Here is a 56,065-nt window from a genome sequence, read left to right on the forward strand (position 1 = left end):
GCTGGACGACCTGGGCCTGACGGTGGCCGTCGAGGGCGACACCGACGCCGTCGCGCCCATGGACCGCGCGCTGTTCCGGCGGGCGGTCACCAATCTGCTGCAGAACGCCATCCAGCACACCCGCGGCGGCACGCGCATCGTCGTGCGGCTGGAGCGCCAGGCGGGCGGCGTCAGCGTCACCGTCTCCAACCCGGGCGATCCCATCGACGCGGCGCACCTGCCGCGCCTGTTCGACCGCTTCTATCGCGTCGACGCGGCGCGCAACGACCATGGCGCCGCCCATGGCCATGGCCTTGGGCTGGCCATCGTCAAGGCGGTGGCCAGCATGCACGGCGGCAGGGTGTTCGCGTTCAGCGCCGGCGGCAGCACGGCCATCGGCTTCAACTTGCCGCAGTAGGCGGCAGGCAGCGGCAGGCAAGCAACGGCAAATAGGCAACGGCAAAAGCTGGCCGCGGACAGGCGCCCGCGGCATCGCGCCTACAACTGCTGGAAGCTCCCGTAGCGCTTGTCGACGAATTGGCGCTCGGTCTCCAGCCCGCGCACGACGGCGCCCGGCGGGCCGCGGCCCAGCCATTCGAGCATGGCGTCGACCTGCTCTGCCGTGCCCTGCACCAGGGCCTCGACCGTGCCATCCTCCAGGTTCTGGACCCAGCCCGTGGCGCCGATCATGTGGGCGCGCCGCACCGTGGACATACGGAAACCCACGCCCTGCACTTTGCCGCGGACGTGGACATGGACGGTTTCGATATGGGGTTCGCTGGCCATCGCTGTATTCGGAATGCAAAAACGGAAGACACCTGCATTCTTTCATATCCTGGCGGCGGGCGTGACCGGCGCCGGCCGCCGCGCCGGGGGATTAGTCGCCGGGCGGAAATTGTCTAGTCACTCCCGCCGGGTTTATCCCGCGCCTTGCATTACCTATGCTTGATGCATCCTCAATTCGCCCATTCTTGCTTTCCGGGCAATGGTTTTCGCATCATGTCCTGTCCCCGTCCCGGCGCCCGCGCGGGTGTCGACGCCGCCTCCGGCGGCCGCGTCCCGGCCGATCTGCCCGACCGTCCCGCGCCGGCCGTCCGCTTCTATGGCCGCCGCCGCGCCGACGGTCCCACGCCGCTGATCGTCCATTTCCACGGCGGCGCCTTCACCTCCGGTTCGCTGGACAGCGGCGGCAAGGTCGGCGCGTTGCTGGCGGGCGCCGGCGCCGTGGCGCTCTCGGTGGACTACCCGCTGGCGCCCGCCCATCCCTTTCCCGCCGCGGCCGAGGCCGGCTATGCCGTCCTGGAATGGGCGTACCGCAACCGCCGCCTGCTGGGCGGCCGCGACAGTCCGCTTTTCGTGGCCGGCGAGGAAGCCGGCGGCAACATCGCGGCCGCCGTCGCGCTGATGGCGCGCGACCGGGGCGGGCCGCCGCTCGCCGGCCAGATCCTGCTGTCGCCCATGCTGGACGCCTGCATGGGCACCGCCTCCATGCGCGAGGCCCACGCCAGCCCGCAGGCCGCCCACTGGGCCGATGGCTGGAAACAGTACCTGCCCTGTTATTGCGATGCGGGACATCCTTATGCCGCGCCCCTGGTCAATACCCGGCTGGCCGGCCTGGCGCCCATGCTGCTGCTGACCGCGCGCGGCGATCCCTTGCGCGACGAGGCGGCGCACTACGCCCGGCGCGCGCGCCAGGCGGGGGTGCGCGTCACGCACACGGTGGTGGCCGGCGCCGGCGATTGGCCCGGCGCGCTGGCCGGCGCCGCGGGCGCGCCGGCGGCATGGGATGATGAAGTTCTGGCACAAGTCTTTACGTTTCTCGTCACCCATCCGTCCGGTGCGGCATCGGCCGCGCGAACTAGTTCTTCGCCGGCCGCGGCGCGGTCCGGCGCGTGGCGAGGATGAGCTGCCCGACCATCCGCCAAACGGTTTTCGCAGGGCGGCGGGTCCATCGATGGGCGGTCGAGGAGCTGTTTCCGCTACTCCCATCGCACTAGGCGCGACGAGCGATAGTTGCAACAAGAGGCAAGGGCTACCGTAGCGGCGACGACCATCCGATTCCGGCTGGTTCCATGAAGCGGAGCCCCAAGGTGAAAGAGCCTCTCCCATTATCGCCAGACGTGACGTCCGAGTACGAGAAGAACGGGTACATCTCCATCGAGACGATGTGCCCGCCCGAAGAAGTGCAGGCGATCCGGCAGACGCTGATGCGCATGTTCGAGAACCGGACCGGTTACGAAGAGGGCGCGCAGTACGACTTCTCCAGCCGCGACGATCCGGACAAGCCGCAGGTCTTTCCCAGCCTGCACGACCCCTCCCACTACGCGCCGGAACTGCTCAAGACCCAGTACCACAAGCGCGCCCTGGCGATCGCGCGCCAGTTGCTGGGCGAGGACGCGGCCTTGTACGGCGAGCATGCGCTGCTCAAGCCGGCGCGCCACGGCCCGGAAACGCCGTGGCACCAGGACGAGGCCTTCCGTTCGCCCGATTTCGAGTATCGCGAGCTGAGCATCTGGCTGGCCTTGCAGCCGGTCGGCGCGGTCAACGGCTGCATGCAGTTCATTCCGGGCTCCCACAGGCAGGAAGTGCTGGAGCATCGGTCGCCGGGCTACGACAAGGCCTTGCATCCGCTCGAATGCTGCGCCGATTTCCCGCGCGACCAGGCCGTGCCCGTGCCCCTGCCCGCCGGCGGATGCACGATCCACGACATGCGCACGCTGCACTACACCGCGCCCAATACCTCCGAGGCGCCGCGCCTGGCCTACATCCTGATCTTCAACGTGCCGCCCACCTACAAGCCGGGCCTGCGCAAGTTCCCGTGGCTGGAGGGACGCCGCACAGACAGCCAGGTGCGCAAGCGCGAATGGCATCGCCGCGGCGGCATCGCGGTGGAAGTCATGCGCCGCCTGCCGCGCGCGCGGCTGACCAGCGGCAAATGGGTGGCCTGGGCCGCCATCCGCGCCGTCAGCAAGGTGTGGAACCGCCCGCGTTAGCGTTAGCGATCACGCCCGCGGCGCCATGAAGGACACCGTCGCGGGCCGTCCGTCCAGATGCAGCGCCGCCGTGGCCGGCGGCGTGCTGGCAACGATCCTGCCGCCGCGCATGACCAGCAGGCGGGTGGCGCGCAGGCGCAGCGCTTCCACCGGATCGCGCGCCTGCAGCAGCACCAGGTCGGCGCGCTTGCCGACCGCCAGCCCGGTGTCGTCCAGGCCGAGGATGCGCGCGGGCGTTTCCGTGACGGCCTCGAAACAGGCGCGCATGGCCGCCTGCCCCGTCATCTGCGCGACGTGCAGCCCCATGTGCGCGACCTCCAGCATGTCGCCGCTGCCCAGCCCGTACCAGGGATCCATCACGCAATCGTGGCCGAAGGCCACGGGCACGCCCGCGGCCAGCAGCTCCGGCACGCGCGTCATGCCGCGCCGCTTGGGATAGCTGTCGTGGCGGCCTTGCAGGGTAATGTTGATGAGCGGATTGGCGACGGCCGCCACGCCGGCCTCGGCGATCAGCGGGATCAGCTTGGAGACGTAGTAGTTGTCCATGGAGTGCATGGACGTCAGGTGCGAACCGGTCACGCGCCCTTGCAGGCCCAGCCGTTGCGTGTGATAGGCCAGGGTCTCGATATGGCGCGAGAGCGGATCGTCGCTTTCGTCGCAATGCATGTCCACGCGCAGGCCGCGCTCGGCCGCCAGCTCGCACAGCACCCGCACGGATTCGGCGCCGTCCTGCATGGTGCGCTCGAAATGCGGAATCCCGCCGACCACGTCCACGCCCATGTCGAGCGCGCGCTTCAGGTTGTCCAGCGCGCCCGGCGCCCGCAGCACGCCGTCCTGGGGAAAGGCCACCAGTTGCAGGTCCAGGTAGGGGCGCACGCGTTCGCGCACGTGCAGCAGCGCTTCCACCGCCAGCAGCCGCGGATCGCACACGTCGACGTGGCTGCGTATGGCGAGCAGGCCCTTGGCGACGGCCCAGTCGCAATAGGCCAGCGCGCGTTCGACCAGCGCTTCCTGGGTCAGCGCGGGCTTGAGTTCGCCCCACAGGGCGATGCCTTCCAGCAGCGTGCCCGAGGCGTTCACGCGCGGCTGGCCGTAGGACAGGGTCGAGTCCATGTGGAAATGGGCATCGACGAAGGGCGGCGAGACCAGTTGCCCGGCGGCGTCGATGGTTTGCGCGGCGGGCACGTCCAGCGCGGGCGCGATGGCGGCGATGCGTCCGGCGGAGACGGCGATGCCCATGCCGGTGCGCCCGTCGGGCAGATGACAGTTCTTCAACAGGCAATCGACGGGCATTCCTTGCTCCTTGCGGCGTCATGCGGGTGGCTGCGCGTTTCCGCGGCGCGACCCTAGCTTATCGGCTGCGGGCCGTCCCCGGCAATCGGAGGCCTCCCTGGGTCGAACGGACGAGCCCCGCCCGACTCATGGCATACGGACGGCATGCGGACGGCGCATAATCCGGGTTTGTGGACGGGCGCGCAGGGCGCCCCGCAATCCGGAGGCAGATATGCGTTTGTTGTTCCTGGGCGCCGGCGGTACCGGCGGATATTTCGGCGGCCGCGCGGCCGAGGCGGGCCTGGACGTCACCTTCCTGGTGCGCGAACCGCGCGCCGCGCGCCTGCGCGAACAAGGCCTGCGCATCAAGAGTCCGCTCGGCGACAGCGTGGTGCATCCCAAGCTGGTCACCGCCGAGACCCTGGACGGCCACTATGACGTCGTGGTGCTCAGTTGCAAGTCCTACGACCTGGAGAGCGCGATGGACGCCATCGCGCCGGCGATGGGGCCGGATTCGGCGGTGCTGCCCATCATGAACGGCCTGTCGCATTTCGAGGCGCTGGAACAGCGCTTCGGGCCGCACCGCGTGCTGGGCGGCTTGTGCCAGATCATCGCCACCCTGGGGCCGGACGGCGAAGTGGTGCAGATGGGCAAGGGCGCCACCCTGGTGTTCGGCGAACGGGCCGGCGATCCGCGCAGCGACCGCTGCCTGGCCCTGGAAAGCGCCTTGGCCAAGGCCAATTTCACGTCCAGGCTGAGCACCGATATCCACCAGGAGAATTGGGAGAAGTTCGTCTTCCTGTGCACCCTGGCGGCCGCGACCTGCCTGATGCGCGGCCCCGTGGGCCTGATCGTGCGCAGCGACGACGGCGCCGGCATCGTCCTGTCCATGCTGGCCGAGGCGCAGGCCATCGCGGCCGCGTCGGGGTTCAAGGTGCGTCCGGACGCGGATGCGTCGGCGCGCAAGGTCCTGTCCGACCCCGACAGTCCGGTCACCGCCTCCATGTTCCGCGACCTCAGCCAGGGGCTGCGCGTGGAGGCCGACCACATCGTCGGCGACATGGTGAAGCGCGGCGCCGCCTTGGGCATCGACGCGCCCTATCTGCGCGTGGCCTACAGCCATCTACAGGTCTACCAGGCGCAGCGCGACGCGGGCTGAAAGAAACGGCGGCCGGCATCGCGGGCCGGCGCACCGCCCAGGTCCGGCGCGGTTGCCGCCGATCTTGGCCGGACTGTGGCGGAAACGCCAACGCCCGGCGGCGGCCTTGCCGGGCGTCGCCACACGCACCTTCAATTATTTGTAAACTGGCGCGTTGCCTTTGGCCGGGCAGCCTCGCTCCGGCCGTCACTCGTCTAGGGATCTGGCCCGGGAATCATGAAACTGCAATCGATAGTCGCGGGTGCCGTGCTGGCGGTTGGTCTGTTCGGCGGCGCGAATGCCGTCCATGCCGCCAACGGCGGCAGCAAGGAACTGGTGCTGGCGTATTACCGCATGATGTTCCAGGACAAGGACGTCGAACGGGCGATGGGCACCTACGTCAGCAAGAACCTGATCCAGCACGATCCCTACCTGGGCGACGGCGCGGCCGCGATGACGGACTTTTTCGTGCCCTACTACGAGCAGCATCCCCAGGCCAGCGCCGAAATCGAGCACGTGGTGGCCGAAGGCGACATCGTCGTCGTGCATGCCTTCTGGAAGGAAACGCCCGAGGACCTGGGCCAGGCCGTCGTCGACATCTTCCGCGTCGACAACGGCAAGATCGTCGAGCATTGGAACGTCAGCCAGGACATTCCGGAAAATCCCGCCAACAAGAACACGATGTTCTGACCGGCGCCGCCCGGCGCGATCCGGGCCGGGAGAATCGCCATGCCTTTTCGTATTTATCTCGCCGGTTTCGATGTGTTCCGGCCCGATGCCATCGCGCATGGCCGGGCGTTGCAGGCGCTGTGCGCGGAGGTAGGCATCGAGGGGCTGTATCCCCTGGACCACCAGGCGCCGGCGGAGCTGGCGGGCCCCGACCTGGCGCGCTGGATCTATCGCGCCAACGTGCAGCTCATCCAGTCCGCCGACGGCGTCCTGGCCAACCTGAATCCGTTTCGCGGCGCCGAACCCGACTCGGGCACGGCCTTCGAGGTCGGCTATGCCGTCGCGCTGGGCAAGCCAGTCTGGGCCTATACCCAGCAGAGCGGCACCGTGGTCGAGCAGGTCAGCGTCGGCCAGGCCAGCGATGCCGGCGGTCCGCGATACATCGACGCCAACGGCTATACCGTCGAGGACTTCGGCATGAACCTGAACCTGATGCTGGCGTGCAGCGCCACCGTCGTGGTGGGCGATGCGCGGGCGTGCCTGCGGCGCATCGCCGAGCATCTGCGCAACGCGCGATGAGGACGGTCCCCGGCGCCGGCGCCGGGAACGCGGCGGACCGTGCCCGTCAGGCCGCGACCGCCTGTTCGGCGGCGAGGACGGCCGCCTCCTGCCGCTCGCCGGCCTGCAGCAGGCCCCGGCGGTAATCGGCGAGTTCGGCGATGGTCAGGCCCACCAGGCCGTGATTGGCGGCGTAGCGCTCCAGCGCGGCGCCGCGCATCATCGTGCCGTCGGCATTCATCAGTTCGCACAGCACGGCGGCGGGACGCAGCCCGGCCAGGACGGCCAGGTCCACCGAGCCTTCGGTATGGCCGCGCCGCGTCAGCACGCCGCCGGGCTGGGCCCGCAGGGGAAAGACGTGGCCCGGGCTGACGATGTCGCCGGGTTGCGCGTGCGGCGCGATGGCGGCGCGGATGGTGGTGACGCGGTCCTGCGCCGAGACGCCGGTGCTCACGCCTTCGCGCGCTTCGATGGACACGGTGAAGGCGGTGCCGTGGCGGCTGCCGTTGTCGCGCACCATCTGCGGCAGTTGCAGGTGGTCCAGGGTTTCGTCGGTCAGGCACAGGCAGACGATGCCGCTGCCGTCGCGGATCAACTGCGCCATGACGGGCACGGTCAGCTTGTCGGCGGCGACGATGAGGTCGGCTTCGTTCTCGCGGTCGAAGTCGTCCATCACGATGACGGGACGGCCGATGCGCAGGTGGTGCAGGGCGCGCGCCAGGCGCATGGAGAAAGGCTGTGCGTCCAGGGCCGGGGCGGCCGACGCGGCGGGAAGGGAGTTCTGAAGCTGGGACATTGAAACGCTCTCGCAAGGTAAGGGGGCGAAAAACGTTTCAGGGCAAAGAACCGTATGCGCAAACGTCGCGCGGGCCTGTCGGGCCCGTGCGGGGAATGCGTATGCCGGCACATCTTCTCTCATCCGGACTATTACCGTCGGCTCTGGATTCGGACCAGATCTGCTGACTCCGGCCAATGTTGCGCCGGACGCTCGCGGGCTCGCCGCATTGCGCGGCCTACCGCCGGTGGGGACTTGCACCCCGCCCTGAAGACGTACTGCATGCCGTCCGGGAAGGAACGGCATGCGAGGCATTGTACGCCTGTGGGGCGAGCGGAGGCGGGAAGCCCCCGTTCGCGGCAGGGGTGGAAGCTTATAGGGGGTTCATAGGGGTGATGCCGGCCCCCCGAGGCGCCGCGTTTCAGGCGGCCGGCGCGGTCCCCGCGGGCTGCGCTGGCGCGGCCTTGTCCGCCTTGGCCTGTTTTTTCTTCTTTTTCTTCTTCTCTTTCTTCTCCGGCAGGGCCAGCATGGTGCCGCGGCATTCGGGCGCGCCGCACAGGCACTTGTAGCCTTCCTTCAAGGCCTTGGTGATCTTGCCGTCGAGGACCAGGCCGTAGTCGTACACCAGCTCCTCGCCGCGCGCCAGGTCGCGCAGCGCGACGATGTACACGCGCTTGCCGCCCTTGCCTTCCTGCGCTTCGCAGTTCGGCGCGCAGCTATGGTTGATCCAGCGCGCGTCGTTGCCCTCGGCGCCGCCGTCGATCACCTTGCCCGAGGTGATGGAGAAGAAGAAGGTGTGGAAGGGATCGTCCGGGTTGGTCGGATGGCGGCGGTCGGCTTCCTTGGCGCTGATGCGTTCGCCGCCGTATTCGATGATGCGCGTGCCGGCGGGGATCTTGCGCGCGGCGAAGACGCCATTGCCGTGCAGCTTGGAGCGCCGCACCACGTGCCAGGGTTTGGGAGTGTCGGTGGTCATGGACAGCCAGGATAGAGGGCGCGCGGGATGAGCGCCGACGATGGGGATGGGAGATGGACGGGTGCGGGAATTATATCGGCGCGGGCGGGGTAAGCGGCAGCATGGTTTCCTTCAATCGACGCAGGACGAAGCTGGATTTGCTGTGCCGTATGCCGGGGATGCGATAGAGCTGTTCGCGCAGCAGCCGTTCGTAGTCGCGCGTGTCGCGCACGGCGATGCGGATGAAGTAGTCGTAGTCGCCCGAGACCAGGAAGGCTTCCAGCACTTCGGGGATCTGCGCCAGCGCGCGGCCGAATTCGTACAGTGTTTCCTCGCTGTGGCTTTCCAGGGTGACGTGGACGATGACGGTGTCCATGAAGCCCAGCGCCGCCGGATCGATGTTGACCGTGTAGCCGCGGATCACGCCGGCGGCCTCCATCCGCTTGATGCGGTTCCAGCAGGGCGTGGACGACAGCCCCACCGCCGTGCCGATGTCGTTCAGGCTGGCCCGCGCATTGCCTTGCAGGGCCTTGAGGATAGCCAGGTCGAATTTATCGAGATGCATTTGCCTTGGTCAGCCTTCAAAAGAGAAAAGAGGGGGCGCCCCGCCCGTTGCCCGTGCCCCCAACTTGGTGCCAGGGCGGACCGCTGGCATCCTGGCACTGGCCTGTGACACCCCGCATCGGGCGCTTGCTCCTGATACAACCCGCTTCCGGCTCCCCATCCAACAGCCCGGGGCTCGCGCCAGGGTACAACCCGTGGGGATGGCGGCGGCTGCGCCCGCCGCCATCCCGTCCCCTCTCGCCGAGGCGATTTTCTCTTGGAAAGGAGGTTTTTCAAAGACGGTGGCCAACGAAGGGAAAATTTACTCCGTTTTTCCTGAAAACCAAGAAAAACAAGATAAAAATTCCGGGAAACCCCACGTAATATGTTTCACATGAACGCTCCGCTCCCCTCCGCCGCCCTCGCCGCCGACCTGCCCGCCGCCTCCGCCGCCCAGGCCCGCCCCATCCTCAACGCCCGCGCCAGGACCGAATCCGCCGCCAAGCCCGCGGCCGGCGCCGCGCCGTCCGTCGAGGACGCCCCCCGCAACGGCGCCCGCATTCTTCTCGAAACCCTGATCGCCAACGGCGTGGATACCGTGTTCGGCTACCCGGGCGGCGCCGTGCTGCCGCTGTACGACGCCCTCTACAACGAACCGCGCCTGCGTCACGTGCTGGTGCGCCACGAGCAGGCTGCCGTGCATGCCGCCGAGGGCTACGCGCGCACCACCGGCCGCACCGGCGTGGTGTTCGTGACCTCCGGCCCCGGCATGGCCAACACGACCTCGGGCCTGCTGGACGCGATGTGCGACTCCATCCCCGTGCTGTGCGTCAGCGGCCAGGTGGCGACCTCCGCCATCGGCACCGACGCCTTCCAGGAATGCGACGCCATCGGCATTTCGCGTCCCATCACCAAATGGAACACGCAGATCCGCGCGCTGGACCAGGTGGCCGACACGGTGGGACGCGCCCTGGCGCTGACCCGCCAGGGCCGTCCGGGCCCGGTGCTGGTGGATTTCCCCAAGGACGTGCAACTGGCGCTGCCGGCCGACCAGGACGACGCGCTGCCCGCCAGCGAGCGCCAGGGCGTGGCCGCCCTGCGCGCCCGCCGCCAGGCCGGCAAGGCGCCGCTGAAACTGCCGCAGGCGGCCGTCCGGCGCGCCGCCGCCATGATCGCCGAGGCGCGCCGTCCGGTGTTCTACGGCGGCGGCGGCCTGATCAATGCCGGCCCGCAGGCCTGCGCCGCGTTCACCGACCTGGTGCGCCATACGGGCGCCCCCTGCACGCTGACGCTGATGGGGCTGGGCGCCTTCCCCGCGTCCGATCCGCAATTCCTCGGCATGCTCGGCATGCACGGCACGCTGGAGGCCAATCTGGCCATGCACCACGCGGACCTCATCGTCTGCATCGGCGCGCGCTTCGACGACCGCATCACCGGCCGGCTGGCGGACTTCTGCCCGCATGCGCGCAAGATCCACATCGACATCGACCCCGCCTCGATCAACAAGGTCGTGCGCGTGGACGTGGCCATGGTGGGCGACTGCCTGCCGCTGGTGACGGCGCTGCGCGAGGAATTGCGGCAGGCGCCCCCGCCGGAACAACTGCATGCGTGGTGGCACCGCATCGACCGCTGGCGCGCCAAGGATTGCCTGCACGTGACGCCCAGCGCCGACGCCATCCTGCCGCAGCACCTGATGCAGCGCCTGCAGGCCGCGCTGGAAGGCCGCGACGCCATCGTCTCGACCGACGTCGGGCAGCACCAGATGTGGGCCGCGCAGTATCTGAAGTTCGAGGCGCCGCAGCGCTGGCTGACCTCGGGCGGCGCCGGCACCATGGGCTACGGCGTGCCGGCCGCCATCGGCGCCCAGGTCGCGCATCCCGACCGCACGGTGGTGTGCGTCAGCGGCGACGCGTCGGTGTTGATGAATATCCAGGAGATGTCCACCGCCGTGCAGCACGAGACGCCCGTCAAGGTCGTCCTTTGCAACAACGGCTACATGGGCATGGTGCGGCAGTGGCAGGAGCTGATCCACGGCGGCCGCTACAGCCACAGCTACAACGCCTCGCTGCCGGATTTCGTCGCGCTGGCGCGCGCCTTCGGCTGGGACGCCGAGCGCGTGTCCGATCCGGCCGAGCTGGACGCGGCGCTGGCGCGCTGCCTGGCCAGCTCCCGTCCTTTCTTCCTGGACGTCTGCGTGGCCGAGCAGGAGAACTGCTTCCCTATGATGCCGGCCGGCCAGGGCCACCATCGCATGATGCTGGCCGAGGGCGTCTGGTACGAAGACGAGGCCTGAGGGGCTGAGCCTTCGATGGCCGCGATGACCGCGACGCGTGCGCGGACATCGCGGCCGATCGGTCCGGGCAGGCCCGATCCCGCCTCAGTCGTGCTTGATCGAGATCGTCTTCAGCACGGTGAAGCTGTAGAGCGCTTCGAAGCCCTTCTCGCGGCCGTGGCCGCTGGCCTTGACGCCGCCGAAGGGCAGTTCGATGCCGCCGCCCGCGCCGTAGTTGTTGATGAAGACCTGCCCCGCCCGCACCTTGCGCGCGATGCGGAACTGGCGGCCGCCGTCGCGCGTCCAGACGCTGGCCACCAGGCCGTAGTCGGTGTTGTTGGCGATGCGGATGGCGTCGGCTTCGTCCTCGAAAGGAATCGCCGCCAGCACCGGGCCGAACACCTCGTCGCGCGCCAGCCGGTGCGTGAGCGGCACGTCGCGCAGCAACGTAGGCACCTGGTAGTAGCCCTGTTCCGGCGCGCCCGCTTCCAGGCTGCCCTGCGCCACCGTCGCGATGCCGTCCTTGCGCGCATCGGCGAGGAATTCGGCGACGCGCGACTGCTGCGATTTGCGGATCAGCGGGCCGCAGTCCAGGTCGCTGCCGGCCGGCCCGGCGCGTAGCGCGGCGAAGGCATTGCCCAGGCGGTCCAGCACTTTTTCGTAGACGCTGCGTTGCACCAGCAGGCGGCTGCCGGCCGAGCACGTCTGGCCCGCGTTCTGCACGATGGCGTTGACGGCCACCGGCAGCAGCGCATCGATGTCCGCGTCCTCGAAGACGATCTGCGGCGACTTGCCGCCCAGCTCCGTGGTGACCGGGACGTGATTGGCCGCGGCGGTCTGCGTGACCAGGATGCCGATGGCGGGCGAACCGGTGAAGGAGATGTGGTCGATGCCGGGATGGCGCACCAGCGCGTCGCCCGCTTCATGGCCGTAGCCGGTGACGATGTTGATGGCGCCGGGCGGAAAGCCCACGTCGGCAGCCAGTTCGGCGACGCGCAGCAGGGACAGGCAGGCGTCCTCCGCCGGCTTGACCACGCAGGCGTTGCCGGCCGCCAGGGCGGCGCCGACGCTGCGCCCGAAGATCTGCAGCGGATAGTTCCAGGGCACGATGTGGCCGGTGACGCCGTGCGGCTCGCGCAGCGTCAGCACGGTGTAGCCGTTCTGGTAAGGCAGGGTTTCTCCGTGCAGCTTGTCGGCGGCGCCGCCGTAGAACTCGAAATAGCGGGCGATGGCGGTGACGTCGGCGCGCGCCTGCTTGGTGGGCTTGCCGCAATCGCGCGATTCCAGCGCCGCCAGTTCATCGAAATGGTCCAGCACCTTGTTCGACAGCTTGAGCATCAGCCGGCCGCGCTCGGCGGCGGTCAGCTTGCCCCAGGCGCCCTCGTAGGCGCGCCGCGCGGCCTGCACGGCGCGGTCGATGTCGGCGGCGTTGCCGCGCGCGATGCTGTCGAATTCCTGCCCGGTGGACGGGTCCACCACCGGGATGCTGTCCCCGGAGGACGGTGCGACGGAACGGTTGTCGATGTAGTGCTGTTGCATGGCGGCGCGGTCTCCTGTGCGGTGGCCGGCCCCGCGCGTGGCGCGCCGGCCGGCTTGTCTCTCGGGATGTGGGAATCGTTATCCGGCGCGCCCGCATGCGCGGGGCGCCGGTTGGGGAGACAGTCTACGCCGCCGGCGGCGGCAAGGCCAACCGGCGCGCCTGCCGCGCGGGCCCGGGCGGCGGCATGGCGATGAAAACGGGCCCGCGCCGGCGGTCGATTCGCCGGCGCGGGCCTACTGCATGCCCATGCCACGTCGCGGACGGCGTCCCGATCAGGCCGCCGTCTTGCGCGGCGCGGCTTTCTTGGCGGCCGTCTTGCTGGCGGTCTTCGTCGCCTTCTTTGCAGCCGTTTTGGTCGCGGTCTTGGTTGCCGTCTTGCTTGCGGTCTTGGTCGCCGCCTTCTTCGCGGCCTTCTTCGCCGGCGCCTTGGCCGCCGCCGTCTTCGCAGCCGCCGTCCCCGCCGCCGCGCCGCCCGCCGTCTTGCGCGCCGGCTTGTCGCCGCGCGGTTCGAACTCGAAGCCTATCTTGCCGTCCGGCTGGCGGACGAGGAAGGCCTTGAACTTGCGGTTGGTGCGGCTGGAGACGAAGCCGTCGAGCAGGCTGGTGCGGCCTTCGTCGAGCAGCTTCTCCATCTGCTCGCGCGAGATCTCCTGCTGCAGGATGACCTTGCCCGAACGGAAGTCGCAGCTCTTCTCCGGTCCCACGGACTTCTCGCAGACATAGCTCATGCCGTGCTCGAACACGCGCGCATGGCATTTCGGGCACGCGCCCACGGGCGTCTGCCCGGAGAAATCCACGGGCTCGTTATCGTCCTCGTTGCTCTGGCCGAAATCGAACTCCAGCTTGTTGTCGCCGGTGATGCGCAGGATGGCCGCGAACGGCCGGCCCATCTTGCTGATGAAGCCTTGCAGGGGACCGATCTCGCGCTTGGCCAGCAGCTCCTCGACTTCCGGCAGTTCGAAGGTGCGGCCGCCCGGATGCTTGCTGATGGAGAAGTCGCAATTGGTGCAGGCATAGCGCCGGTAGTTTTCCTTCACCACGCCGCCGCAGTTCGGGCAAGGCGTCTTCAGGGTGGCGTAGTCGCCCGGCACGGTGTCGCGTTCGTATTCCTTGGCGCGCTTGACGATGACCTGCGTCATCTGCGCGATTTCGCGCATGAAGGCGTCGCGCGGCAGGCCGCCCTGCTCGATCTGCTTGAGCTTGTGCTCCCATTCGCCGGTCAGCTCGGGCGACGTCAGTTCGGACACGTCCAGGCCGGCCAGCAGCGTCATCAACTGGCGCGCCTTGGCGGTGGGCACCAGGTCGCGTCCTTCGCGGCGCAGATAGCCTTCGTTGAGCAGGCCTTCGATGATGGCCGCGCGCGTGGCCGGCGTGCCCAGGCCGCGTTCGGACATGGCCTCGCGCAGTTCCTCGTCCTCGACCAGCTTGCCCGCGCTTTCCATCGCCGACAGCAGCGTGCCTTCGTTGTAGCGCGCGGGCGGCTTGGTGCTCAGGCCGACGGCCTCGACGTCCTCGGTGCGGACCGTCTCGCCGTCCTGCACCGGCACCAGGTTGGCGTCCTCGCCCTGCGCTTCCTTGCCGTAGACCGCCAGCCAGCCCGGCGCCACCAGCACCTTGCCGTCGGTGCGGAAGCGATGGCCCTGGACCTCCGTGATGCGGGTGGTCACGCGGTATTCGGCGGCCGGGAAGAAGACCGCGAGGAAGCGCTTGAGCACCAGGTCGTAGAGCTTGGCCTCGGCTTCGCTCAGGTCGCGCGGCACCTGCAGCGTCGGAATGATGGCGAAGTGGTCCGACACCTTCTTGTTGTCGAAGATGCGGCGGTTGGGCTTGACCCAGCTCTGCTCGATGATCTTGGCCGCGTGGCGCGATACCGCGCCCGCCGGCCCGCTGCCGGCTTCGGACAGGGTGCGCATGGTGTCGCGCACGGTGTTGATGTAGTCCTCGGGCAGATAGCGCGAGTCGGTACGCGGATACGTCAGGGCCTTGTGGCGTTCATAGAGCGTCTGCGCCAGCGCCAGCGTCGTCTTCGCGGAGAAGCCGAAGCGGCCGTTGGCCTCGCGCTGCAGCGAGGTCAGGTCGTACAGGGCGGGCGACAGTTGCGAGGAAGGCTTGGACTCCTCGGTGACCGTGCCGGGCTGGTCACGGCACGCCGCCACCACGCTTTGCGCGGCCGCCAGCGACCACAGGCGCGATTCGCGCTTCTCGGGGTCGCGCTCGTCCTTCTTGAAATCGGGATCGATCCAGCGGCCTTCGTACAGGCCGGCGGCGGCCACGAAGCTGGCCCGCACTTCCCAGTAGTCGCGCGGAACGAAGCTGCGGATGCGGTTCTCGCGCTCGTGGACGATGGCCAGCGTGGGGGTTTGCACCCGGCCCACCGGCGTCTTGAAGAAACCGCCGTCCTTGCTGTTGAAGGCGGTCATGGCGCGGGTGCCGTTGATGCCCACCAGCCAGTCGGCTTCGGCGCGCGAACGGGCGGCCGCTTCCAGCGGCTTCATCTGCACGTCGTCGCGCAGGTTGGCGAAGGCCTCGCGGATGGCGGCCTGCGTCATGGACTGCAGCCACAGGCGCTGCACGGGCTTGTTTACCCCGGCATACTGGATGATGTAACGAAAGATCAGTTCGCCCTCACGGCCCGCGTCACAGGCGTTGATGATGGCGTCGACGTCCTTGCGCTTGATCAGGCGGACCAGCAGCTTCAGGCGCTCGCTGGAGCGCTTGTCGGCCGGTCCCAATTCGAATTGGGGCGGAATGACGGGCAGGTGCGTGAAGCTCCACTTCCCCTTCACCGGGTCGTTGGGAGCGACCAGGCCGAGCAAATGACCGATGCTGGAAGCGAGGACGTAACGTTCGCTTTCAAAGTATTCCCCTTCACGCGTAAAGCCTCCCAGGGCGCGTGATATATCCAGGGCAACCGAGGGCTTCTCGGCAATAATCAACGTTTTGCTCATGAGTATCCAATGGCGGCGGTCCGCCGCAGTAGCGCGGATGATAAGAGGGGAGATTCGCCACATGCAAGTCGCGGGCTCGTCGCAAGCAGGATCCGAACGGCATATCTGGCGCCGTTTCCTGGCCCGGACCACCCTGGCCCTGGGCCTGCTGTTGCTGGCGAGCGCCGCCCTGTGCTGGGTCGCGGCGAACTGGCCTCTTTTTTCCAAGATACAACGGTTGTCCAGTGCGCAGGGGGCGATGACGGTCGCCGGCGTGCTGGCGCTGGCCCTTTACGCCCGCGGCGCGAGCGGCGCGAACGCGGTGCACGGGCGGGCGGCCGTGCTGGGGCTGGCGACGGTCCTGCTGGGCGCCGTGCTGGCCCTGATCGGCCAGACCTACCAGACCGGCGCCGACAACTGGGAGCTGTTCGCCGCCTGGGCGGCCCTGATGCTGCCGTGGGCGCTGGCGGCGCGCAGCCAGGGGCTCTGGCTGCTGTGGGCGCTGCTCGTCAATGCGGCCGTGGTCCTGCTGCTGGGCGAGCGGGTGCTGGCCTGGTGGGGCCTGTTCGACGGCCCCGGTTTTCCCAGCCTGGTGATCGCCGGGCTGAACCTGGTCCTGCTGGGCCTGTGGGAATTCAGCGCCCGGCGCTGGCGGGCGCGCACCGGCGTCGGGCCGCGGGTATTGGCGCTGCTGGCCGTGGGGGTCCTGGTCCTGGCGCTGGTTTTCGGCGGACTGGGCATGGAAAATCTGGGGTCGTATACCGGTTTGGCCTGGGTGCTGGCCACCCTGGGCCTGGCGGCGTTCTACATCCTGGCGCGCCGCGACCTGGTCATCCTCGCCCTGCTGGCGGCGGGCGTGATCTGCGTGTCGCTGCGGCTGGCGGCCGATTGGTTCTTCGACCTGCAGCCCGGCGTCTGGGCGGTGCTGCCGCTGGCGGGCCTGCTGATGGGCGAGGCGGTGCTGGCGGCGCGCTGGCTGCGCCGGCTGGCGGCGTCGACCCCCGGGTTGCCGGCCGAGGCGCTGGCCGATGCCGAACCCGCCGGCATCTCGGCGGGCGTGGAGGTCGAGCCGGCCGCGCCGGCCGTGTCCGCCCCCGGCAGCGCCAGCGCGGCGGAAGTGCCGCCGGACCGCGGCGCGGCGCCATGGTTCGTCCAGGGCCTGCTGGGCCTGAGCGCCTGGCTCGCCAGCCTGCTGCTGCTGCTGTTCCTGGTCTTGTCGGGCCTGGTCGCCAGCGCCTCGGGCGGACTGGTGGGCGGACTGGTGCTGTGCGCCGTCGGCGTGGCCATGGTGCGCGCCGCCGAGGGCCCGTTCTGGCGCCAGTGCGCCACCGCCCTGGCCTTCAGCGGCCAGATCCTGGTGATGGCCGGCTTGTCCGACGCCAATTCCCCGGCCGGCGCGGCGCTCTTCGTACTGGCGCTGGCCATCGTGATCTATGTGTTCGGGCCGGACGCCATCCTGCGTTTTCTCAGCGGCCTGACCATGGTGGTGGCGGTGTATCTGCTGACCGCCTTCGCCGTCGAGCACGCCGATGCCTACGACTCGCTGGTCGAGGCGGTGCTGCGCTGGCTCCTCTTCGACGACCTGCGCGGCATCGCGCTGTGGCTGCCGGCTTCGCTGTTGACGGCGTGGGTGGCGGCGCTGGCCTTCCTCTGCAATCCGCGCTTGCCGGCGCGCCGCCGCGATGCCCTGTTGCCGCTGGCCTGGTCCTTCGCCCTGGCCGCGCAGGCGAGCGTGGTGCTGGCGGCAGGGGTGCCCGTCTGGCAGTTGCCGGCCCTCTGGCAGGCGCATGCGCCGTCGGTGGTGTATCTGGCCCTGGTGGTGGTGTTGCCGGTGGCGGTCGCTATCGCGCTGCTGCATCCCCGGCGCGCCGCGCTGGGCCGCGGCCTGCGTTATGGCGTGCCGCTGGGCCTGGCGGTGCTGGCGGCGTTCTGGCTGTCCTGGCCCGGCGTGGCCTACGCGCTGACCTGGCTGCTGCTGGGCTTCGGCTTGCAGCGCGCGCGCCTGTTCCGCCTGGGCCAGATCGCCGTCCTGCTGTGCCTGGCCTTCTACTACTACCGGCTCGACACGCCGCTGTTGTACAAGGCCGCGCTGCTGGCCGGCGCGGGCGGGCTGCTGCTGTTGATGCGCATGGCCGTCTGGGCGGTGCCGCGCCTGCGCGGCGTGGCGCCGTTGCGTGAATCCGCCCCCGCGCAACCGGCGCCGTGGCGCGCGGGCCTGATCGCGGCGGGGCTGCTGCTGTGCCTGGGCGTTGCCAACACAGCCATCTGGCAGCGCGAGCAATTGCTGGCGCACGGGCAGGTCGTGCGCCTGGAACTGGCTTCGCGCGATCCGCGTTCGCTGCTGCAAGGCGACTATATGGATCTGCGCTTCGCCGCCGCGCAGGCGGTCGGCGCCATGCAGGACGAACTGCCCGCCGGAAGCGGCATCCTGCATGCGCCGCTCATCGACGCCTACCTGGTGCTCCAGCCGGACGACCGCGGCGTGGCGCGGCCGGTGCGCGTGCAGCCCGCGCCGCAGCCGCACGATGCGAAGGAAGTGGTGCTGCGCTACCGCCTGCGCGCCGAGGGGGTGCGCATCGTCACCAATGCCTATTTCTTTCCCGAAGGCCAGGGCGAGCACTATGCCGGCGCCCGCTATGGCGAGCTGCGGGTGGACGACAGCGGCACCGGTTTGCTGGTGCGCCTGCTGGGCGAGGATCTCAAGCCGCTTTGAGGTGCGCGGTCCGGCGGCGGCCTTGTTCGGCGTCGTCGGCTATGCGGTGTCGTCGTCTATTCGGCGTCGCCGGTTATGCGGTATCGCTGGCTATACGCTGTCGCTGGCTATCGCGAGGCCGGTTGCCAGCGCGCCGCCCAGGCCGCGCAGGCCAGGCGAAGAAAGGTCGCGGGATCGCTCGCGGCCAGCGGCGTGAAGCCGAGCGCCTGCCAGGCGTGGTTCAAGGTGGCGACGGGTTGCGCCAGGTCCAGCGCCGGCGCGTGATTCTGCTTCGACAGCTTCAGGCCACTGAGCGGATCGAGCACCAGCGGCACGTGCATGACGCGCGGCGGTTGCAGCTCCAGCATGCGCGCCAACACGCGCTGGCGCGCCGTCGAACTCAACAGGTCGGCGCCGCGCACCACGTCCGTGACGCCTTGCGCGCCGTCGTCGACCACCACCGCCAATTGATAGGCCCACATGCCGTCGGCGCGGCGCAGCACGAAATCTCCCACGGCCCGCGCCACGTCCTGGCGCTGCGGTCCCAGCCAGCGGTCCTCGAAAACCTCGATGCCGGGCGGCACGCGCAAGCGCCAGGCGCGCGCGCTGCGCCCGGGCGGCAACCCATGCCGGCAGGTCCCGGCATAAGGGCGTTCGCCGTCGGATGCTGCATCGGATGTTGCGTCGGGTTCGGCCTCGTCCGTCCGGCCCGCTTTCCGCGCCAGCGCCGCCGCGGCTTCGGCGATCTCGCGCCGGGTGCAGCCGCAGCCGTAGACCAGGCCGCGCGCGGCCAGATCGTCGAAGGCCTGCTGGTAGACCGCGTCGCGCGCCGATTGCCAGATCACTTCGCCGTCCCAGCGCAGGCCCAGCGTTTCCAACTGGTCCATGATCACGCGGTCCGCGCCCGGCACGCTGCGCGGCTTGTCCACGTCCTCGATGCGCAGCAGCCAACGGCCGCCCGCCGCGCGCGCGTCGAGATAACTGGCCAGCGCGGCCACCAGGGAGCCCGCGTGCAAGGGACCGCTGGGACTGGGCGCGAATCGGCCGACGTAGCTCATGGGAAAAGGCAAAACACGATAGGGAAGATGGCGACATTAAACCGCACCCGGCGCCAGGCAATCTGCGCAAACGACGCGCGCATGCAACACGCTCATCAATTCCCGCCGGCGTGGCTAAAAACAAAACCGGCCCAGTTGGGCCGGCCTTGGACTGTCGAGGCGCAAGGCCTCGGCGAGTAGGTATCAGTGCAGGCGCCGCACGTCGCCGTCGTCGTCCAGCAGCTCTTCGAGCACCAGGTTGTCGATGTCGGCTTCCTGGCTCCACAGCACCATCAGCGCCGTGATCTTGAGCTTGCCCAGCGGTACCGGCGATTCCGGCGCCGCCAGCGCGCGGTCGATGACGATTTCGCGCAAGGGCGCGGGCAGGACGCCGGCGGTTTCCAGGAAAGTGATGAAACCGATGGCTTCGGTGCCCAATTGGCGGTATTCGCTGTCGGTGTAGACGCGCATTCCGGTGCCCGGCTGCGCGGCCAGGTCGACGCACCGTTCGGTGGTTTCCGCCAGCCCGTAGAGCCAGCCCAGTGCATCATCGATATCTTCGTGTTCGAAGCCAGCCGCCGCCAGGCGTTTCGCCAGGACATCCGCCGCGGGACAGGCTTGCGGCGTGTAGTAATTTTCGAAAAGGTAGACCAGGATATCGAACATATTGCGCCGTCTTTCAGTCATTGTTTGCCCAGTCGGCCCGCTTATCGGCAAACCCGCAAACGTAAATTCACTTTACGCTTATTCATGTTGGCGGGCAACCAAGCGATGTAGCAGGACAACACAGGAATAAGCACCGCATTACCAGCCTTATACGTGAATTTGGGATTTTTTAAGAAAAAAGTCAGGAAGTTGATTGTATTAGCAATATGACATTGCACTTTGACAAGGAGTACGTGCGTGGAGAATACCGAGATCGATATCCAGGGCGCGGGATTGCCCGCCTTGACGCTGCCGCCGCCCGCGCGCCCCGGCATGGCCTTGTCCGAAGTGGACACGCCGGCCCTGGTGCTGGACCTGGACGTCTTCGAAGCCAACCTGCGCACGATGCAGGACTGGACGCGGCGTCACGACATCGCCTTGCGGCCGCACGGCAAGGCGCACAAGTGCCCCGAGGTGGCGCTACGCCAGATCGCCCTGGGCGCGCGCGGCATCTGCGTGCAGAAGGTCAGTGAAGCGCTGCCCTTCGTCGCGGCTGGCGTCGCCGACGTCCACATCAGCAACGAGGTGGTGGGCGAGGCCAAGCTGGCGCTGCTGGCGCAGCTCGCGCGCCGCGCGCGGGTCAGCGTCTGCGTCGACCATCCGGAAAACGTCGCGGCCCTGTCGCGCGCGGTGGCCGCGCAGGGCACGCGGGTCGACGTGCTGGTGGAGATCGACGTCGGCCATGGCCGTTGCGGCGTTGCCTCGCCGACGGCCGCGCTGGAGCTGGCGCGCCGCGTGGAAAGCCTGCCGGGCCTGCGCTTCGCCGGCATCCAGGCTTATCACGGTTCCTTGCAGCACCGGCGCGGCCACGCCGAGCGGGCCCAGGCCTGCCTGGAGTCGGCGGCGCGCGCGCGCCAGTGCGCCGAGGTGCTGCACGCGCATGGCTACGCCTGCCCCATCATCACCGGCGGCGGCACCGGCAGCGCGGAATTCGACGGGCCGGGCGATGTCTATACGGAATTGCAGGCCGGCAGCTACGCCTTCATGGACGTCGACTACGGCGCCAACGAATGGGCCGGCGAATTGAAGTTCGGCAACAGCCTGTTCCTGCTCGGCACGGTGATGAGCACGCCGACGCCCGACCGCGTCATGCTGGACGTGGGGCTGAAATCCACCACCGTCGAATGCGGGCTGCCGAAGGTGCATGAACGCGACAACCTGCTGTACGTGGCCGCCAACGATGAGCACGGCATCGTGCGCGTGGCCGCGGGCACGGCGGCGCCGGCGCTGGGCGAAAAGCTGCGCCTGGTGCCCTCGCACGTCGATCCCACCTTCAACCTGCACGACGAACTGGTGGCGGTGCGCGGCGGCGTGGTGGAAGGCGTGTGGCCCATCGCGGCGCGCGGCTTCAGCCGGTAGCGCGATCCGTGCGGCAGGCGCGATAAGCGCAACTAGTGCAACTAGTGCAACTAGTGCAATAAGGCGCCGCGCGGGCCATCCCCGCGCGGCGCGCGCTTCAGTGCGTCATCCCGAGGAATTGCCGCAGCTCCGGCGTGCGCGGCTCGCCGAACACTTCCTCCGGCGGCCCGCTCTCATGCACCTTGCCCTGGTGCATGAAGACCACGCGATCGCAGACCTCGCGCGCGAAACGCATTTCGTGGGTCACCATCAGCAGCGTCATGCCGTCGGCGGCCAGGCCGCGCACGACGGCCAGCACCTCGTTGACCAGTTCCGGATCCAGGGCGGAAGTGATCTCGTCGCACAGCAGGGCGATGGGCTGCATCGCCAGGGCGCGCGCGATGGCCACGCGCTGCTGCTGTCCGCCGGACAACTGGTCCGGCCAGGCGTCGAACTTGTGGCCCAGGCCGACCCGCTCCAGCATGGCGCGCGCCAGCGCTTCGGCCTCGGCCTCCGCCAGCTTGCGCGTGACCATGGGCGAGAGCATGACGTTGCGGCCGGCGGTCAGGTGCGGAAACAGGTTGAACTGCTGGAAGATCATGCCGACCTTCAGCCGCAGCGCGCGCAGGTGCAGGTCGTCCGGCACCAGCTTGGCCTCGGCCACCATGATCGCGCCGCTGTCCAGCGTTTCCAGCCCGTTGATGCAGCGTAGCAGGGTGCTCTTGCCGGAGCCGCTCTTGCCGATGATGGCGATGACTTCGCCGGGCTCGACGCGCAGCGTGACGCCCTTGAGCACTTCATTCGCGCCAAAGCTCTTGCGGATATCTTCAATGGCGATGAGGGGCATTGAGCTTCCTTTCCAGGCGCAGGCTGGCGCGCGACAGCGGCCAGCACAGGACGAAGTAGATCAGCGCGGCCATGCCGTACACCGTGAACGGATTGAACGTCGCGTTGGTGATGACGGTGCTGGCCTTGGACAATTCGGTGAAACCGATGATGGACGTGAGCGCCGTGCTCTTGACGATCTGCACGGCGAAACCCACCGTGGGCGCCACGGCGATGCGCATCGCCTGGGGCAGCACGACGTAGCGCATCTGCTGGACGTAGCCCATGGCCAGGCTGGCCGAGGCCTCCCACTGCCCGCGGTTGATCGATTCGACGCAGCCGCGCCAGATCTCGGCCAGGAAGGCGGCCGACCACAGGATCAGCGCGCTGCCGGCGGCCAGCCACGCCGGCACGTCGATGCCGGCCAGCGACAGGCCGAAGAAGGCCAGGAACAACTGCATGAGCAGCGGCGTGCCCTGGAAGAGCTCGATGAAGGCCCAGGCAGTGCGCCGCATCCAGCGCGGGCGCGAGACCCGCATCAGCAGCACGGCCAGGCCCAGCAGGGCCCCGCCGGCGAAGGCGACCAGGGCCAGCAGCACGGTCCAGCGCGCGGCCAGCACGAGGTTGCGCGCGATGTCCCAGAGGGTGAAGGTCATCATCGCGCCGCCCTCCGGAACAGCCGCTGGCCCAGCAGGCGCAGCACCTGGCGCAGGACGATGGCCAGCAGCAGATAGATCGCCGTGGTGACGATGTAGACCTCGAAGGCGCGGAAGTTGCGCGACTGTATGAAGTTGGCCGCGAAGGACAGGTCCTCGGCGGCGATCTGCGAGCACACCGCCGAGCCCAGCATCACGATCACGATCTGCGAGGACAGGGCCGGCCACACGCGCGAGAGCGCCGGCTTGAGCACGATGTGGCGGAAGACTTCCAGGCGCGTCATGGCCAGGCTGGCGCCGGCCTCGTACTGGCCGCGCGGCGTGGCCGCGATGCCGGCGCGGACGATTTCCGCGCTGTAGGCGCCCAGGTTCACCGCCATCGCCAGGCAGGCCGCCTGCATTTCGCCCAGGTGCACGCCCAGCGCCGGCAGGCCGAAGAAAATGAAGAAGAGCTGGATCAGGAAGGGGGTGTTGCGGATCAGTTCGACGTAGGCCGTGACGAAAGGCCGCAGCCAGCGCGGCCCTTCCGTGCGCGCCCAGGCCGCCGCGATGCCGATGGCCACCCCCGCCACCGCGCCGACGGCGATCAATTCCACCGTCACGCCCAGGCCCTTGACGAGCACGGGCGTGTAGTCGGCGATCGACAGGAAGTCGAATCGATAGGCCATGGGGGGCTGCTTACAGGCCGGCCGGCAGGTCGCTGCCCAGCCACTTCCTGGAAATGGTGTTCAGCGAGCCGTCCTTCTTGGCGTCGGCCAGGATGGCGTTGACCTTGGCCTGCAAGGACGATTCGCCCTTGTTCAGGCCGATGTAGCAGGGCGAGTTCTTGATGAGGAACTTGGTCTCCGGCTTCTTGGGCGGATTCCTGGCCAGGATGGCGGCCGCCACCACGTTGCCCGTGGCGATCAATTGCACCTGGTTGGAGAGGAAGGCGCTGATGGTGCCGTTGTTGTCCTCGTAGCGCTTGATGGTGGCGTCGGCGGGCGCGATCTTGCTCAGCTCGATGTCCTCCACCGCGCCGCGCGTCACGCCTATGGTCTTGCCCGACAGGTCCGAGGCCTGGGTGGCCTTGATATTGGCCGGACCGAAGACGCCGTTGAAGAACGGCGCATAGGCGTCCGTGAAGTCGATGACCTTTTCGCGCTCCGCGTTCTTGCCCATGCTGGAGATCACCAGGTCGACCTTGTTGGTCTGCAGGTAGGCGATCCGGTTGGCGCTGGTCACCGGCACCAGCTCCACCGTGACGCCGAGGCGGCTGGCGATCAGCTTGGCCGTGTCGATGTCGTAGCCGAGGGGCTTGAGGTCGGGGCCGACGGAGCCGAAGGGCGGGAAGTCCTGCGGCACCGCGACACGCAGGCTGCCGCTCTTCATGATGTTGGCCAGTGCATCGGCGTGGGCGGCCGGCGCGCCGGCCAGGGTGGCGGCGGCGCACAGCGCGAGCAGCAGTTGACGACGATTCATGCGGGGCTCCCTACATGGCAAGAGAAGAATGAGTTTGCACACCAGATCGGTATACAAAAACTTCCATGCAATATCCGTGCCATCGGTTTTCCGGGGCCCAGGGAGGCCGGATGCCGGGGGGAAGGGGTGCCGCTCAGGCTCGTCGGGAAACAGGTTCGCGCACCATCGTGGTGGGCGCCGCACCGCCATGGTGCGAGAGATAGGGCGCGCGTGCGTCAGGTCAGCAGCGCGGCGACCAGGCCGCCGCGCGGCCGGGGAGCGTCCTCGAAATCCAGCGCCTGCTCGACGTGCTCCAGGTGTTCCACCATCAGCGCGCATGCGCGCTCGACGTCGCCTTCGCGGGCCACGCGCAGGAACTCGCGATGTTCGTCCGAGGAGCAGACGGCATCCATGGTGGACTGGTAGAAGGCCGTGATGACGGAGCTGCGCGCGGACAATTCGCGCAGCATTTCGGTCAGCACCGTATTGCCGGCCACCTCGGCCAGCAGCAGGTGGAAGTCGGCGAGCAGCAGGTTGCGCAGGCGCACGTCCTCGCGGGCAGCGATCTTGCGTTCGTCCTTCAGGTGGCGCTCGATGCGCCGATAGTCCGCCGGCGTCGCGCGCGCGACGAATTCGCGCACCATCGCCACTTCCAGGATGCGGCGCACGGCGAAGATATCGCGCGCCTCCTCGGCGGTGGGCTTGCTGACGAAGGCGCCCTTGTCGGGGACGGTGGTGATCAGCTTGTCCTTGGTCAGCATCAGCAGCGCCGCCCGTATCTTCGTCCGGCTCACGCCATAGGCGCGAGCCAGCGCCTCCTCCCGCAAGCGGGTGCCGGGCGGCAGCCGCTGGGAGATGATGGCGCGGGCAATGTCGGCGGCAATGTCCTCGCCGTTCATGTCCGAAGTGGCAGTGGTCTCGTTTTTCATGACAGCCCGTTTCCTGACGCGGTGTAAGTCTACCCACAAAATTCCGGCACCGGTATTGAATACAAAAATTACATGCATTACAGTGGCCGAACCATGCGGGCGCCGGCCGTCGCGCCGCGACACGAAGGCACACCCAATGAGCATCGACACATTTCATCCCGCGCTGTTGTCCTTCATCGAACAGGCGCATCCCGACCAGATCGAATTCCTGCGCGAAGTGGTGCGCGTGCCGTCCGACAATCCGCCGGGCGATTGCGCCCCGCTGGGCCGCCGCGCGGAAGCGCTGCTGACGGCCCTGGGTTTTGCCGTCGAGGCGCTGCCGGTGCCGGAGGCGCAGGTGCGCGCCAACGGCATGGTGTCGGCGACCAACCTGATCGTGCGCAAGCGCTTCGGCGAGGGCGGTCCGGTGATCGCGCTGAACGCGCACGGCGACGTGGTGCCGCCCGGCCAGGGCTGGACCCACGATCCCTACGGCGGCGACGTCGTGCAGGACCCGCAGCACGGCCCGGTCATGTACGGCCGCGGCGTGGCAGTGTCGAAGTCCGATTTCGCGACGTATACGTGGGCCCTGCTGGCGCTGCTGGAAGCGCAGCGCCAGGGCGCGCCGCTGCGCGGCACGGTGGAGCTGCACCTGACCTTCGACGAGGAAGCCGGCGGCGAGATCGGCCCGGGCTATCTGCTCGCAGGCGGCTACAGCAAGCCCGACTATGCGATTTCCGCGGGCTTCTCATACGGCATCACGTCGGCCCACAACGGCTGCCTGCACGTGGAGGTGGCGGTGCGCGGCCAGCAGGCGCACGCGGCGATGCCCGATACCGGCGTCGACGCGCTGGAGGCGGCCACGCACGTGCTGGGCCGTCTCTACGCGTTTCGCGAGACGCTGGCGCAGCGCCGCTCGGCCACGCCGGGCATCGGCAGTCCGACCCTGACCGTCGGCCTGATCGAGGGCGGCATCAATACCAACGTGGTGCCCGACCTGGTGACCTTCCGCATCGACCGCCGCATGATCCCCGAGGAAGCGGGCAGCGACGTCGAAGGCGAATTGCGCGCGCTGGTCGAGGACGCCGTGGCGCAGCGCCCCGGCGCGACGGCGGCGGTGCGCCGCATCATGCGGGCCGAGCCGCTGGTGCCGCTGGTGGGTTCGGAACGGTTGATCGAGCCGCTGCGCCGGCATGCCCAGGCCGTCATGGGCGCCGAGATTCCGGTGCAGGGCGTGCCGCTATATACCGACGCGCGGCACTACACGCAGCACGGCGTGCCCACGGTGCTGTACGGCGCCGGCCCGCGCACGCTGATGGAGGCGCGCGGCCACAACACGGACGAGAACCTGCGGTTGAACGATCTGCTCAAGGCCACCAAGGTGGTGGCCTTGACGCTGGCGGACCTGTTGTCGGCGTAGTGTCGGCGTAGTGTCGGCGTAACGTCCGCGCGACGTCCGCATCGCGCGCGGCGGCTCAGGACGCGGCGGCGAGTTCCTGCAGGAAGGCCGCGGTGGCCTCGGCCGCCAGTTGCGCATCCTCGACGGTGATGATTTCCAGCGGGTTGTGGCTGATGCCGCCATTGCCGCAGCGGACGAAAAGCATGCTCATCGGCGCCGCCTGGCCGACCATCATGGCGTCGTGGCCGGCGCCCGAAGGCAGTTCATGGACGGGCGCGCCGCACGCCGCGATGGCCTTGGCCCATAGCGCCCGTTCGCGCGGCGCGCAGGCCGACGCGGTCTTGCGCATGACTTCCTCGGTCTCGCAGCGCACGCCGCGGCGCTGGCAGATTTCCGCGATGCGGGCTTCGATGTCGGCCAGGGCGGCGTCGCGCATGCCGTCTTCCGGCGCGCGCAGGTCCAGCGAAAGGCGGCAGACCCCCGGCACGACATTGACCGAGCCGTTCACCACCTGCAAGGTGCCGACCGTGCCGACCAGGCCCGGCACGCTGGCGCAACGCTGCTCGACGTAGAGAATGATCTCGGCGGCGGCGCAGGCGGCGTCGTGGCGCATGTCCATGGGTGTGGTGCCCGCATGGCTGGCCAGGCCCGTGAGCGTGAGGATGCGGCGCACGCCGCCGTTGATCGCGGTGACCACGCCCAGGGGCAGGCCGCGGTCCAGCAGGACGGGGCCCTGTTCGATATGGACTTCGAAGTAATGCCGCATGCGTTCGACGTCCGTGGCGCACGCGCCGCTCCCGGCCGGGTCCAGGCCGGCGGCCGCGATGGCCTCGCGCATGGTGACGCCGTCGGCGTCGGCCTTGTCCAGGACGGTGGCGTCGAAGCGGCCGACGTAGGCGGACGAGCCGAGGAAGGTGCTGCCGAAGCGCAGGCCTTCTTCTTCCGAGAAAGCGACGACTTCCAGGTCGTAGGGAAGTCGTTGGCCGCGGGCGTGGAGATCGGCGACGATAGCCATGGGCAGCAGGATGCCGAGGCGTCCATCGTATTTGCCGCCGTCGCGCACGGTGTCGTAATGGCTGCCGGTGGCGACCAGGGCGGGCTGCTTCACCGCGCCGTCGGCGCGGTACAGGCCGATGACGTTGCCGACGGGGTCGTGGCGCACCTCGTCGAAGCCGGCTTGCCGCATCCAGGCGTCGAGCTGCGCGGCGACGGCGCGGTGGGCGGGGGTCATGTAGGCGCAGGTCAGGCCGCCGGGCTGGTCGGTGTGGACGGCCAGTTCGGCCGACCAGGCCATGATGCGGGCGCCGGGGGAGAGGGAGGAATCAGCGGGCATGGTGCGAGGGGATGTGTGGCCGGCCTGGTTCGAGATCCAGGCCGGTTTTTCCTGGAATCGCACAGTGTACGGCCGGCCCGCGGTCTCCGGTGCGCCCGCTCAGTCGACCTGGGCGCCCGAGACGCGGACGGCGTCGCCCCACTTCTTGACTTCGGTGGCCATGAAGGCGCCGGTTTCGGTGGGGCTCATGGGCATGGGCTCGGCGCCGCGGTCGCGCAGGAACTTGGTCATGTCCTCGCTGTCCAGGACACCCTGGATGCGCCGGTTGAGTTCGGCGACGATGGGCGCCGGCGTGCCCTTGGGCGCCAGGATGGCGGCCCAGCCGATGGCCTCGAAGCCGGGATAGCCGGTCTCGGCGACCGTCGGGACGTCGGGCAACTGAGGCAGGCGCTTCGCGGTGGTGACGGCCAGGGCGATGGCCTTGCCGCTCTTGACGTGCGGCAGGCCCGCGGTCACCGAGTCCACCATCAGCGGAACCTGGTTGCCCAGGAAGTCCGCCTGGGCCGGGCCGCTGCCCTTGTAGGGGATGTGGCGGATGTCGACCTTGGCGGCCGCCTTGAACAGTTCGGCCGAAAGATGCTGCGTGCCGCCGATGCCGGCGCTGGCATAGGCCAGGGCGCCCGGCTGCGCGCGCGCCTTCTTGACGAGGTCCTGCATGCTGGTAATGCCGGACTGGGGCGTGGCCAGGAACATCAGGGGCACCGAGAAGACGCCGGACACGGGCGCGAAGTCGTCCGCCAGGCTGTAGTCCAGCTTCTTGTACAAGGTCTGGTTGACCGCCGCGGCGCTGCCGGCGATGACCAGGGTGTAGCCGTCCGGCGCCGAGCGGGCCGCCTGCGCCATGCCGATGTTGCTGCCGGCGCCGGCGCGGTTGTCGACGATGATGGTCTGCTTGAGTTGCGTGCCCAGCTTCTCGGCCAATGCGCGGGCGAAGATGTCGGTCGCCTGTCCCGGCGGGAAGGGCACGATCAGGCGGATGGCATGGTCGGGATAGTCGGCGTGCGCCGCGAAGGCGGCCGCGGCCAGCGTGGCGCCGGCGATGAGTTTCTTGAACATGGTCGAGGTAAGGCTCGGGAAATTCGGGGAGCTGCGGGGCCCGGTGTCTCGTGGAGGCGACTACGGCGCCTTTCCGGGTGTTTTTTCGGTATGGGTTTTGACGAAAGCGGCGGCTTTTGGCGAAAGCTGTCATCCCAGGGTGCTAAATTTACCCTTTTGCCCGCCGGCGCGCCCGGCGGGGTGTCCTTCCCCTTCTGGAAACGCCATGGACTTCAACCAGTACAACGTCAACACCCTCATGGAAATCACTTCCCGGCCGGACCTGGTGTTCGTGCGCGGTCAGGGTTCCTGGCTGGAGGACAATACTGGCAAGCGATATCTGGATTTCATCCAGGGTTGGGCCGTGAACTGCCTGGGCCACAGCGCTCCGGAAATGATCCGCGCCCTCACCGAACAGGGCGGCAAGCTGATGAACCCGTCGCCCGCCTATTTCAACGAGCCCTCGCTGCAACTGGCCGAGCGCCTGACCCGCTCGTCGGTGTTCGACCGCGTGTTCTTCGCCAATAGCGGCGCCGAGGCCAACGAGGGCGCCATCAAGCTGGCCCGCAAGTGGGGCCGCGTGAACCGCAACGGCGCCTACAAGATCATCACCATGGACCACAGCTTCCATGGCCGCACCATCGCCACCATGTCGGCGTCGGGCAAGCCGGGCTGGGACAAGATGTTCGCGCCCCAGGTGGATGGGTTCCCCAAGGCCGAGCTGAACGACCTGGAGTCCGTGCGCAAGCTGATCGACGCGCAGACGGTGGCCGTTATGCTGGAACCGATCCAGGGCGAAGGCGGCGTCATTCCCGCCACCGCGGAATTCATGCAGGGCCTGCGCAAGCTGACCGACGAGCACGGCATCCTGCTGATCGTGGATGAAGTGCAGACCGGCATGGGCCGCACCGGCACGATGTACGCCTACCAGCAGTCCGGCATCACGCCGGACATCATGACGCTGGGCAAGGGCATCGGCGGCGGCGTGCCGCTGGCCGCCCTGCTGGCGCGCCAGGACGTCAGCGTGTTCTCGCACGGCGAACAAGGCGGAACGTACAACGGCAACCCGCTGATGACGGCGGTGGGTGTGGCGGTGTTCGACGCGCTGTCGGCGCCGGGCTTCCTGGACGCCGTGCAGGCGCGCGGCCGCCAGTTGTCCGAAGGCCTGCTGGCCCTGTCCGCCAAGTGGGGCATGCGCGGCGAACGCGGCGCCGGCCTGCTGCGCGCGCTGGTGATGGACCGCGACGACGGCCCCGCCATCGTCGACGCGGCTCGCAAGCTGAACCCCGAAGGCCTGCTGTTGAACGCCCCGCGCGGCAACCTGCTGCGCTTCATGCCCGCGCTGAACGTCACGGAGCAGGAAGTCGAGAGCATGCTGAAGACGCTGGATGGCCTGATTACCGCGATTCGCAAGTAATCCGTCCTCGCGGAAGGAAGACAGGGCGCCGTTCAACGAACGGCGCCCTTGTTTTTTGAGGCCGGGTTTCTTGTGGTGCCGCTAGTCCGGCAGCGGCGCCGCTGCCTGTGGGACAGCCGGCGCCCTCACACGAGCGCGATCAGCACCGCGCCTTCGGCCACCTGTTCGCCGACGGCGTGGAAGATCTCGGCCACTTCGCCGTCGGCGCCGGCGGTGATGGTGTGCTCCATCTTCATCGCTTCCATGACGAGCAGGGGCTGGCCCTTTTCGACCTTGTCGCCCGCGGCGACGTGGATCGCGATGATCTTGCCCGGCATGGGCGCGCTCATGTCGCCGGCATGCTCGCCCGCCTCCTCGCCGGCGTGCGCCAGCGGATCGTGGCGCGCCAGGACATGGGTGGCGCCGTCCAGGAACACATAGGCCGATTCCCCTTCCAGCAGCACGTCGCCGGTGTAGTCGCGCCCGCCCAACTGGATGCGCACGCGCGCGCCCTTGCCCTGCCAGGCGAAGGGCCGTGGGCCTGTTGTCGGTCCTTCGGCCTCATCGAGCGTCCAGCCATCGTGCGCGCGCGCCAGGCGCACGGCGCGCGGCGTGTCGCCGTCGAGCCAGGTCAGCGTGCGGCCGTAGCCGCCGCCGACGCGCCATCCGTCGGTGGCTGCCCAGGGATCGGGCGCGGTGTGCGCGGCGGCGATCGCTTCCTGCGTCAGCAGGGCCGCGCTGGCCAGCGCGAGCGCCGCCAGGGGCGCGGCCGCCCGCGGCGGCAACAGGGTGGCGCGCCGGCGCTCGATCAGTCCCGTGTCGAGGTCCGCCGCCGCGAAAGCCTCGTCGCGCATCAGCCGGCCGAGAAAGGCGGCATTGGTATGCACCCCCACCACGCGGGTCTGCGCCAGCGCCTGGATCATGCGGGCGCGCGCCTCGTCGCGGTCGGCGCCATGCACGATGAGCTTGGCGATCATCGGGTCGTAATAGGGCGTGATGGCGTCGCCCGCCCGCACGCCGCCGTCCACGCGCACGTCGCCCCGCGCGAAGGCCGCATGGGAAGGCAAGGCCAGATGCGCCAGCGTGCCGATGGAGGGCAGGAAGCCGTTGTCCGGGTTCTCCGCGTACAGCCGCGCCTCGATGGCATGGCCGTGGATCTCCAGGTCCTCCTGCCGCGCCGGCAGCGGCGCGCCGGCCGCCACGCGCAACTGCCATTCGACCAGGTCCTGGCCGGTGATGGCCTCCGTCACGGGATGCTCGACCTGCAGGCGCGTATTCATCTCCATGAAGTAGAAGCGGCCGTCGGGCTCGGCGATGAATTCCACCGTGCCGGCGCCCACGTAGCCCACCGCGCGCGCGGCGGCGACCGCGGCGGCGCCCATCTCGGCGCGGCGCTGCGGCGTCATGCCGGGCGCGGGCGCTTCCTCGATGACTTTCTGGTGGCGCCGCTGCACCGAGCAATCGCGCTCGAACAGGTAGACGCACTGTCCCTGGGTGTCGGCGAAGACCTGGATTTCGATGTGGCGCGGCTTTTGCAGGTAGCGTTCGATCAGCACGCGATCGTCGCCGAAACTCGCGGCCGCCTCGCGCCGGCAGGACGCCAGGGCCTCGGCGAACAGCGCCGATTTCTCCACCACGCGCATGCCTTTGCCGCCGCCGCCCGCGCTGGCCTTGATCAAGACCGGGTAGCCGATGGCGTCGGCCTGCGCGTGCAGGAAGCCGGCGTCCTGCTCGTCGCCGTGATAGCCCGGCACCAGCGGCACGCCGGCCTTCTCCATCAGCGACTTGGCGGCCGACTTGCTGCCCATGGCGGCGATGGCCGCCGGCGGCGGTCCGACGAAGACCAGCCCGGCCCGCGCCGCCTTGTTGGCGAATTCGGCGTTCTCGGACAGGAAGCCATAGCCGGGATGGATGGCCTGCGCGCCCGTGTCCAGGGCGGCCTGGAGGATGACGTCGCCGCGCAGATAGCTGTCGCGCGGTTCGGGGCCGCCGATGCGGACGGCCTGGTCGCACACCGCCACGTGGCGGGCGTGCGCGTCGGCATCCGAATAGACCGCCACCGTGCGTATGCCCAGCCGGCGCGCCGTGGCGGCGATGCGGCAGGCGATTTCGCCGCGATTGGCAATGAGCAGGGTCGAGAACATGCGGGCTCCTGTGCGGGGGCGCGGAAGGGTGCGGGTTGGAAACTACATCCGGAACACGCCGAAGCGGGTGTCCTCGGTGGGCGCGTTCAGCGCCGCGGAAAGCCCCAGCGCCAGGACACGGCGGGTGTCCGACGGCGCGATGATGCCGTCGTCCCACAACCGCGCGGTGGCGTGCAGGGGATGCCCTTCCTTGTCGTATTGGGCGCGGATGGGCGACTTGAAGGCTTCCTCCTCGGCCGCCGGCCATTGCCCGCCGCGCGCCTGGATGCCGTCGCGCTTGACCGTGGCCAGCACGCTGGCGGCCTGCTCGCCGCCCATCACGGAGATGCGCGCGTTGGGCCACATGAACAGCAGGCGCGGCGAATACGCGCGGCCGCACATGCCGTAGTTGCCGGCGCCGAAGGAGCCGCCGATCAGCACGGTGAACTTGGGCACGGCGGCGGTGGCGACGGCGGTGACCATCTTGGCGCCGTGGCGCGCGATGCCCTCGTTCTCGTATTTGCGTCCGACCATGAAGCCGGTGATGTTCTGCAGGAAGACCAGCGGGATCTTGCGCTGCGCGCACAGTTCGATGAAGTGCGCGCCCTTCTGCGCCGATTCGGAGAACAGGATGCCGTTGTTGGCGACGATGCCCACGGGCATGCCGTGGATGTGGGCGAAGCCCGTGACCAGCGTGGCGCCGAAGCGCGCCTTGAATTCGTCGAAGGCGGAGTCGTCGACGATGCGCGCGATGACCTCGCGCACGTCGTAGGGCTTGCGCGTGTCGGCGGGGACGATGCCGTCCAGTTCCGCCGGGTCGTAGCGCGGCGGCAGCGCCGGCGCCAGGGCGATGTCCGGCTGCTTGCGCCGGTTCAGGCGCGCCACCGCGTCGCGCGCCAGGCGCAAGGCGTGATGGTCGTTGTTGGCCAGGTGGTCGGCCACGCCCGACAGGCGGGTGTGGACGTCGCCGCCGCCCAGGTCCTCGGCGCTGACTTCTTCGCCGGTGGCGGCCTTCACCAGCGGCGGGCCGCCCAGGAAGATGGTGCCTTGCTCGCGCACGATGATGGATTCGTCGCTCATGGCGGGCACGTAGGCGCCGCCGGCCGTGCACGAACCCATCACCACGGCGATCTGCGCGATGCCTTGCGCGGACATCTGGGCCTGGTTGTAGAAGATGCGGCCGAAGTGGTCGCGGTCGGGGAACACCTCGTCCTGGCGCGGCAGGTTGGCGCCGCCGGAATCGACCAGGTAAATGCAGGGCAGGCGGTTCTGCGCGGCGATCTCCTGCGCGCGCAGATGCTTCTTCACCGTTATCGGATAGTAGGTTCCGCCCTTGACCGTGGCGTCGTTGCAGACGACGACGCATTCGACGCCGGACACGCGGCCGATGCCGGTGATCAGGCCGGCGCCCGGCGCCTCGCCGTCATACATGCCGTGCGCGGCCAGCGGCGACAGTTCGAGGAAAGGCGTGCCCGGATCCAGTAGTTGCTCGACGCGATCGCGCGGCAGCAGCTTGCCGCGCGCCACGTGCCTGGCGCGCGCCTGTTCGCCGCCGCCCAGGGCCGACCGGGCCATGTGCTCGCGCACGGCGTCGAGCTGCGCGCGCATGGCGGCGGCATTGTCGGCGTATTCCTGCGAGCGCGTGTCGATGCGCGATTCGATGATGGGCATGCGAAGCGATATCCAGTGTGGACAGGCCCCGGGAGCGCGCCAGCGGCCGCGCGCCTTGGCGACCTGCGCGAAACAGGGGTGGGACGATGCGCGGCCGGGTCCTACGCGGCCGCAAGGACGGCCGTGTAGGGACTGCGCATAGGGTTGCGAACGGGGTTCCGAACAGAACGGCCGCAAACGCGCCGCGACACCGCCGGCGGGGATCGCCGGCGCCGCCGCGGCGGGCGTGCGTTACGCCATTTCGATGGCCATCGCCACGGCTTCGCCGCCGCCGATGCACAGCGTCGCCACGCCGCGCTTGCCGCCATGCTTGCGCAGCGCGCCGATCAGCGTGGTGACCAGGCGCGCGCCCGAGGCGCCGATGGGATGGCCCAGCGCGGTCGCGCCGCCGTGCACGTTGACCTTGTCGTGAGGCAGGTCGAATTCCTTCATCGCGGCCATGGTGACCACGGCGAAGGCTTCGTTGATCTCATACAGGTCGACGTCGGACGGCTTCCAGCCGGTCTTCTTGAACAGGTTGCGCAGGGCGCCCACCGGGGCGGTGGTGAACCATTCCGGCTCCTGCGAGTGCTGCGCGTGGGCGACGATGCGCGCCAGCGGCTTGAGGCCCAGCTTCTCGGCGGTGGAAGCGCGCATCAGCACCATCGCGGCGGCGCCGTCGGAGATCGACGCGGAGGTGGCGGCCGTCACGGTGCCGTCCTTCTTGAAGGCCGGCTTGAGCGTGGGGATCTTCTCCGGCATGGCCTTGGTCGGCGCTTCGTCGGTGTCGACCACGGTGTCGCCCTTGCGGCCGGCGACGGTGACGGGGGCGATTTCCCACTTGAAGGAGCCGTCCTCGGAGGCCGCGCGGGCGCGCCGCAGCGATTCGGTGGAAAAGGCGTCCTGCTGCTCGCGCGTGAACTCGTACTTGCCGGCGCACTGCTCGGCGAACACGCCCATGGCCGTGCCCTTTTGATAGGCGTCCTCCAGGCCGTCCAGCGCCATGTGGTCGTAGATCGTGGAGTGCCCGTAACGGTAGCCCTGGCGGCCCTTGAGCATCAGGTAGGGGGCGTTGCTCATGCTCTCCTGGCCGCCCGCCACGACGACGTCCACCGAGCCGGCCAGCAGCAGGTCGTTGCCCAGCATGGCGGCCTTCAGGCCCGAACCGCATACCTTGTGGATGGTGGAGCACGCCACGTTCTTGGGCAGGCCCGCGCCCAGCGCGGCCTGGCGCGCCGGCGCCTGGCCCTGGCCGGCCTGCAGCACGTTGCCCATGATGACTTCGTCGACCTGCTCGGGCTTGATGCCCGCGCGTTCGACGGCGGCCTTGATGGTCGCCGCGCCCAGCTCGTGCGCGGCGAGGCCCGACAGGCTGCCCAGCATGCCGCCCATGGGCGTACGGGCAACGGATACGATGACGACGGGATCGGACATAGTGGTCTCCTGACTTAAGCAGTTTCGTTGAATAGTTCGCGGCCTATCAGCATGCGGCGGATTTCACTGGTGCCGGCGCCGATTTCGTATAGTTTCGCATCGCGCCACAGCCGGCCAGTAGGGTATTCGTTGATGTAGCCGTTGCCACCCAGGATTTGTACGCCTTCTCCGGCCATCCAGGTGGCCTTTTCCGCGGTATGGAGGATGAGGGCTGCGCAATCCTTGCGCACCTGGCGCACATGGCCGGCGCCCAGGCGGTCCAGGTTGCGGCCGACGGCATAGCAGAAGGCGCGGCTGGCCTGCAGCGTGGTGTAGAGGTCGGCCACCTTGCCCTGGATCAACTGGAATTCGCCGATGGCCTGGCCGAACTGCTTGCGCTCGTGGATGTAGGGAACGACGACGTCCATGACCGCCTGCATGATGCCCAGCGGCCCGCCCGCCAGCACCGCGCGTTCGTAGTCCAGGCCGCTCATCAGCACCTTGACGCCGCCGTTGACCTCGCCCAGGACGTTTTCCGCCGGCACTTCGCAGTCCTGGAACACCAGTTCGCCGGTATGGCTGCCGCGCATTCCCAGCTTGTCCAGTTTCTGCGCCACGGAAAAGCCGGGGAAATGTTTTTCCACCAGGAAGGCGGTGATGCCGCGCTGGTGCGCTTGCGGATCCGTCTTGGCGTAGACCACCAGCACGTCGGCGTCGGGGCCGTTGGTGATCCACATCTTGGTGCCGTTGAGCACGTAGCGGTCGCCTTTTTTCTCGGCGCGCAGGCGCATGCTCACCACGTCGGAGCCGGCGCCCGGTTCGCTCATCGCCAGGGCGCCGATGTATTCGCCGGAGATCAGCTTGGGCAGGTAGCGGTCTTTCTGGGCGGCCGTGCCGTTGCGGTGGATCTGGTTGACGCACAGATTGGAATGCGCGCCGTAGGACAGGCCCACCGAGGCGCTGGCGCGCGAGATTTCCTCCATGGCGATCATGTGCGCGAGGTAGCCCATCGCGGCGCCGCCGTACTCCTCGGACGCCGTCATGCCCAGCACGCCCAGGTCGCCGAACTTGCGCCACAGGTCCATGGGGAACTGGTCGCTGCGGTCGATTTCCGCCGCGCGCGGCGCGATTTCCGTCTGGGCGAAATGGCGCAGCGTGTCGCGCAGCATGTCCAGGTCGGCGCCCAGGCCGAAATCCAAGCCAGGAAGATCCATGTGTCTGCCTCCGGATACCCGTCCGCCGGCTGGAGCCCGCGGCGCGGCGTCGCGCTGTGCGACGGTGGTCGTTGTTCTGAAAACCTGGATCGTCTGGCTGGCATGATGCGCCTCGCCAGGCGCGACGGCAATGCTGCGCCGCTTATATTACGTTTACGTAAACGTAAGATCAAGCGGCCGAGCGCGCGAAAAGCGCATGCGGGCGGGCGTTCAGGACTGGGCGCCCAGCAGGTCGCGGCAGGCCTTTTCCTGCGCCGCGATTTCCGTCAGGGTTTCGTCGATGTCCCGCCGCTGGCTTTCCAGTTGTTCCCGGTGGCGTTGCAGGACGGACAGGTATTCGCGCAACTGCGGCGCGGTGTCGCCCGGACCGTCGTACATGTCGATGAGCGAGCGTATTTCCGAGAGCAGCAGGCCCAGGCGCTTGCCGCGCAGGGCCAGCTTCAGCCGGGCGCGGTCGCGCGTGCCGTAGACGCGGTTGCGGCCGTCGCGGGCAGGGCTGACGATGCCCTGGTCTTCATAGAAGCGGATGGTGCGCGGGGTGATGTCGAACTCGCGCGCAAGTTCCGAGATGGTCCAGGAGGGAGTCATGGGCATTTTGCAGCTTACGTAAACGTAACTTATGATGGCCCGAGGAGGACGTCAAGCATGGCGCGTCGCGGGGTCGCAGTACGCCGCGGTATGTTGCGTTGCGGCGTTACGCTGAGAACCGGCCCTTAGACGTGGAGAACGCGGCCATGAATCCCGATGAACACAAGTTGACCTACCCCTGGGGCGACGCCTTGCCCGAACCCGGCCGCGCCATCGACGTCGCCGACGGCGTGCGCTGGATACGCATGCCGCTGCCGTTCGCGCTGGACCACATCAATCTGTGGCTGCTGCGTGACGAGATCGACGGCCGCGCGGGCTGGACCGTGGTCGATTGCGGCGTCAGCCGCGACAACGTCAAGGCCCTGTGGGAGCAGGTGTTCGAGAACGTGCTGGACGGCCTGCCCGTCCTGCGCGTGCTGGTCACCCATATGCACCCCGACCACGTCGGCCTGGCCGACTGGCTGTGCCGGCGCTGGAACGCGCCGCTGTGGATGACGATGACGGATTACGCGCTGGCCTGCCTGTGGTCGCGCTCGCATGGGTCGGGCGCGGGCGGCGAGGCGGCGGTGGCGCACTTCTCGCGGCACGGCATGACCGATCCGGCGTCGCTGGACAAGCTGCGCGAGCGCGTCGGCTATTACCCCAACCTGGTGCCCTCGGTGCCCGAACGCTTCACCCGCATCATGCACGGCGACCGGCTGCGCATCGGCGGCCGCGATTGGCGCGTGATCGTCGGCTACGGCCACGCGCCGGAGCATGCCTCGTTCTATTGCGAGCAGGCCGGCGTGATCATCACCGGCGACATGGTGCTGCCGCGCATTTCGACCAACGTCAGCGTGTTCGACCACGAGCCGGACTCGGATCCCTTGAGGCGCTATCTGGAGTCCCTGGACGGCTACGACGGCGTGCCGGAAGAGACGCTGGTGCTGCCTTCGCACGGGCGCCCCTTCAAGGGCCTGCACGAGCGCATCGGCCAGCAGCGGCGCCATCATGCGGAACGCCTGGCCGAAGTCCTGCAAGCCTGCGCCCAGCCGCGCAGCACGGCGGACATCGTGCCCATCATGTTCAAGCGCCCGCTGGACCTGCACCAGATGACGTTCGCGATGGGCGAGGCGCTGGCGCACCTGCACATGCTGTACTACCAGGGCAAGCTCTCGCGCCGCACCGGCGAGGACGGCATCGTGCGCTTCCAGGCCGAGGCCGCCGCGCGGTGATCAGCGGCTGACGGCCAGCCGCAGCGCCAATCCCACGAACACCACGCCCGCGCACGCGTCCAGCGCGCGGCGCGCGCCGGGCGAGCGTTGCAGCAGCGCGCCGGCCGCGCCCGAGCAGATGGCGATGGCGCTGAACACCAGCAGCGTGGCCAGCATGAACAGCACGCCCAGGAGAACGATCTGCGGCGCGGCGGGGCCGGCCTGGGGCGCGGTGAATTGCGGCAGGAAGGCCAGGAAGAACAGGACCACCTTGGGATTGGTGAGATTCATGATGATGCCGCGCCGGTACAGCGCGCCGGCATCCGGCGGCAAGGCCGCCCGCGCGCCGGCCTGCCCGCCCTGCGCCGCGTCCGCCGCCGCGGCGCCGGCCGCTGGCCGGCGTAGCAGTGAACGCAGGATCTGCCAGGCAAGATAGAGCAGGTAAGCCGCGCCGCACAGGCGCAGGACCAGCAGCGCCGCCGGCCATGCCGCCAGGAGCGCCGCCAGTCCCGCGGCCACCGCGGCCGTGTGTCCCACCAGGCCGGTGCACAGCCCCAGCACCACCATCAGGCCGGCGCGCCGGCCCCACAGTGCGGACTGCATCAGGACGAAGAGATTGTCGGGGCCGGGGGCGAGCGCCAGCAGCACGGCGATGCCGAAGAAACTGAGCAGGGTATGGAGATCGGGCATGATGCCGTGATGATAGCCGCGGACCGGCGCGGCCTTCATGGCCTTCGTCGCCTTCGGGGCCGAAGCGCCGTCTGGCGCGGCACAGACCGGCGGCCATCCCGCCACGGATTTGCTTATTGCCCGCGCGCGCGCCGCGGCAATCGATCCGGGGCGCGATCCTGGGTACTATAGGCCCCTGATCCTTTCCCGCATCGCCCACGAAAACGCGACATACACGCCATGGCTTCCTCGTCTTCCAAGCATCTCGAAACGCAGTTGCAACACATCGGCACCGCCGACTTCGATCCGGACACGGGCTCGGCGCCCGTCGCGCTGCCTTCCATGCGGACCAGCACGGTGCGCTTCCGCGACCTGTCGGCCCTGGAGGACGCGCAGCGGCGCAAAGGCAGGGGCGAACGCGCCGTGACCTATGGCCGCATGGGCATGGACACCCACATCGCGCTGGAAGATGCCTTCAAGCGCCTCGAAGGCGGCGAGCAGGCCTACCTTGCGTCGTCCGGCCTGTCTGCCATCACGCTGACCTTCATGGCCTTCCTGTCCGCCGGCGACCACGCGCTGGTGTCGGACAACGTCTACGGTCCCGTGCGCCTGCTCGACCAGGAAGTGCTGCGCCGCATGGGCATCGAGATCACGTATTTCGCGCCGAACCGGGAGGAAATCGACGGCCTGGTGCGGCCCAACACCAAGCTGCTGTACGTGGAATCGCCCGGCTCGCTGCTGTTCGAGATGCTGGACATTCCCGCGCTGGCGCGCCAGGCGCGGCGCCACGACCTGGTGCTGGCGGTGGACAACACCTGGGGCTCCGGCTACATCTATCAGCCCCTGAAGCTGGGCGCGCAGGTATCCGTGGTGGCCGGCACCAAGTACGTGGGCGGCCATTCCGACCTGATGCTGGGTGCGGTGGTGACCAACGACGCGGACATCGGCCTGCGCCTGAACAAGACCCAGTACGCCATGGGCTATTCCATCAGCGCCGACGACGCCTGGCTGGCCCTGCGCGGCGTGCGCACGCTGCCGGTGCGCATGGCGCAGCATGCCCGCCACGCGATGCAGGTCTGCGCCTGGCTGCAGGCGCGGCCCGAAGTGGCCCGCATCTATCATCCCGCCTGGCCCTCCGACGCCGGCCATGCCTTGTGGCAGCGCGACTGCACCGGCTCGAACGGCATGCTGGCGGCCGCCCTCAAGTTGACGCCCGCGCAGGCCCGCCGCTTCGTCGACGCCCTGCAACTATTCGGCATCGGCTTCTCGTGGGGCGGCTACGAAAGCCTGGTCCAACTGGTCGACGCCGGCACCCTGCAATCCCACCGCTACTGGGACCAGGACAACGCCGCCCTCGTCCGCCTGCACATCGGCCTGGAAGCCCCGGAAGACATCATCGCCGACCTGGCCCAAGCCCTCGACGCCGCGCAAAACGCGTCTGCCTGAAAAAAGAAGCGGAGCCGCACCCCAGCGCGCCTCCGCTTCTTCACTGTCCAATCCTAAGATCCGTGACTCGACCAAGATTCCGCGTGGTTTAAGTTGTCCCTGATCTCATTTAAGGACTCCACCCAATCGCAGACACCGCGGATCCGGGTCTCCCGGTCCGCTGGTGTCGCCCCCCTGGGGGGGCCGCGCTCCGCGCGGTACGGGGGGGCCTCACCTAGCCATGGGAATCAGCTTGTCCACCTCGGCGAGCGCGCCTTCGTAGCTATTGCCGGCCAGCACCGGCGAGGTCAGGAACTTGCCGCCCACGCCGAACGACGGGGTGCCGTCGATGTGATAGGCCTCGGCCAACTGGTCGGCGCGCTGGACTTCGGTCTGCACCGTGAAGGAATCGAACACCGAGTCGAACTTGGCGCGATCCACGCCCTGCTCCGCGGCCCAGTCGCCGATCGACTTCTTGTCGAACAGGCGCTTGTGATCCACGTGCAGCGCGGCGAAGAACTTGGGATGCAGGTCGGGACGGCCCAGCGCTTCCAGCGTGTAATACAGTTGCTGCATCGGCTTCATGGCGGCGTTGAAGGCCACCGGCACCTGCTTGAGCACCACATCCGGCGGCGCGGTCTTGGCCCAGTTCAGCACCATGGGCTCCATGGCGTTGCAGTGCGGGCAGCTATAGGCGAAGAATTCCAGGACCTCGATCTTCCCCGGGGTGTCCGAGGGCCGCGGCGGATTGACCACCACGTAAGCCTGGCTGCCCTGGGCATGGCTGAGGGGCGCGAACAGCGTGGTGGCCGCGAGGGCGGTGGCGGCCAGCAGGCGGGCAAGCAATTTGGTCATGTCAGTCGGGTTCCGGGGAAGTTGTATCAGCAAAAAATGGAATCAGCCTAGGCATCGTGGGCCAGAGCGCGAATTAGCTAAGAGACCGTGAATCGCGGCCGGAGTTCCTGGCCCGCGGCGGGGCCAGGGCGGCGCGCCCCTCCCGTCGCCGCGCGAATCTCCCCCGAGGAGGGATTCGCGCTTGGGGCGGCCCATCCCGCTCATTGGCGCATGACCGCCACTTCGATCTTGCTTTCGCCCAGGCGCGCGCGCGCCCGGTTCATGTCGTCGAGCCGGTTGAAGGGGCCGACCCGCACGCGGTGCAGCGTCTTGCCGTTGACCTCCGCGCGCTGCACGGCCACCGGCAGGCCCAGCAGGATGATGCGCGCCTTCATGGCCTCCGCCTCGTCCGCGCCGCGATAGGCGCCCGCCTGCAGGTAATAGGCGCCCTTGCCGTCCTTCGCATCCTTGGCGGCCGCCGCGGGGGCCGTGGGCGCATTGCTGGCCACGACCGCCGGCGCCTTGGCCGCGGGCTTCTCAGGCGCCTTGTCGCGCGCCTTCTCGGCGGGTTTGGCAGCGGCGGGCTTGTCGGCCGCGCCGCGCGCGCTCAGGGCCTCGTCGGACGGCAGGGTGGCGATCAGCGCCCCCAGGTCGTCCGGCTGCTGCGGGTTGGACGGCGCGGCCTGCGGGGTCGGCTGCGCGCCCGGCACCGGCGCCGGCGTCGTGGCGGTGGGGCCGCTGGGGGCCGTGCCCGCGGGGCCGTCGCGTCCGTACAGCCCGGCATTGGGATCGGGCGCGGTGCGCACGTCCGGCAAGGCCTTCTGGTCGGCGTCGCGGGTGGCGCGGTCGACGAAGGGCACGGGCGCGCGCGTGACGTAGAAGGCCACGCCGGCGGCCACGATCAGGCCGATCAGCAGGCCGGCCAGGATGCCGTAGAGGGTGCTGCCGCGTTCGGATTTGCGCCGGGCGGCGGGTTTGCGTTTGGTCGCCATCTGGATCTACATGCGCTCGGGCGCGGAAACGCCCAGCAGGGCCAGGCCGTTGGCCAGCACCTGGCGGGTGGTCGCGGCCAGGCGCAAGCGGGCGCGCTTGAGGTCGGCATCGTCGACCAGCACGCGCTCGGCGTTGTACCAGGCATGGAAATCGGCGGCGCAGTCGCGCAGCCAGAAGGCGATGTGGTGCGGCGCCAGTTCCTGCGCGGCCAGCTTGACCACCTGGGGCAGTTCGGCCAGGCGCTGCATCAGGGCGAATTCGGACGGCGCCGTCAGGCGCGCCGGATCGGCCTGGGCGATGGCCTCGGCGCTTTCGCCGGATTGCGCCACCATCGAGCAGATGCGCGCGTGGGCGTACTGGATGTAGTAGACCGGGTTCTCGTCGCTCTGCGACAGCGCCAGGTCGACGTCGAAGACGAATTCGGTATCGGCGCGGCGCTGGATCAGGAAGTAGCGCACGGCATCGCGGCCGACCCAGTCGATCAGGTCGCGCATGGTGACGTAGCTGCCGGCCCGCTTGGAGATCTTGACCTCCTCGCCGCTGCGCATCACCTTGACCATCTTGTGCAGCACGTAGGCCGGATAGTCCTTGGGAATGCCGATCTCCAGGGCTTGCAGGCCGGCGCGCACGCGCGCCACCGTGCCGTGGTGATCGCTGCCCTGGATGTTGACGGCGCGATGGTAGCCGCGCTCCCACTTGGTGACGTGATAAGCCACGTCCGGAACGAAGTAGGTGTAGCCCCCTTCGCTCTTGCGCATGACGCGGTCCTTGTCGTCGCCGGTGCCCAGTTCGGTGGTGCGCAGCCACAGCGCGCCGTCCTGTTCATAGGTGTGGCCGGCGGCGACCAGCTTCTGCACGGTCTGCTCGACGCGCCCGCTGGTGTAGAGCGAGCTTTCCAGGAAGTAGTTGTCGAACTTCAGGTCGAAGGCCTGCAGGTCCAGGTCCTGTTCGCGGCGCAGGTAGGCCACCGCATAGCGGCGGATGTCGTCGAGGTCGTCGAGCTGGCCCGAGCCGATGGTTTCGGTGCCGTCGGCGGCGCGGACGGCCTTGCCGTCGACGTAGTCGCGCGCGATGTCGGCGATGTAGTCGCCCTTGTAGCCGTCGGCCGGATAGCCGGCGTCTTCCGGCCCGATGCCGCGCGCGCGCGCCTGCACGCTGATGGCCAGGTTCTGGATCTGGTTGCCGGCGTCGTTGTAGTAGAACTCGCGCAACACGTCGTAGCCGCTGGCGTCGTACAGGCGGCAGATGGCGTCGCCCAGCGCGGCCTGGCGCGCGTGGCCCACGTGCAGCGGGCCGGTGGGATTGGCGGAGACGAACTCGACCAGCACTTTTTCGGCATTGCGGGGCGCGCGGCCGTAGTCCGCGCCCTGGGCCGCGACGGCGGGCAGCACGGCCTGGCGCGCGGCGGCGGTGTAGCGCAGGTTGATGAATCCGGGTCCCGCCACTTCGGCGCTGTCGATCAAATCGCGCGCGGCCGGGTTGGCCAGCAAGGCGTCGACGATGGCCTGGGCCAGTTCGCGCGGATTGCGCCGCGCCGGCTTGGCCACCTGCATCGCCACGTTGGTCGCCACGTCCCCATGCGCGGCGACCTTGGGCCGTTCCAGCAGGATGTTGGGCTGCACGTCCGGCAGCAGGCCGGCGACGGCGGATTGGATCAGGGAGACAAGCTGTTGTTGTTGCTCGGGGAGCATGGAGACTCGGAAAGAATGAAAAATATCGAAAGGAAGGCGGCAGGCGCGGGTCCGGGCCGGCGCGGCCGTCGCATCGCGCATGGCGGCGACAGGCCGTCGGCGGACGGGGCGCGCGGCCCTCGGGGACGTATCGCCATCGGCTGGGCCAGGACGTGCCTGGGCCCCTTTCCTGGGTACCCCGGATGATAACAGGACCATCCCCCGCGCTGGCATTCCGCGCGGCACCAGGGCGCCGGTTGGCAGGTTCCTCCGCTTTGGGGTAGTGTTGATCAACCGCCGCGCCGCGCGGCCCACTTTGGAAAAGCCATGCTGATCACGTTTCGCTCGAAAGCGGGTGCGGAAGTCCTGATGTTGTCCGAACATGCCGGCCCGCTGCTGCGCGCCGCCGGCAAATCCTTTCCCGAACAATTCCCGGAACGGGGCGTATTCACGCCGGAACAGCTCCAGGCCGCCATCGACGGCATCGAGAAAGCCATCGCGCAGGCGCCCGCGGTCAAGGAAGAGGACGACGACGATGGCGACAAGCCCCCGGTCCATCCCGTGTCCCGGCCCGTGGGGCTACAGCAGCGCGCCTTCCCCCTGCTGGACCTGATGAAGAAATCCCTGGCCAAGGGCGTCACGCTGTCCTGGGAAGCGGCGTCGCCCTGGTAACGCCGTCCCGCAAACGCAAAATCAGCGCGTCAGGCGTTCGTGGATCCAGGCGCCGATGGCCAGCGTCTTGTGATCGTCGCCGCGCCTGCCGACGGCTTGCAGGCCGATCGGCAGGCCATGCGGGCCCTGCGCGAAAGGCAGGTGCAGGCAGGGCACGCCGAACAGCGTCCACACGCGGCCGAACAGTGGATCGCCCGTGCCCATCTCGGCCAGGGGCGCTTCGCCGGGCGCACTGGGCGTCAACAGAACATCAAACTCCTGGAACCACTGCCCGGCGCGCGCATAGCTTTCGGCCGCGATCGCGAGATTGGCGCGTTGCGTTTCCGCCGTGATGCCGGCGCCGGCATCCAGCAGGTCCAGCAGGCGCGTGCTGATCTGCCCCGCGAACTCGGCGCGCTCGCGCGCCAGCGCCTGGCAGGCCTCGTAGGCCATGATGTCGGACTGGCGCTGCACCAGCGAGCAATAATCCGGCGGCACCTCCACGTCCCGCACGTCGGCGCCGGCGCGCGTCAGCACCTCGGCGGCGTGCGCGTAGGCTTCGCGGGTTTCCGGCAGGGCATGGCGCCACTGCACGGTGCGGTACATGCCGATGCGCGGCTTGCCGGCGTAGTCCAGCTTGCGCAGATCGGGATCGCGCATCAGCACCGAGGCCACCAGGGCGGCATCCGGCACCGTGCGGGCGAAGCAGCCCACGGTGTCCAGCGAGGGCGCGAGCGGCTTGACGCCTTCGCGCGGCACCGTGCCGAAGGTGGGCTTGAAGCCGACCACGCCGCAATAGGCGGCAGGCCGCACGATGGAGGCCGCGGTCTGCGTGCCCAGCGCGAAAGGCACCATGAAGTCGGCCACCGCCGCGGCGGAACCGCTCGATGAGCCGCCCGGCGTATAGGCGGGGTCGATGGGATTGCGGGTGGGCGGCGTCTTGAAGGCGGCGAATTCGGTGGTCACCGTCTTGCCGGCCACCAGCGCGCCGGCTTCGCGGCACAGCGCGACGACGGCGGCGTCGGCATCGGGCTGGTGGCCTTTGTAGATCGACGACCCATAGGTGGTCGGCAGATCGCTGGTGTCCATCAGGTCCTTGACCCCGAAAGGCAGCCCGTGCAGGGGGCCGCGCAGGGCGCCGCGGTCGAGCGCCTCGGCCTGCGCCAGCGCCGCGTCCTTGTTCAGCGCCGCCCAGGCGTGCACCGCATCCTCGCGCTGCTCGATGCGCGCGAAGCAGGCGCGCAGCAATTGCACGGCGGTCAGCTCGCGGCGTTGCAGCAGGCGAACGGCCTCCAGTGCGCTCAAGCGGTTAAGAACGATAGCCATACAAAAACTTCCCCTGAAAAAAGGCCCCCACGCCGCGCGGCTTACGCCGCTTGCTGCCCCCCGAGGGGGCTTTTTTGCCTTGGGGCGGCCCGGCGGCAAAAAGGCCCCCACGCCGCGCGGCTGCCGCCGATTTTTTATTCGAGGCAGCCATTGTGCCAGTCCTGTCCGCGCGCCGAATCCGTGTATTCCCCCAAACGAAGCTGTTGCACCGCACACGAAAACAGGCCGCGGCCGCACGCTCCGGCGCGGCCTGCGTCCCCGCGAAGGCTACCGCATCCCGCTGAAATGCCTCTGTCATATGGGCCCTCTAAAGTGCCTCGAAGTTGAAAACGTTTTCAGTCCTAGCCCCAGCCACGGATGCCCGGCGTGCCGCAGAAACCCCCGCAACGTCTCTCGATTATCGACATCGCCCATGACGCCGGCGTTTCGCCGGCCACGGTGTCGCGCGCCTTCAACCGGCCCGACCTGCTGAAACCGGATACGCTGCAGCGCATCAAGACGGTGGCGCGCCGGCACGGTTTCCGCCCCAATCGCGTCGGCAGCAGCCTGCGCTCCGGCAGCACGCGCACCCTGGGCATGGTGCTGCCCACGCTGCGCAACCCCGTTTTCGCGGAGTGCTTCGAAGGCGCCGAGCAATATGCTCATGCGCAGGGCTACAGCGTCATGGTGGCGTCGACCGGCTACGCGCCGGCCACCGAGGCCGATGCCGTGCAAAGCCTCATCGACCATCAGGTGGAGGGGCTCATCCTGACGGTGGGCAACGCCGCGCGCAGCGCCACGCTGCGCATGCTGGCCGGCCAGAACCTGCCTTACGTGCTGGCCTACAACGAGTCGTCGACCCATCCCTTCGTTTCGGTGGACAACGGCGCCGCCGCCGGCGACATGGTGAGCCTGCTGGCCGCGCGCGGCCATCGCCGCATCGCCATCGTCAGCGGTCCCCTGACCGCGTCCGACCGCGCGCGCCGCCGCCTGGCCGGCGCGCGCGGCCAGGCGCGCAAGCTGGGGCTGGAGGAGGTCGTGCACCTGCCCATGGCCTCGCATACCGAGGCCGATGGCGAGCGGCTGCGCGGCCTGCTGCGCGCGCGCCCGGCCCCGACCGCGCTGTTCTGCTCCAACGACCTGCTGGCGGCCTCCGTGATTTCCCGCCTGCGCGGCCTGGGCCTGTCCGTGCCGGCCGACATATCGGTGTGCGGCTTCGACGGCATGACCTTCGCGCGCCTGCTGGTGCCGCCGCTGACCACCATCGAACAACCCAGCCACGACATCGGCGCGCGCGCGTGCGCCAACCTCCTGGCCTGCTTGCAGGGCGAGACGCCGCCATCCGTGCGGCTGGCGCATCGCCTGATTCCCGGCGGCACGGTCGCCGCCGCCACTTCCGCTGCTTCCACCGCTTCCTGACGAGGAAACCTCCCATGTTCCGCTCTCTTACCCACGTGCTGCGCGGCGCCATCCTGGCGCTGGGCCTGGCCGGCGGGGCCGCGCAGGCCCAGCAGACGGCCGTTTGCTACAACTGTCCGCCCGAATGGGCCGACTGGGCCACGGAGCTCAAGGCCATCAAGGACAAGACCGGCATCCAGGTGCCCGGCGACAACAAGAACTCCGGCCAGGCCCTGGCCTCGATGGCGGCCGAGCGCGCCAAGCCGGTGGCCGACGTCGTCTACTACGGCGTGACCTTCGGCATCCAGGCCGACAAGGACAAGCTGATCCAGGCCTACAAGCCGGCCCACTGGGACGATATCCCCGCCGGGATGAAGGACCCGGACGGCAAGTGGTTCGCCATCCATTCGGGCACGCTGGGCCTGATGGTCAACGTCGACGCCTTGCACGGCAAGCCGGTGCCCAAGTCCTGGAAGGACCTGCTCAAGCCCGAATACCGCGGCATGGTCGGTTACCTGGATCCCGCCTCGGCCTTCGTCGGCTACGTCGGCGCCGTGGCCATCAACCAGGCCCTGGGCGGTACGCTGGACGACTTCGGTCCGGCCCTGGACTGGTTCAGGAAGATGCGCGCCAACGAGCCCATCGTGCCCAAGCAGACCGCCTACGCGCGCGTGCTGTCGGGCGAAATCCCCATCCTCATCGACTACGACTTCAACGCCTATCGCGCCAAGTACAAGGACGGCGCCAACGTCGAGTTCGTCATTCCCGCCGAGGGCACCATCGCCGTGCCCTACGTGATGAGCCTGGTGGCCAACGCGCCGCACGAAGGCAACGGCAAGAAGGTGCTGGACTTCACCCTGTCCGACGAAGGGCAGGCCATCTGGGCCAATGCCTTCCTGCGCCCCATCCGCGCCAACGCGGTTTCGCCCGACGCGCAGAAGAAGTTCCTGCCGGCTTCGGAATATGCGCGCGCCACCGCGGTGGACTACGGCAAGATGGCCGACGCGCAGCGCGCTTTCTCGGAACGGTACGCCAAGGAAGTGAACTGACATGGGCCGTCGCGGCTGGATCGTATTCGCGGCGCCGGCCGCGGCGCTTTTCGTGGCCTTCTGGCTGCTGCCCATGGCGCGGCTGGCGGCCATGGGCCTGGACGGCCAGGACGGCGGCCGCGGCGCATCGGCCTATTGGATCGTGCTGACGCACGCGCAGTATTGGCGCAGCATGCTCAACACCACGCTGCTGTCGCTGGCGGCGACGTTGGCCACGCTGGTCATCGCCTTGCCGGTGGGCCGCTTCCTGGCCCGCCATCCGCGCTTCTTCGGGCGCGGCCTGCTGGTGGGGCTGTTGATGTTCCCGCTGGCCTTCCCGGGCGTGGTGGTGGGTTTCCTGGTCATCCTGGTGGCCGGCCGCCAGGGTCTGCTGGCCAGCGTGACGCGCGCGCTGACCGGCACGCCGCTGGTGTTCGCCTACGGCATGGCCGGCCTGTTCGTCGGCTACCTGTATTTCTCCCTGCCACGCACCATAGGCATGGTGACCGCGGCCGCGCAGCAGCTCGACCAGGGCCTGCTGGAAGCGGCGCGCACCCTGGGCGCCAGCGCGCCGCGGCGTTTCATCGACGTCGAGCTGCCGGCCCTGGCGCCGGCGCTGATAGCCGCCGGCGCGATGTGCTTCGCCACCAGCATGGGCGCCTTCGGCACGGTCTTCACGCTGGGGACGCAGATCGACGTGCTGCCCGTGACCATCTATAACGAGTTCACCAACTACGCCAACATTCCTGTGGCCGCCGCCTTGTCGGTGGTGCTGGGACTGGTGACGTGGGCGGTGTTGTACGCGGCGCACTCCCTGGGCGGCGCGCGCGCGGGAGCCGGCGCATGACGGCGACGACTTCCTCCGGCCGGCCCGCGGTGCCGGCGCCCGCGGCGGCGCCCCCGGGCGACAAGCTGGCGTTCCGCCTGGGCCTGTCCGCCACGCTGGCGGTCGCGGCCTTCCTCATCGGGCCCGTGGTGCTGTCGGTGCTGGCCGGCCTCACCAAGAATTATTTCGTCGGCCTGTCCAGCGGCCTGACGCTGCGCTGGGTGGCGCAGGTCTGGGACCTGTACGCGTCCACCATCTGGCGTTCGCTGCTGGTCGCGGCGGCGACGCTGGCGGTGTGCCTGCTGGCCGGCGTGCCGGCGGCGTGGGCGCTGACGCTCAAGCGCGGCCGCGTGGCGCGCGCCTTCGAGGAGCTGTTGACGCTGCCCGTGGCCGTGCCCGGCCTGGCGACGGCGCTGGCGCTGATCGTGTCCTGGGGCACGGTGGGCGACCTGCGCGGCAGCGTGGCCTTCATCGTCATCGGCCACGTGCTGTTCACGCTGCCCTTCATGGTGCGCGCGGCGGCGGCCAGCATGGCCACGGGCGGCCTGGCGGCCCTGGACGAAGCCGCCGCCACGCTGGGCGCCTCGCGCCTGCAGCGCTTCCTGCACATCGTCGTGCCCAACGCCGCGCCGGGCATCCTCACCGGCGCCCTGACCGTCCTCACGCTGTCGGTCGGCGAATTCAACCTGACCTGGCTGCTGCACACCCCGTTGACGCAGACCCTGCCCGTGGGCCTGGCCGACAGCTATGCGTCGATGCGGCTGGAAGTCGCCTCGGCCTACACCCTGGTCTTCCTGCTCATGCTGCTGCCGCTGCTGCTGGGCCTGCAATGGCTGGCCGCGCGCGCCGCCGGCGAACGCCGCGCCGCGCCCTGGACCGCCGCCGCGGATGCCGCCGCCCATGCCGCGCCGGCCCCGGCTTCCTCCAAGGATTCCCCATGAAGCACCCCGTCACCATCACCCTCGAACAGTGCGCCAAGACCTGGCCCGACGGCAGCCGCGCGCTGCACCCCGTGGACCTGCGCATCGAAGGCGGCCGCACCCTGGCCCTGCTGGGACCCTCGGGCTGCGGCAAGACCACGCTGCTGCGCCTGATCTGCGGCCTGGAGGCCGCCGACGCCGGCTCCCGCATCTACTTCGACGACGAGGACGTCAGCGCGCAAGCGCCCGAGGCGCGCGGCGTCGGCGTGGTGTTCCAGAACTACGCGCTCTTTCCCAACATGACCGTGGCGCAGAACGTCGCCTACGGCCTGCGCATCCGCAAGTGGGGCAGGGCCGAACAGGAAGAGCGCGTGCGCCACATGCTGGGACTGGTGCGGATGGAAGCCCTGGCCGACCGCCGCATCTCCCAGCTATCCGGCGGCCAGCGCCAACGGGTGGCGCTGGCGCGCGCCTTGGCCATCGAGCCGCGCGTGCTGCTGCTGGACGAGCCGCTCACGGCGCTGGACGCGAAGCTGCGCGAGCATCTGCGCGTGGAGCTGGCGCAGATGCTGCGTTCGCTGCACATCACCACCGTCATCGTCACGCACGACCAGGACGAGGCCATGATGCTGGGCGACCGCATCGCCGTCATGTCGGCCGGCCGCCTGGAGCAGGTGGGCGACGCCGAAACGCTGTACAGGCAGCCCGCCACGCCCTTCGTCGGCGAATTCCTCGGCACGCTCTGCAAGGTGCGCGGGCGCCTGGAGCACGGCGTGCTGACGGGCGGCGGCGAGATCGTGGCCTTTCGTCCGCATGAAGTGGAGCTGCTGCCGGCGCTGCCGGCCGCGCTGCATGCCCGCATCGCGTCGCGCTTCTTCCTCGGCGCCACCCTGCGCCTGCAACTGGAGCTGGACGACGGCCAGGCCTTTCCCGTCACCCTGCCCGCCGACTGCCCTCACCGCGTGGGCGAGTCGGTGTCCCTGCGGCTGACGCGCCCCTTGCCCGCCTGACGATTCCTTCGCGGGGACGGCGGCATCCGCCTTGTCCCGCTTTCCCTTTTCTTCGCGGCGCCGTTTCCGGCGCGCCGCGTCCTCCAGGATCTCCATGCTGATCGCCCAGATTACCGACCTGCACATCCGCCTGCCCGGCCAGAAGGCCTATCGCATCGTCGAGACCGACGCCTACCTGCCGCCCGCCGTGCGGGCCTTGAACCGCCTCGATCCCGCGCCCGACCTGGTGGTGGTCAGCGGCGACCTGACCGACTTCGGCAGGCCCGCCGAATACGCCCACCTGAAGAAGATGCTGGACGCGCTGCGCATGCCCTACGTGCTGCTGCCCGGCAATCACGACGACCGCGGCGCGCTGCGCGAAGTCTTCGCCGATCATCCCTATCTCGCCGGCGCCGAGGTCGACGGCTTCATGCAATACGCCGTCGAGGACTTTCCCGTGCGCGTGCTGGCGCTGGACACCGTGGTGCCGCGGCAGAGCCACGGTTCGCTGTGCGCGCGCCGCCTGGCCTGGCTGGCGGATCGCCTGGACGAACAGCCCCGGCGCCCGACCGTGATCGTCATGCATCATCCTCCCTTCGAAACCGGCATCGCGCACATGGACGCCATCGGCCTGCTGGAAGGGCGCGAGGCGCTGGCGGAGGTCGTCGGCCGCCACGCCAACGTCGAACGCATCCTGTGCGGCCATTTGCACCGCACCATTTTCCGCCGCTACGCCGGCACCATCGCGTCCACCTGTCCCAGTCCCGCGCACCAGGTCGTGCTGGACCTGCGGCCGGACGGACCCTCGGCCTTCGTCATGGAGCCGCCCGGCTTCCACCTGCACGAATGGCGCAACGGCGCGCTCGTCAGCCATGTCGCGGTGATCGGCGACTACGCCGGCCCCTATCCCTTCCATGAAGACGGCGCCCTGATCGACGAATGAGCGCCGGCAACATGAATGCCATGATTTCGTCATGTTCGCACCGCAAAATGAAAAGGATTTCATTTACCCGCACAATAGCCATGCAAAACAAGCAGAGCGAGGGGACATGGCCGCGATAGTTCTGGACAGCCTGACCAAGCAGTACGCCGACGCGGCGGCCATCAGCAATGTGGCCTTCACCGTCCCGGCCGGCAGTTTCACGGTCTTGCTGGGCCCGTCGGGCTGCGGCAAGTCCACCACGCTGCGCATGATCGCCGGACTGGATACGCCCACCTCGGGCCGCATCCACATCGGCGGCCGCGACGTCACCGACCTGCCGCCGGCCAAGCGCCGCGTGGCGATGGTGTTCCAGTCCTATGCGCTGTTTCCGCACCTGTCGGTGCGCGAGAACATCCTGTTCGGCCTCAAGGTCCGCAAGGAGCCGGCCGCCGACTATCCGCGCCGGCTCGAGCGCGTCGCCGGCCTGCTGGGCCTCGCCCATCTGCTGGACCGCAAGCCGGCCCAGTTGTCGGGCGGCCAGCAGCAGCGCGTGGCGCTCGGCCGCGCGGTCATTTCCGAAGCGCCGGTCTGCCTGATGGACGAGCCGCTGTCCAACCTGGATGCGCAGCTACGCCATGAGATGCGCCGCGAAATCCGCGCCCTTCAGCAGCAGTTGAACATGACCATGGTGTACGTCACCCACGACCAGACCGAGGCCATGAGCATGGCCGACCAGGTGGTGTTGCTGCGCAACGGCGTCATCGAGCAGTGCGACACGCCGGACCGCCTGTACGCCCGTCCCGCCACCGAATTCGCCGCGCGCTTCATCGGCACCCCGCCGATGAACCTCATTACCCTGGACAGCGTGGCGGGCGCCATGGTGCCCGCCGGCACCGGCGGCCCCGCGGTGCCCGGCGCGCCGGCCGCCGCGCGCAAGCTGGGCGTGCGTCCCGAGCACATCCGCCTGGCCGAGCAGGGCCACGTCGCCACGGTGCGGGGCGTCGAATATTTCGGCGCCGATTCCATCGTCACCTGCGGCATCGGCGCGAGCGAAGGCATCGCGGTGCGCGTCACCGGCCATCTGCACGCCGCGCCGGGAGACGTGCTGCATCTGCAATGGGACGCGCGCCACCAGCATTTCTTCGACGCCGGCGCCGTCGCGCTGGCGGCGGATTGAGCGCCGCGCCCCTGTTTCGCCCGCAGTCCCGTTTCCGAAGCCCTGTTTCCGAAGTCCTGTTTCCGACCGCTGTCCCGATTCCCGTCCCGATTGTCGTCCACTAGCGAGATCCTTCCATCATGCGACGCACCGTATTGAAAAGCCTGGCCGCCATGATCGCCGGCGCCTTCCTGTCCCTGCCCGCCGCCCATGCCCAGAACAAGCCGGTCGAGGTGGAGTTCTACTACCCGGTGGCGGTGGGCGGTCCCATCACCAAGATCATCGACAACATGGTGTCGGACTTCGAAAAGGAAAACGCCGGCATCAGGATCAAGCCGGTGTACGCCGGCTCGTACCAGGACTCCATCGCCAAGGCGCTGACCGCGCTCAAGGGCGGCAATCCGCCGCAACTGGCGGTGCTGCTTTCGACCGACATGTTCACCTTGATCGACGAAGACGCCATCGTGCCCGTCGACGGCCTGGCCAAGGACGAAGCCGGCAAGCAGTGGCTGGGCGGCTTCTACGACGCCTTCATGCAGAACAGCCGCACCGGCGGCCACGTCTGGGGCGTGCCCTTCCAGCGCTCCACCATCGTCATGTACTACAACAAGACGCTGTTCAAGGAAGCCGGACTGGACCCCGAGCACCCGCCCGCCACCTGGCAGGAACTGGTCGACTTCTCCAAGAAGCTGACCAAGAAGGATGCCTCCGGCAACGTGACGCAGTGGGGCCTGGAGATTCCCTCGGGCGGCAGCTTCGCCTACTGGCTGTTCCAGGCGCTGACCACGCCCAACGACGCCATCCTGATGAACGAGGCCGGCAACCAGGTGATGCTGGACAAGCCCGCCGTGGTCGAGGCCGCGCAGTTCTGGCGCGACCTGGCCGCCAAGCACGGCGTCATGCCCACCGGCACCATCGACTGGGGCACCACGCCCAAGGACTTCCTGGAAAAGAAGGCCGCCATCATCTGGACGACCACCGGCAACCTGACCAACATCCGCGCCAACGCCAGCTTCCCCTTCGGCGTGGCCATGATGCCCAAGCACAAGCGCGGCGGCAGCCCGACCGGCGGCGGCAACTTCTACATCTTCAAGAGCGCCACGCCCGCGCAGCAGGAAGCCGCGCTGAAGTTCGCGCGCTGGGCCACCTCGCCGGAACGCGCGGCCGAATGGAGCATCGCCACCGGCTACGTGGCCGTGACGCCCGCGGCCTGGCAGACCGACAAGATGAAGAAGTACGCGCAGGAAGTGCCCGCCGCGGCGGTGGCGCGCGACCAGTTGGACGTCAGCGTGGCGGAGTTCTCCACGCATGAAAACCAGCGCGTGACCAAGGTGCTGAACGACGCCCTGCAGGCCGCCCTGACCGGCGCCAAGACGCCGCAGCAGGCGCTGACCGACGCCCAGCGCGAGTCGGACCGCATCCTGCGTTCGTACAAGTAGCCCCCGGCCGCGAAACCTGGAGATCGCACGCGCGATGAACCGGACCCTGAACACCGTCCATGCCTGGCTGCTGCTGTTGCCGGCCATGGTCCTGCTCGTCGCGTTCACGCACTATCCCGCGCTGGCGACGCTCTGGCACAGTTTCTTCTCCACGCCCAAGGGCCGCCGGCCGGCGGTCTTCGTCGGCCTGGACAACTACCAGGCCATGCTCCAGGACCCCGTGTTCTGGCGCGCGCTGGTGAACAACCTGTGGTTCGCGCTGGGCACCGTGCCGGTGTCGGTCGGCATCGCGCTGTTGATGGCCTTGTGGGTCAATCGCGGGCTGGCCGGGCGCGGTTTCCTGCGCATGGCCTATTTCACGCCCACGGTGCTGCCCATGGTGGCCGTGGCCAATATCTGGCTGTTCTTCTACACGCCGCAATACGGCCTGCTGGCGCAGATCCTGCAGTTCTTCGGCCTGGCCGGGCCGAACTGGCTGGGCAGCCGCGAGACCGCGCTGCCCGCGCTGATGATCGTCTCGGTGTGGAAGGAGTCCGGCTTTTTCATGATCTTCTACCTGGCGGCGCTGCAGGGCGTGTCGCCCTCGCTGCGCGAGGCCGCGATGCTGGAAGGCGCGTCGCGCTGGCAGTATTTCAGCCGCGTCCTGTGGCCGCTGCTCATGCCGACCACGCTGTTCGTCCTGATCAACGCGCTGATCAACGCCTTCCGCCTGATCGACCACGTGGTGGTGATGACGCATGGCGGTCCGGACAACGCCAGCACGCTGCTGCTGTTCTACATCTACCAGATCGGCTTCAGCTTCTGGGACACCGCCTATGCCGCGACGCTGACGGTGGTGCTGCTGGCCGTGCTGGGCATCATCGCGGCGATCAAGTTCCGCTGGCTGGACAAGAGGACGCACTACCAATGAACGCCAGCGTGAAAACCCCGGGCCGCAACGGTCCGCGCCAGCCCGGCGCCTGGCTCGACACCCTCGGGGCCTGGCTGCTGGGCATCGTCTGGGTCCTACCGCTGCTGTATGCGCTGTGGGCGGCGGTGCATCCGCCGGCCTATGCGACGCGCTTCGACCTGTTCGCGCCCTGGACCCTGGACAACTTCACGCGGGCCTGGGAAGCCGCGCCGTTCCCGCGCTATTACCTCAATACGTTCCTGCTGGTGACCATGGTGCTGGTCGCGCAACTGGTCCTGTCGACCATGGCCGGCTATGCCTTCGCCCGCCTGGAATTCCGCGGCCGCGAATTGCTCTTCCTGCTGGTGCTGTTGCAGTTGATGGT

At 68.9% G+C, this 56,065-nt stretch carries 50 protein-coding genes and 1 riboswitch (2 of these 51 running past the window's edge); of the genes, 24 read left to right on the forward strand and 26 right to left on the reverse strand.

What is annotated here, in order from left to right; translation table 11 throughout:
- Positions 1-397: the 3' end of a heavy metal sensor histidine kinase gene (locus CAL29_RS30840; RefSeq protein ID WP_256977837.1), read on the forward strand. 995 nt of this gene lie to the left of the window's left edge; the window shows 397 of its 1,392 coding nt (coding positions 996-1,392); the start codon falls outside the window, past its left edge; its stop codon occupies positions 395-397.
- Between the two features lie 80 nt (positions 398-477).
- On the opposite strand, the gene CAL29_RS30845 is transcribed toward CAL29_RS30840, so the two are convergent.
- Positions 478-765 (reverse strand): acylphosphatase, encoded by a 288-nt coding sequence (locus CAL29_RS30845; protein ID WP_094856638.1) that lies wholly within the window; start codon positions 763-765, stop codon positions 478-480.
- A gap of 213 nt (positions 766-978) precedes the next feature.
- Between CAL29_RS30845 and CAL29_RS30850 the strand changes: the two genes are divergently transcribed.
- A complete protein-coding gene (locus CAL29_RS30850; protein ID WP_094857014.1) occupies positions 979-1,884 on the forward strand; it encodes an alpha/beta hydrolase fold domain-containing protein in 906 nt (301 codons plus the stop codon).
- Positions 1,885-2,069: 185 nt separating this feature from the next.
- A complete protein-coding gene (locus CAL29_RS30855) occupies positions 2,070-2,972 on the forward strand; it encodes a phytanoyl-CoA dioxygenase family protein (RefSeq protein ID WP_256977838.1) in 903 nt (300 codons plus the stop codon).
- A gap of 9 nt (positions 2,973-2,981) precedes the next feature.
- Here the strand turns inward: CAL29_RS30855 and CAL29_RS30860 are convergent, their stop codons facing one another.
- Positions 2,982-4,265, reverse strand: coding sequence for an amidohydrolase family protein (locus CAL29_RS30860; protein ID WP_094856640.1), 1,284 nt, complete (start codon positions 4,263-4,265; stop codon positions 2,982-2,984).
- A gap of 211 nt (positions 4,266-4,476) precedes the next feature.
- Between CAL29_RS30860 and panE the strand changes: the two genes are divergently transcribed.
- From panE to CAL29_RS30875, 3 genes are all read left to right on the forward strand, one after another.
- Positions 4,477-5,403 (forward strand): 2-dehydropantoate 2-reductase, encoded by a 927-nt coding sequence (gene panE, locus CAL29_RS30865; protein ID WP_094856641.1) that lies wholly within the window; start codon positions 4,477-4,479, stop codon positions 5,401-5,403.
- 216 nt (positions 5,404-5,619) lie between these two features.
- A complete protein-coding gene (locus tag CAL29_RS30870; RefSeq protein ID WP_094856642.1) occupies positions 5,620-6,072 on the forward strand; it encodes a nuclear transport factor 2 family protein in 453 nt (150 codons plus the stop codon).
- 39 nt (positions 6,073-6,111) lie between these two features.
- A complete protein-coding gene (locus CAL29_RS30875) occupies positions 6,112-6,630 on the forward strand; it encodes a nucleoside 2-deoxyribosyltransferase (protein WP_094856643.1) in 519 nt (172 codons plus the stop codon).
- 46 nt (positions 6,631-6,676) lie between these two features.
- Here CAL29_RS30875 and ribB read toward each other — a convergent pair whose 3' ends face one another.
- The 3 genes from ribB to CAL29_RS30890 all read right to left on the reverse strand — a co-directional run bounded on the left by ribB (position 6,677) and on the right by CAL29_RS30890 (position 8,904).
- Positions 6,677-7,405, reverse strand: coding sequence for a 3,4-dihydroxy-2-butanone-4-phosphate synthase (ribB, locus tag CAL29_RS30880; protein WP_094856644.1), 729 nt, complete (start codon positions 7,403-7,405; stop codon positions 6,677-6,679).
- Between the two features lie 107 nt (positions 7,406-7,512).
- A riboswitch (FMN riboswitch) is annotated at positions 7,513-7,663 on the reverse strand.
- A 142-nt stretch (positions 7,664-7,805) separates the two neighbouring features.
- The gene (locus tag CAL29_RS30885) at positions 7,806-8,360 is read right to left on the reverse strand and encodes an SET domain-containing protein (RefSeq protein ID WP_094856645.1); all 555 of its coding nucleotides are present in this window, start codon (positions 8,358-8,360) and stop codon (positions 7,806-7,808) included.
- 70 nt (positions 8,361-8,430) lie between these two features.
- The gene (locus CAL29_RS30890; protein WP_094856646.1) at positions 8,431-8,904 is read right to left on the reverse strand and encodes an Lrp/AsnC family transcriptional regulator; all 474 of its coding nucleotides are present in this window, start codon (positions 8,902-8,904) and stop codon (positions 8,431-8,433) included.
- A 363-nt stretch (positions 8,905-9,267) separates the two neighbouring features.
- Between CAL29_RS30890 and ilvB the strand changes: the two genes are divergently transcribed.
- Positions 9,268-11,175 (forward strand): biosynthetic-type acetolactate synthase large subunit, encoded by a 1,908-nt coding sequence (gene ilvB / locus CAL29_RS30895; RefSeq protein WP_373559823.1) that lies wholly within the window; start codon positions 9,268-9,270, stop codon positions 11,173-11,175.
- 84 nt (positions 11,176-11,259) lie between these two features.
- Here the strand turns inward: ilvB and CAL29_RS30900 are convergent, their stop codons facing one another.
- Both CAL29_RS30900 and CAL29_RS30905 read right to left on the reverse strand, forming a co-directional pair.
- Complete coding sequence (locus CAL29_RS30900) at positions 11,260-12,693, reverse strand: aldehyde dehydrogenase family protein (RefSeq protein ID WP_094856648.1); 1,434 nt, start codon at positions 12,691-12,693, stop codon at positions 11,260-11,262.
- Positions 12,694-12,966: 273 nt separating this feature from the next.
- Positions 12,967-15,642 (reverse strand): DNA topoisomerase III, encoded by a 2,676-nt coding sequence (locus CAL29_RS30905; RefSeq protein ID WP_094856649.1) that lies wholly within the window; start codon positions 15,640-15,642, stop codon positions 12,967-12,969.
- A gap of 61 nt (positions 15,643-15,703) precedes the next feature.
- Between CAL29_RS30905 and CAL29_RS30910 the strand changes: the two genes are divergently transcribed.
- A complete protein-coding gene (locus CAL29_RS30910; protein ID WP_094856650.1) occupies positions 15,704-18,334 on the forward strand; it encodes a GDYXXLXY domain-containing protein in 2,631 nt (876 codons plus the stop codon).
- Between the two features lie 107 nt (positions 18,335-18,441).
- On the opposite strand, the gene gluQRS is transcribed toward CAL29_RS30910, so the two are convergent.
- Both gluQRS and CAL29_RS30920 read right to left on the reverse strand, forming a co-directional pair.
- Positions 18,442-19,371: a tRNA glutamyl-Q(34) synthetase GluQRS gene (gluQRS, locus tag CAL29_RS30915; RefSeq protein ID WP_094856651.1), complete on the reverse strand. Its 930-nt coding sequence runs from the start codon at positions 19,369-19,371 to the stop codon at positions 18,442-18,444.
- 183 nt (positions 19,372-19,554) lie between these two features.
- Positions 19,555-20,016, reverse strand: coding sequence for a DUF494 family protein (locus CAL29_RS30920; RefSeq protein ID WP_094856652.1), 462 nt, complete (start codon positions 20,014-20,016; stop codon positions 19,555-19,557).
- 312 nt (positions 20,017-20,328) lie between these two features.
- Between CAL29_RS30920 and CAL29_RS30925 the strand changes: the two genes are divergently transcribed.
- A complete protein-coding gene (locus CAL29_RS30925) occupies positions 20,329-21,414 on the forward strand; it encodes a DSD1 family PLP-dependent enzyme (RefSeq protein ID WP_094857015.1) in 1,086 nt (361 codons plus the stop codon).
- A 97-nt stretch (positions 21,415-21,511) separates the two neighbouring features.
- Here CAL29_RS30925 and CAL29_RS30930 read toward each other — a convergent pair whose 3' ends face one another.
- From CAL29_RS30930 to CAL29_RS30950, 5 genes are all read right to left on the reverse strand, one after another.
- Positions 21,512-22,240: an amino acid ABC transporter ATP-binding protein gene (locus CAL29_RS30930; RefSeq protein ID WP_094856653.1), complete on the reverse strand. Its 729-nt coding sequence runs from the start codon at positions 22,238-22,240 to the stop codon at positions 21,512-21,514.
- Positions 22,221-22,877, reverse strand: coding sequence for an amino acid ABC transporter permease (locus CAL29_RS30935; RefSeq protein ID WP_094856654.1), 657 nt, complete (start codon positions 22,875-22,877; stop codon positions 22,221-22,223). The genes CAL29_RS30930 and CAL29_RS30935 overlap by 20 nt, the downstream gene beginning before the upstream one ends.
- The gene (locus CAL29_RS30940; RefSeq protein WP_094856655.1) at positions 22,874-23,542 is read right to left on the reverse strand and encodes an amino acid ABC transporter permease; all 669 of its coding nucleotides are present in this window, start codon (positions 23,540-23,542) and stop codon (positions 22,874-22,876) included. Before CAL29_RS30940 ends, CAL29_RS30935 begins: the two co-directional genes overlap by 4 nt.
- A gap of 10 nt (positions 23,543-23,552) precedes the next feature.
- Positions 23,553-24,335: a transporter substrate-binding domain-containing protein gene (locus CAL29_RS30945; protein ID WP_094856656.1), complete on the reverse strand. Its 783-nt coding sequence runs from the start codon at positions 24,333-24,335 to the stop codon at positions 23,553-23,555.
- 215 nt (positions 24,336-24,550) lie between these two features.
- Entirely contained in the window at positions 24,551-25,243 is a 693-nt protein-coding gene (locus tag CAL29_RS30950; RefSeq protein WP_094856657.1) for a GntR family transcriptional regulator, read from the reverse strand.
- Between the two features lie 136 nt (positions 25,244-25,379).
- Here CAL29_RS30950 and CAL29_RS30955 point away from each other — a divergent pair, with 136 nt between their 5' ends.
- Positions 25,380-26,642, forward strand: coding sequence for a M20/M25/M40 family metallo-hydrolase (locus tag CAL29_RS30955; RefSeq protein ID WP_094856658.1), 1,263 nt, complete (start codon positions 25,380-25,382; stop codon positions 26,640-26,642).
- A gap of 55 nt (positions 26,643-26,697) precedes the next feature.
- On the opposite strand, the gene CAL29_RS30960 is transcribed toward CAL29_RS30955, so the two are convergent.
- Both CAL29_RS30960 and CAL29_RS30965 read right to left on the reverse strand, forming a co-directional pair.
- A complete protein-coding gene (locus CAL29_RS30960) occupies positions 26,698-27,954 on the reverse strand; it encodes a hydantoinase/carbamoylase family amidase (protein WP_094856659.1) in 1,257 nt (418 codons plus the stop codon).
- A gap of 99 nt (positions 27,955-28,053) precedes the next feature.
- Positions 28,054-29,010, reverse strand: coding sequence for a tripartite tricarboxylate transporter substrate binding protein (locus CAL29_RS30965; protein WP_094856660.1), 957 nt, complete (start codon positions 29,008-29,010; stop codon positions 28,054-28,056).
- Positions 29,011-29,215: 205 nt separating this feature from the next.
- Between CAL29_RS30965 and CAL29_RS30970 the strand changes: the two genes are divergently transcribed.
- Positions 29,216-30,406 (forward strand): acetylornithine transaminase, encoded by a 1,191-nt coding sequence (locus CAL29_RS30970; RefSeq protein ID WP_094856661.1) that lies wholly within the window; start codon positions 29,216-29,218, stop codon positions 30,404-30,406.
- A gap of 125 nt (positions 30,407-30,531) precedes the next feature.
- Here the strand turns inward: CAL29_RS30970 and CAL29_RS30975 are convergent, their stop codons facing one another.
- The 5 genes from CAL29_RS30975 to CAL29_RS30995 form a co-directional block, all read right to left on the reverse strand.
- Positions 30,532-32,529, reverse strand: a complete 1,998-nt coding sequence (locus CAL29_RS30975; RefSeq protein ID WP_094856662.1) for an acetyl-CoA carboxylase biotin carboxylase subunit — start codon at positions 32,527-32,529, stop codon at positions 30,532-30,534.
- 42 nt (positions 32,530-32,571) lie between these two features.
- Positions 32,572-34,179: a carboxyl transferase domain-containing protein gene (locus tag CAL29_RS30980; protein ID WP_094856663.1), complete on the reverse strand. Its 1,608-nt coding sequence runs from the start codon at positions 34,177-34,179 to the stop codon at positions 32,572-32,574.
- Between the two features lie 231 nt (positions 34,180-34,410).
- Entirely contained in the window at positions 34,411-35,592 is a 1,182-nt protein-coding gene (locus tag CAL29_RS30985; RefSeq protein WP_094856664.1) for an acetyl-CoA C-acyltransferase, read from the reverse strand.
- Between the two features lie 14 nt (positions 35,593-35,606).
- Positions 35,607-36,785, reverse strand: coding sequence for an isovaleryl-CoA dehydrogenase (locus CAL29_RS30990; RefSeq protein ID WP_094856665.1), 1,179 nt, complete (start codon positions 36,783-36,785; stop codon positions 35,607-35,609).
- Between the two features lie 210 nt (positions 36,786-36,995).
- Positions 36,996-37,373: a MerR family transcriptional regulator gene (locus tag CAL29_RS30995; protein ID WP_094856666.1), complete on the reverse strand. Its 378-nt coding sequence runs from the start codon at positions 37,371-37,373 to the stop codon at positions 36,996-36,998.
- A 146-nt stretch (positions 37,374-37,519) separates the two neighbouring features.
- Between CAL29_RS30995 and CAL29_RS31000 the strand changes: the two genes are divergently transcribed.
- Positions 37,520-38,587 (forward strand): MBL fold metallo-hydrolase, encoded by a 1,068-nt coding sequence (locus CAL29_RS31000; RefSeq protein ID WP_094856667.1) that lies wholly within the window; start codon positions 37,520-37,522, stop codon positions 38,585-38,587.
- Here CAL29_RS31000 and CAL29_RS31005 read toward each other — a convergent pair whose 3' ends face one another.
- Positions 38,588-39,256 (reverse strand): LysE family translocator, encoded by a 669-nt coding sequence (locus CAL29_RS31005; RefSeq protein WP_094857016.1) that lies wholly within the window; start codon positions 39,254-39,256, stop codon positions 38,588-38,590.
- A 219-nt stretch (positions 39,257-39,475) separates the two neighbouring features.
- On the opposite strand from CAL29_RS31005, the gene metC reads away from it, so the two are divergent.
- Positions 39,476-40,681, forward strand: a complete 1,206-nt coding sequence (gene metC, locus CAL29_RS31010) for a cystathionine beta-lyase (protein ID WP_094856668.1) — start codon at positions 39,476-39,478, stop codon at positions 40,679-40,681.
- A gap of 210 nt (positions 40,682-40,891) precedes the next feature.
- On the opposite strand, the gene CAL29_RS31015 is transcribed toward metC, so the two are convergent.
- The 3 genes from CAL29_RS31015 to argS form a co-directional block, all read right to left on the reverse strand.
- Complete coding sequence (locus CAL29_RS31015) at positions 40,892-41,515, reverse strand: thiol:disulfide interchange protein DsbA/DsbL (RefSeq protein ID WP_094856669.1); 624 nt, start codon at positions 41,513-41,515, stop codon at positions 40,892-40,894.
- Positions 41,516-41,715: 200 nt separating this feature from the next.
- The gene (locus tag CAL29_RS31020) at positions 41,716-42,486 is read right to left on the reverse strand and encodes an SPOR domain-containing protein (RefSeq protein WP_094856670.1); all 771 of its coding nucleotides are present in this window, start codon (positions 42,484-42,486) and stop codon (positions 41,716-41,718) included.
- A gap of 6 nt (positions 42,487-42,492) precedes the next feature.
- Entirely contained in the window at positions 42,493-44,178 is a 1,686-nt protein-coding gene (gene argS, locus CAL29_RS31025; protein WP_094856671.1) for an arginine--tRNA ligase, read from the reverse strand.
- Positions 44,179-44,484: 306 nt separating this feature from the next.
- Between argS and CAL29_RS31030 the strand changes: the two genes are divergently transcribed.
- Positions 44,485-44,829, forward strand: coding sequence for a DUF1840 domain-containing protein (locus CAL29_RS31030; protein WP_094856672.1), 345 nt, complete (start codon positions 44,485-44,487; stop codon positions 44,827-44,829).
- A 21-nt stretch (positions 44,830-44,850) separates the two neighbouring features.
- Here the strand turns inward: CAL29_RS31030 and CAL29_RS31035 are convergent, their stop codons facing one another.
- Positions 44,851-46,134 carry an amidase gene (locus tag CAL29_RS31035; RefSeq protein ID WP_094856673.1) on the reverse strand — a complete coding sequence of 428 codons (1,284 nt, stop codon included), beginning with the start codon at positions 46,132-46,134 and terminating at the stop codon, positions 44,851-44,853.
- A 366-nt stretch (positions 46,135-46,500) separates the two neighbouring features.
- On the opposite strand from CAL29_RS31035, the gene CAL29_RS31040 reads away from it, so the two are divergent.
- The 10 genes from CAL29_RS31040 to CAL29_RS31085 all read left to right on the forward strand — a co-directional run.
- Positions 46,501-47,532, forward strand: coding sequence for a LacI family DNA-binding transcriptional regulator (locus CAL29_RS31040; protein WP_094857017.1), 1,032 nt, complete (start codon positions 46,501-46,503; stop codon positions 47,530-47,532).
- 14 nt (positions 47,533-47,546) lie between these two features.
- Positions 47,547-48,560, forward strand: a complete 1,014-nt coding sequence (locus tag CAL29_RS31045; RefSeq protein WP_094856674.1) for an ABC transporter substrate-binding protein — start codon at positions 47,547-47,549, stop codon at positions 48,558-48,560.
- A gap of 1 nt (position 48,561) precedes the next feature.
- Positions 48,562-49,386, forward strand: a complete 825-nt coding sequence (locus tag CAL29_RS31050; RefSeq protein ID WP_094856675.1) for an ABC transporter permease — start codon at positions 48,562-48,564, stop codon at positions 49,384-49,386.
- Positions 49,383-50,306: an ABC transporter permease gene (locus tag CAL29_RS31055; protein WP_094856676.1), complete on the forward strand. Its 924-nt coding sequence runs from the start codon at positions 49,383-49,385 to the stop codon at positions 50,304-50,306. The genes CAL29_RS31050 and CAL29_RS31055 overlap by 4 nt, the downstream gene beginning before the upstream one ends.
- Positions 50,303-51,295, forward strand: a complete 993-nt coding sequence (locus tag CAL29_RS31060; protein WP_094856677.1) for an ABC transporter ATP-binding protein — start codon at positions 50,303-50,305, stop codon at positions 51,293-51,295. The genes CAL29_RS31055 and CAL29_RS31060 overlap by 4 nt, the downstream gene beginning before the upstream one ends.
- Before the next feature lie 94 nt (positions 51,296-51,389).
- A complete protein-coding gene (locus CAL29_RS31065) occupies positions 51,390-52,217 on the forward strand; it encodes a phosphodiesterase (RefSeq protein ID WP_094856678.1) in 828 nt (275 codons plus the stop codon).
- A 106-nt stretch (positions 52,218-52,323) separates the two neighbouring features.
- The gene (locus CAL29_RS31070) at positions 52,324-53,373 is read left to right on the forward strand and encodes an ABC transporter ATP-binding protein (RefSeq protein ID WP_094856679.1); all 1,050 of its coding nucleotides are present in this window, start codon (positions 52,324-52,326) and stop codon (positions 53,371-53,373) included.
- A 119-nt stretch (positions 53,374-53,492) separates the two neighbouring features.
- Entirely contained in the window at positions 53,493-54,791 is a 1,299-nt protein-coding gene (locus CAL29_RS31075) for an ABC transporter substrate-binding protein (protein ID WP_094856680.1), read from the forward strand.
- Positions 54,792-54,825: 34 nt separating this feature from the next.
- Entirely contained in the window at positions 54,826-55,701 is an 876-nt protein-coding gene (locus CAL29_RS31080) for a carbohydrate ABC transporter permease (RefSeq protein ID WP_094856681.1), read from the forward strand.
- On the forward strand, positions 55,698-56,065 hold the start of the coding sequence (locus tag CAL29_RS31085; protein WP_094856682.1) for a carbohydrate ABC transporter permease. 478 nt of this gene lie beyond the right edge of the window; the window shows 368 of its 846 coding nt (coding positions 1-368); it begins with the start codon at positions 55,698-55,700; its stop codon lies off the right edge, out of view. Before CAL29_RS31080 ends, CAL29_RS31085 begins: the two co-directional genes overlap by 4 nt.

It is taken from the genome of Bordetella genomosp. 10 (assembly GCF_002261225.1).
GTDB lineage: Bacteria > Pseudomonadota > Gammaproteobacteria > Burkholderiales > Burkholderiaceae_B > Bordetella_C.

Coding starts and splice junctions, on each gene's coding strand:
- CAL29_RS30940 (WP_094856655.1), bottom strand. CDS start 23,542: ATGGCCTATCGATTCGACTTCCTGTCGATCGCCGACTACACGCCCGTG.
- CAL29_RS30950 (WP_094856657.1), bottom strand. CDS start 25,243: ATGAAAAACGAGACCACTGCCACTTCGGACATGAACGGCGAGGACATT.
- CAL29_RS30925 (WP_094857015.1), top strand. CDS start 20,329: ATGGCCTTGTCCGAAGTGGACACGCCGGCCCTGGTGCTGGACCTGGAC.
- CAL29_RS30955 (WP_094856658.1), top strand. CDS start 25,380: ATGAGCATCGACACATTTCATCCCGCGCTGTTGTCCTTCATCGAACAG.
- gluQRS (WP_094856651.1), bottom strand. CDS start 19,371: ATGAGCTACGTCGGCCGATTCGCGCCCAGTCCCAGCGGTCCCTTGCAC.
- CAL29_RS31000 (WP_094856667.1), top strand. CDS start 37,520: ATGAATCCCGATGAACACAAGTTGACCTACCCCTGGGGCGACGCCTTG.
- CAL29_RS30890 (WP_094856646.1), bottom strand. CDS start 8,904: ATGCATCTCGATAAATTCGACCTGGCTATCCTCAAGGCCCTGCAAGGC.
- CAL29_RS31080 (WP_094856681.1), top strand. CDS start 54,826: ATGAACCGGACCCTGAACACCGTCCATGCCTGGCTGCTGCTGTTGCCG.
- CAL29_RS30870 (WP_094856642.1), top strand. CDS start 5,620: ATGAAACTGCAATCGATAGTCGCGGGTGCCGTGCTGGCGGTTGGTCTG.
- CAL29_RS30910 (WP_094856650.1), top strand. CDS start 15,704: ATGCAAGTCGCGGGCTCGTCGCAAGCAGGATCCGAACGGCATATCTGG.
- panE (WP_094856641.1), top strand. CDS start 4,477: ATGCGTTTGTTGTTCCTGGGCGCCGGCGGTACCGGCGGATATTTCGGC.
- CAL29_RS30945 (WP_094856656.1), bottom strand. CDS start 24,335: ATGAATCGTCGTCAACTGCTGCTCGCGCTGTGCGCCGCCGCCACCCTG.
- CAL29_RS31020 (WP_094856670.1), bottom strand. CDS start 42,486: ATGGCGACCAAACGCAAACCCGCCGCCCGGCGCAAATCCGAACGCGGC.
- CAL29_RS30930 (WP_094856653.1), bottom strand. CDS start 22,240: ATGCCCCTCATCGCCATTGAAGATATCCGCAAGAGCTTTGGCGCGAAT.
- CAL29_RS30980 (WP_094856663.1), bottom strand. CDS start 34,179: ATGCCCATCATCGAATCGCGCATCGACACGCGCTCGCAGGAATACGCC.
- CAL29_RS30960 (WP_094856659.1), bottom strand. CDS start 27,954: ATGCCCGCTGATTCCTCCCTCTCCCCCGGCGCCCGCATCATGGCCTGG.
- CAL29_RS31060 (WP_094856677.1), top strand. CDS start 50,303: ATGAAGCACCCCGTCACCATCACCCTCGAACAGTGCGCCAAGACCTGG.
- CAL29_RS30875 (WP_094856643.1), top strand. CDS start 6,112: ATGCCTTTTCGTATTTATCTCGCCGGTTTCGATGTGTTCCGGCCCGAT.
- CAL29_RS30975 (WP_094856662.1), bottom strand. CDS start 32,529: ATGTTCTCGACCCTGCTCATTGCCAATCGCGGCGAAATCGCCTGCCGC.
- CAL29_RS30920 (WP_094856652.1), bottom strand. CDS start 20,016: ATGTTCGATATCCTGGTCTACCTTTTCGAAAATTACTACACGCCGCAA.
- CAL29_RS30985 (WP_094856664.1), bottom strand. CDS start 35,592: ATGTCCGATCCCGTCGTCATCGTATCCGTTGCCCGTACGCCCATGGGC.
- CAL29_RS31030 (WP_094856672.1), top strand. CDS start 44,485: ATGCTGATCACGTTTCGCTCGAAAGCGGGTGCGGAAGTCCTGATGTTG.
- CAL29_RS31035 (WP_094856673.1), bottom strand. CDS start 46,134: ATGGCTATCGTTCTTAACCGCTTGAGCGCACTGGAGGCCGTTCGCCTG.
- CAL29_RS30905 (WP_094856649.1), bottom strand. CDS start 15,642: ATGAGCAAAACGTTGATTATTGCCGAGAAGCCCTCGGTTGCCCTGGAT.
- CAL29_RS30860 (WP_094856640.1), bottom strand. CDS start 4,265: ATGCCCGTCGATTGCCTGTTGAAGAACTGTCATCTGCCCGACGGGCGC.
- CAL29_RS30990 (WP_094856665.1), bottom strand. CDS start 36,785: ATGGATCTTCCTGGCTTGGATTTCGGCCTGGGCGCCGACCTGGACATG.
- CAL29_RS31075 (WP_094856680.1), top strand. CDS start 53,493: ATGCGACGCACCGTATTGAAAAGCCTGGCCGCCATGATCGCCGGCGCC.
- CAL29_RS31050 (WP_094856675.1), top strand. CDS start 48,562: ATGGGCCGTCGCGGCTGGATCGTATTCGCGGCGCCGGCCGCGGCGCTT.
- CAL29_RS31055 (WP_094856676.1), top strand. CDS start 49,383: ATGACGGCGACGACTTCCTCCGGCCGGCCCGCGGTGCCGGCGCCCGCG.
- CAL29_RS30970 (WP_094856661.1), top strand. CDS start 29,216: ATGGACTTCAACCAGTACAACGTCAACACCCTCATGGAAATCACTTCC.
- CAL29_RS30995 (WP_094856666.1), bottom strand. CDS start 37,373: ATGACTCCCTCCTGGACCATCTCGGAACTTGCGCGCGAGTTCGACATC.
- CAL29_RS30845 (WP_094856638.1), bottom strand. CDS start 765: ATGGCCAGCGAACCCCATATCGAAACCGTCCATGTCCACGTCCGCGGC.
- CAL29_RS31070 (WP_094856679.1), top strand. CDS start 52,324: ATGGCCGCGATAGTTCTGGACAGCCTGACCAAGCAGTACGCCGACGCG.
- argS (WP_094856671.1), bottom strand. CDS start 44,178: ATGCTCCCCGAGCAACAACAACAGCTTGTCTCCCTGATCCAATCCGCC.
- CAL29_RS31065 (WP_094856678.1), top strand. CDS start 51,390: ATGCTGATCGCCCAGATTACCGACCTGCACATCCGCCTGCCCGGCCAG.
- CAL29_RS31045 (WP_094856674.1), top strand. CDS start 47,547: ATGTTCCGCTCTCTTACCCACGTGCTGCGCGGCGCCATCCTGGCGCTG.
- CAL29_RS30900 (WP_094856648.1), bottom strand. CDS start 12,693: ATGCAACAGCACTACATCGACAACCGTTCCGTCGCACCGTCCTCCGGG.
- CAL29_RS31005 (WP_094857016.1), bottom strand. CDS start 39,256: ATGCCCGATCTCCATACCCTGCTCAGTTTCTTCGGCATCGCCGTGCTG.
- CAL29_RS31015 (WP_094856669.1), bottom strand. CDS start 41,515: ATGACCAAATTGCTTGCCCGCCTGCTGGCCGCCACCGCCCTCGCGGCC.
- CAL29_RS30965 (WP_094856660.1), bottom strand. CDS start 29,010: ATGTTCAAGAAACTCATCGCCGGCGCCACGCTGGCCGCGGCCGCCTTC.
- CAL29_RS30885 (WP_094856645.1), bottom strand. CDS start 8,360: ATGACCACCGACACTCCCAAACCCTGGCACGTGGTGCGGCGCTCCAAG.
- CAL29_RS30935 (WP_094856654.1), bottom strand. CDS start 22,877: ATGATGACCTTCACCCTCTGGGACATCGCGCGCAACCTCGTGCTGGCC.
- ribB (WP_094856644.1), bottom strand. CDS start 7,405: ATGTCCCAGCTTCAGAACTCCCTTCCCGCCGCGTCGGCCGCCCCGGCC.
- ilvB (WP_373559823.1), top strand. CDS start 9,268: ATGTTTCACATGAACGCTCCGCTCCCCTCCGCCGCCCTCGCCGCCGAC.
- CAL29_RS30850 (WP_094857014.1), top strand. CDS start 979: ATGTCCTGTCCCCGTCCCGGCGCCCGCGCGGGTGTCGACGCCGCCTCC.
- metC (WP_094856668.1), top strand. CDS start 39,476: ATGGCTTCCTCGTCTTCCAAGCATCTCGAAACGCAGTTGCAACACATC.